The following is a 51,794-nucleotide window of genomic DNA, read 5'->3' as shown; positions in this document are numbered from 1 at the left end:
CGATCTCKAGGATMGGTAACATCGCATTGCCGATAATATTTGCAATCAGCCATAGCCACCAAAAGCTCTTTCCTACTTTTTTTGACATAGACTTTTGACATAGACTAAAGGAAAACAAGTTAAACCATGACAGATACAGTATCAGCTAAATTAACAGGTAAGAAAGCGATTGTTACTGGGGCAAGTAGTGGTATTGGCAAAGAAGTGGCGTTGCGATTATTACAAGCTGGCGCACAGGTCAGTCTGGTTAGCCGCCATCCCGAACACATCCTTAGCATACCCCCAGGTAGCCATGCTAAAGGCTATGCCATAGACCTCGGTGACATTTCTCAAGTTGCCCCAAAGATGCAAGCGATCGTGACAGAGATGGGCGGCGTAGATATTTTGATTAATAATGCAGGTATGGCATATATAGGCGAATTAATTGATATGCCTCTGACCGAATGGCAGAAGTTGTTTGACCTGAATCTCACCAGTGTATTCCAATGCTTACAGACTGTATTGCCAACCATGCGATCGCAAAAAAGCGGCACGATTGTTAATGTAGCCTCGATCGCAGGTAAGCAAGGTTTTCCCAATTGGGGCGCATATTGCGCGAGTAAATTTGCGCTATTAGGTTTGACTCAGGCGATCGCGGCTGAAGAACAGCCTCACGGCATCAAAGTTATGTCCATCTGTCCTGGTTCTGTCGATACGCCTCTATGGGATACTCTCGGCGATAAAGTGCCACCTAGTTTTAATCGTGCCGCTATGCTTCGACCTGCCACGGTCGCTCAATCGATCATGACTTTAATAAATCTACCTGCCGATGCCATGATTAATGAACTCGTACTGATGCCCAACGTAGGAACTTTTTAAACTGTGATATAGCAATCCTAAATGGGTTGTGAGAGTGCGCCCCGCAGGGGCGCACTCTCACAACCCATTTAGGATTGCAACTCATTTTAGGATCGCTATATATGGCAATGTAAGTTTTGCTTAGGAAAAGATGAGGGGCGGAGCTTTGCGCCGCCCCTCATCCTTTGGGTTTTGATTTGTCCTAGCTATCTCTTGCGTTCTAAGCAAGCCAGTAGATAAAGAGGATTATTTCTGTACCGAAGATTGAGGAATAATCCTGTATTTCACTTTTTAGAACTTCTTGGTTCGGGTTTGAGCGCAAAGCGCTGTAATACCAAAATACAAAACGGCTGCGTCTTGTGTTTTGGTATTACAAGGAAGGAATTCCTGTGATGCCATAGATTTGCGGCTGGCACAGGGGTACAGTCTCTACAAGACTCTAAATTTTCAAGTACGGGCAAATCCCCCGTGGTTGCCCTGCCACGCTAGGCAGCAAGAGATTCATCATCTGAGTTCCACATAATACCAATTCACGAAAGTGTGACAACACTTTTGTGAATCAAAAACCAAACCCAGTAAGGTTTTTAAAATTAAGAAACGACTACGCCATTTCTTAATTTGGTATAACATCTACTACAGAAAAATTGATAAGTATTTATCTATAGATATCGCAGCTTATTAACTATCCACTCAAGATTAAAATGCTCTAGCTTGTTTATCAAAGACAGTCAAGACCATGATTTGCAACGCCTTGACTATTTCTTTTTTGAGAAGCTATGTCTTATGGATGGAATTAACTGAACCTTAACCCAGAAGCGCCTAAGCTATGAAGGAATAGTTTAGAATTATGTAGGCATATTAAATAATGATTGAAAAAGTTCAATCTATTGAGAGAAGCAATAACTCCCACAGATCTGCGAATATGGGAGAATATATTAAATTTTATAGTTTGAATCGCTAGTTAAACACCTTTTTATGCTGGTAGTTTTGACCTGACTCAAACACAAAATTTTGATGTTTAGCTACTGTTTCCTCAGCAATTTTTTAGCTCCCTCCTTTTTAAGTTAATTCACTGGATATCTAGTAAGTATCACACCATGACGATCAGTATCTCTCGCCCTGTCAGTCCCACTTCTGAGAATGATTCAAAAAACGCCAAAGTCCTCGAATCTCTACCCACCCGAAAAGCAATTTCACAAATTATTCGTGATCGCGTAATTGCCGCTGGCGATCCTTTTTTTGCCAATGACTCGATCGCCCATCACATTAGCGAAATCGAACGGGAAGAGCTAAAAAAAGAACTCGAAGGAAAACTGCAAGGTGTTTTTGACTCATTGATTATTGATACTGCCAATGATCACAACACCAAAGAAACCGCCCGTCGGGTAGCCAAGATGTATGTGGATGAAGTTTTTAAAGGGCGTTATCATCCTATGCCCAAAGTTACAGATTTTCCCAATGCCAAGGAACTTGACGAAATCTATACTCTTGGACCAATTACCGTGCGATCGGCATGTTCTCACCACTTTGTGCCGATTGTTGGTCAAGCATGGATTGGTATCGTCCCCAGCGATCGCGTCATTGGCATCTCCAAATTTAATCGCATCGTAGACTGGGTGATGAGTCGTCCGCATATCCAAGAAGAAGCGGCGATTATGGTTGCTGATACGATCGAAAATTTGATTAAGCCTAAAGGTTTAGCATTTGTGATCAAGGCTCAACATATGTGCATGACATGGCGCGGTGTTAAGGAACCCGAAACCAAAATGGTCAATTCTATCGTGCGTGGTTCTTTCCGAAGTGACCCATCAATGAAAAAAGAATTCTTCGATCTGATTCGGGCGCATGGCTTTGGCGATTCGTAAGGTGTCTTACGCTTTTGAAAACCCAGAGATTAGGATCGGAGCTTTGTGCCGCCCCTAATCTCTGGGTTTTAATTTGTGATGGCTAGCATTTATAGTGTTCTGTAGAAGAATTTATATTTGAAGATAATGAAAAATTGGCTGAAGCGATCTTTTGATTTCATATTATGTGTAGCGATCGCAAGTTGTATAAGCCTAAGTTTATTGTTAGGAGCCGTATTTTTTGATGCACAGCCTGTGCAAGCAAGACTTACCGATGATACCTACGATGGCAATATCTTTGCCCTCTATGGAGGAAATGGCTCCATTGTGCCACCTCGAATTAGCTTGGCTCAATCCCTTGAGATTGGTCGAGCGGCGATGCTGGTTTTTTATGTAGATGACAGTGCTGATTGCAAAAAGTTTTCGCCAATTCTCAACTTAGCTCAAGGATTTTATGGTAAGACGATTAGCCTGATCGCTGTTCCTGTTGATAGTTTGGACTTACAACACAATAACTACACCCCAGCCGACGAAGCTTACTATTACAAAGGCACAGTACCTCAAACAGTGCTAATTTCTGGTGAAGGTAAAGTTAGCTACGATCGCGAAGGGTCGTTTGGATTTGAAGAACTTGACTCGGCAATTCGAGATTTACTAGGGTTGCCTGATGCTCCTCCCGAATTAAAATTCCGTAAAACCGATAAAGTCATCAACGAATTGAATCCTTAAATTGCAAAATCTATCCCCTCTCCCCTCTCCTTTTTAAAGAGAGGGGAAAAATAGCATATTATTTGCCCTTTTTCCTTATATGGCAGTAAATCCAGAAATTATTACTCCAGATGTAGCGATCAATGACGATCTTGTAGATCTTGATTTGATTCGTCAACAGTTAGCAAATCGCGCTCAGCAATTATCAATTCCCCAGATCGAGAAGCATTTATTTTTATGTGCTGACCAGACTAAACCGCTCTGTTGTCAAAAAGAAGTCGGTTTACAATCATGGGACTATCTCAAACGTCGGATTAAAGAACTTGATCTCGAAGCAAAAGTATTTCGTACCAAAACTAATTGCTTGCGGGTATGCGATCGCGGACCAATTTTACTAGTTTATCCCGATGGTGTTTGGTATCACTCGGCAACGGCTGAGGTATTAGAGAAAGTACTTCAAGAACATATCATTGCTGGCAAAATCGTCTCAGACTACGCTTTTGTTGCACCCGAAAACTAAATCCAAAATTTTTATTGAGAGTGTTGCTTTGCAACACTCTCAATAAAAATTTTGGATTTTATAATACTGATTACTGAGAAAGAGCGGCTTTGCGAGAGTCAAATAGCTGCAAAACGGCACTCTTGATCATAGACATTACATAAGGATCGCAGCTTGCTAGCAAATCTTCGGAAGTTAAGTTACCCTTAAAAAATTCCTTAGATAGATTTAACATGCGTTGCATTTCCGTAAAGCCAATTGATTTGACCATAAACGTTGCCACAGGCGAATTTTTGACATCGTAACTAGAGTCAACTGTACGCCCCTTATCTAAAAGTTCTAAGACCTCAGCTTCAATAGGAGTTGAAGGGGTGTGTGGGGTTTTAATTTCTGGAAGGAACTGTTCTAATCCGACCACTGGATTGTCTTCTAGTGGCAATTCTCCCATCATCGTGGAGAGGGATATATCACGCCCAATCCGAAATGATAGGGCTTCTAAAATTGCGATCGAAGTAAGTTTGGTTCCTAAATACAATCTTGATACTTCTAGATTTTGTTTGGTTTGGGCAAGTAGCTTGTAATAAGTTTTTTCATTTGGCTCATTGCGATAGCGTCGAAAAACGATTTCAGGTGAAAGGAAGTTCATAAATCCTTCCATTTTTTGAATAGAAACTCGGTAGCCATGCACACTATAGGAGTTTACATTTTTTAGATCATGATTTGTCTCTGGAATTAAGTTCCAAGTATTGTTAAGAAACCGCGATGAATTAGGGCTAGCAAAGTTTTCCACATCGCGATTGGATAGTCGTACAGCCCTCTTGACGATTTCAGCGATTTCTTGATCTCCCCACCCAAATTGAAATGCTTCATTAGCATTAACTAAGCGCCCGAATAGTAGATCAGAACAAGTCAAACCTGAATCTAATTGTGGACGAAACGGAATTGTGGCTTCAATGCAAGCAGCTATTTCCGTCAATTTCGATAGAGGCAGCATATTTTCTAGAGCCTTGATCGCGATGAGCGCACTAAGAAACTCATTTTGCCCAGACATTGGCAATAATGGCTGTCCATGCTCAAAACCAAATAGCATTGTTACCATCTTAAAAATCGTGTCTTCTTGAAGTTCAGGAGGGTCAAGAATGACTAATTGCTCACGATCTTGTTTGATATAGGGTGAAATGTATCGACTAATATTGACGCTGATACCTTGATCAACTTGGACATAAACGAGATCATGAAATAAAGCTGATATTACTTCGATCGCATCTCCCCCTTCGCCAACCTCAAAAATATGATTTGGTGTGTGAAACGATCGCCAAGGACCAGTCATAGTCTGAATGATCAAATTAGAGATTTTGGTTAATTCTGATTTGTCAACTTGACCATCTAGGTCGGCGATCGCTTGCGTTAAGCAATCTAGACATTTCTGTTTATCCTTTGCAGTACTCATCCAATCCTCTCCGCATTTAACTTCATTCGTATTTACAGCGTTTTTCCGAGCATTTCCACCACAAAATGCTGTTGATTATCTAGACAATTAGTGACAATTACCTAATTACTTGCTACTAAATTTGTTGATATTTTTTTAAGCGCAAGGCGCTGTAGGCTCTGTATTGCATGAAACTTAAACCGACTTATATTGATGACTGATTGGATTTGTGTGATTTTGCTCGGATTTTTTAATTAATGCAAAAGATGGACTGCACTAAGCATCTCCCACCCTTAACATATTAATACGACACTTTGAAGATGACAGAAAATCTAACATAATCTGTTGATCTCTGAGCATAAGTAGTTAACTTTCTACCCTAACTAAGTAGCTATAGCGGTTTTCGTTTTGCCGTAGGCAAAACGAAAACCGCAAAACCATTGTTTTGATTTGTTTTACAGTTTTCAGAGGAGCATATGCTCCTCTGAAAACTGTAAAACAATTAAATATAAGACCCCAAAACCTGTGGCGTGCGCTGAGCGTGCGCCACAGGTTTTGGATATGTTTTTAATTATGCCCAGCTACTTACTCATGATTCATCAAGTTTGAAATTATGTATATCGTTAGTTTGGCTGGAAATCCCTAGAAAAATCTAGCTGTTACTCCTCTAAGCCCCCAGTTTCTAGATTTTGCGATATTCTTAAGTGAAGGTTGCGATGGTACAGCGATTTCCGATTAAAAGAACCACAACAAATTTTTTAAAAAATTTGTTGGTTTAGGTTTGAACGCAAATCACTGTAAAGGTATCGCGAGTCACTAACGCTAATGTTTGTTTTTTGTAAGTTGGGGAAGGAAAATTTGTCACTAACAATGTCACAACGAATCAGCGATCGCTTGGTGCTATCCAATGGCATTGTGGTCTTAGTAACCGAAAACCCCACGGCTGATATTATTGCAGCGCGTTGCTTTTTTGCAGGTGGTGAGCGTGTCCAAACCTCTGATAAATCAGGACTAACCCATCTAGCTGCATCAATCATGACCCGTGGCACTGAGAGATATTCCTCGTTAGAAATTGCGGAGCAGGTGGAGTCAATTGGCGCATCACTGGGGACAGAATGCTCAAGTGATTATTTCTTGCTGTCATTAAAAACCATTTCGTCGGATTTCCATGACATGTTACTGCTGGGATCAGAGATTTTGAGATCGCCTAGTTATCCCGATCATGAGCTTGATCTTGAAAGGAGGCTCACGATTCAGTCAATCCGATCGCAACAAGAGCGACCATTTACGATCGCTTACGATCATTTGCAGCATCTGATGTATGGGGATCATCCCTACGGATTTTCTAGCCTTGGTACAGAGGCAACCATTAGTCAACTTACTCGGAATGACTTAGTTGATTTTCACCAAACTTATTTGCGCCCCGATCAGATGGTTGTCAGCATTGCAGGTAAGATTTTGCCAGAGCAAGCTCTATCTCTCGTGGGTGAAGCTTTTGGAGACTGGAAGAAGCCAAATCAACCAAACATTATTTCTACACCTACTCCCAACTTTCAGCCAAAGCTGGTTACCCATGAGCAGGACACACAACAGGCGATCGTGATGATTGGCTATCCTGCGCCATCGGTTAGCTCGCCTGACTATGCCGCCCTGAAGATCATTTCCACCTATTTGGGCAACGGTTTATCAAGCCGCCTGTTTGTAGAGTTACGCGAAAAGCGAGGACTTGCTTACGAAGTTTCCGCTTTTTATCCTACCCGTTTGGAAACCTCGCAATTTGTGGCTTACATGGGAACGGCTTCGCAAAATACGGGGACGGCTCTCGAAGGGTTGCGCCATGAATGTGAGCGACTTGCCACGGTAACGATTACGGAAGATGAGTTGGCAATTTGTCAGAGCAAATTGCTAGGACAATATGCTCTAGGTAAGCAAACCAATGGTCAAATCGCTCAAGTGTATGGCTGGTATGAGGTCATGGGCTTAGGGCTAGAGTTTGATCACCAATTTGTCAAAGCGATCGAAGGAGTGACGATCGCTGATGTCCAGAGCGCGGCACAGAAATATTTTGTAACACCTGCTATTTCCATAGTTGGCTCGGTGGATGCTTTGAAACAGGTAAACTAGTTTTCAGTCGGCACGATGCGCTGACTGAAAATTTGGCAGGACTAAAAAGTTAGGAATAAGCTGCGCGAAGCGCAGCTTATTCCTATGAATCCTTTGGCAGGACTACCGAAAATTTATAATTTATATTAAGGAGTACTTTTTTCTGTGTTGAATCTTAAAAATTATTGGACAGGTTTTCAAAAAGTGGCGATCGCTTTTTGTGTGATGCTGGCGCTAGTCGGTACGCTTTTGACTCCCGTTTTAACTCAGCCTGCGATCGCTCAAACTGGATCTAAAGCTGCTGCATTGGCTGCTTCTGCTGAGAAGCTACAGGTGCTTAGCGATCGCTTTGATCGACTCGAAAAATTTGTGTATGCTCAAAAATGGAACGATATAATTACATCCATTCATGGGCCCTTTGGCGAAATTCGTCGTGAGCTAAGATTGATTGCTAGTCAGTTGAGCAAAACCGAGAAAGAAACTGCTAACAGTTTGGCTAATAACCTATTCAAAAACTTTGTAATCCTTGATAATGCGGCTAAAGATAGAGATGCGATCGCGGCTGAGACTGCCTTTAAAAATGCTCTCCAAGATTTTGAAAGCATCGTTGATTTAGTAAGCTAATTAAAAAGGGATGCAAAGCATCCCTTTTTAATAGTGAGTTTTATGAAAAGACCAATTTATCTCGATTGTCATGCTACCACCCCCGTTGACGAGAGGGTGCTGGAGGCGATGTTGCCATATTTTCGGGAATCCTTTGGTAATCCTGCGAGCATTGGGCATCTGTATGGCTGGGAAGCAGAGTCGTCGGTCAAATTAGCGCGTGAGGCGATCGCCTTAGCGATCAGTGCCACACCCGAAGAAATAATCTTTACCAGTGGTGCAACTGAAGCGAATAATCTGGCGCTCAAGGGTGTGGCTGAGGCTTATCACTCAAAAGGACAGCATATCATCACCGTACTAACTGAACATAGTGCTGTGCTTGATCCCTGTGCTTATTTGCAATCACTTGGTTTTGAGATTACCTATTTATCTGTCAAGTCTGATGGCTTAATTGATTTAACAGAACTTGAAGCCGCGATTCGTCCCGATACAATTTTAGTCTCGGTGATGGCGGCGAATAATGAGATTGGGGTACTTCAACCGATCGCAGAAATTGGCAAAATCTGTCGCGATCGCCAGGTTTTATTTCATAGTGATGCGGCTCAAGCGATCGGCAAAATTCCCCTTGATGTGAATGCGATGCAAATTGATTTGATGTCGCTGACTGCCCACAAGATCTATGGGGCAAAGGGAATTGGTGCTTTATATGTGCGTCGTCGTCCGCGAGTGAGTCTTGCGCCGCAGTTACATGGTGGGGGACATGAACGGGGAATGCGCTCTGGTACTCTCTACACGCCGCAAATTGTCGGTTTTGCGAAGGCTCTGGAAATTGCGATCGCTTCTCAAGGTTCAGAGCAGCGACAAGTTTTAAATCTACGCGAACATCTATGGCAGCGATTGAGTGAAATAGAAGGCATAATTCTCAATGGACATCCTGTCCAACGACTTGCGGGTAATCTCAATGTCAGTTTTGCAGGAATTAATGGAGCCGCCTTAATGCTTGCCTTGCAACCGATTGTTGCTGTCTCTTCAGGTTCTGCTTGTAGTTCTGCGAAAACTGCTCCTTCCCATGTCTTACTAGCTTTAGGCCATTCTAAAGAATTAGCCTATGCTTCCATTCGGTTTGGCATTGGTAGATTTAATACTTTCGATGAGATTGAAACTGTCGCTGATCATGTAATTGCTTCAGTGCGATCGCTACAAAAATAAACATTTCAGCATGATCACGCTCGATAATAAGCCCATCTACTTACTGCACATGCAACAACGAAAGCTGATAATAATTTTCCGCATGGGTGATCGCCTGTAGTTGCTCCTCTTCCGAAAGCTCGCGCATCACCTTCGCAGGCACACCTGCCACCACCACACCCGCAGGCACATCCTTCGTCACCACCGCCCCCGCACCCACAATACTTCCTGCTCCAATTTTTACCCCTTCCAATAGGATTGCCCCCATCCCGATCAAGCAACCGCGCCCAATTTCCTTACAGTGAACCACCGCCCGATGACCGATTGTCACATATTCGCCAATCACTAAAGGCTGGTCAGGATCACCATGCAAAATCGCCCCATCTTGAATATTCGTGCAATAACCAATCTCCATGCGATTGACATCCGCCCTAATTACTACCTTGTACCAAATATTCACGCGATCGCTGAGATGTACATCACCAATTACCACTGCATCACTAGCAATAAAAGCCGCGCGATCGCGATCGGGTGTAGGAAGTTGCGAATAGGGAAGATGCATATTGTTTATTATTATAAAAGCGTGCTTAGGCAGGCTCCTATAATAATAAACAATATGCCAGCCAATAACCTATGTCACAAGCCCTCGATTTAGCCCAAACTCCAGCCCAGACTGAAGATTTCTTACTTTCTGTGCGTAATTTACAGGTTAGCTTTAGGGGCGATGAAGGCATCGTCCATGCTGTCAAAAATATTTCCTTTGATCTTGCCCAAGGACAAACCCTTGGCATAGTCGGCGAATCTGGCTCTGGCAAATCGGCAACAGCTTTAGCAATCATGGGCTTGTTGGGAGAATCTGGCAAAATTACCAATGGCGAAGTTATATTTCGTCCCAGTGGTGAGTCGCCCCTTGATTTGGTGCGCGTATCGCCGCAGAAAATGCTCAAATACCGAGGCGATCGCATATCGATGGTATTTCAGGAGCCGATGACATCGCTCAATCCCTTGTTTACCTGTGGTTATCAAGTTATCGAAGCAATTCGGTTACATCAAAAGGTATCGGAGCAGGAGGCAGAAGTACGCACGATTCAGCTATTTCAGGAAGTGCAATTACCAAATCCTGAGCAATTAATTGAACGCTATCCCCACGAACTTTCGGGTGGTCAATTACAACGAGTGATGATTGCGATGGCGATTTCTTGCAATCCGCAGTTGATAATTGCTGATGAGCCGACAACGGCGCTAGATGTGACCGTACAAGCGACAATTCTGGAATTGCTCAAAGAGATTCAGCGATCGCGTCAGATGTCGATGATTTTTATTACCCATGATTTGGGGATTTTGGCGGAAATTGCAGATCGAGCGATCGTCATGAATCAAGGCGAAGTCGTCGAAAGTGGAGATACACAAGCCATCTTCCAAACACCGCAACATCCCTATACCAAAGGTTTAATTGCCTGCCGACCTCAGCCCGATCGCCAGTTGCGCCTATTGCCAACGGTAAGTGACTTTATGGAAATTCAAAATGGGCAAATGGTGGAGAAAGAACCAAGTGATCCTCGTTATTTAGAAGTTGTTCCACCTGAAGAAATTAGTACACGTTTACTAGAATTACAGAAACAAGAACCAATTTTGTCTGTGCAGAATCTCAGGATTGAGTTCCCAATTCGTAGCATTTTAGGACTTAAAAAACGCTATCTCGTTGCTGTCAATAACATTAGCTTTGATGTCTATCGTGGCGAAACCCTTGGACTAGTTGGTGAATCTGGCTGTGGCAAAACCACTACAGGAAGGGCAATTCTGGGTTTAACTAATGGCGTGATGGGTTCTGTTAAATTTGAAGGACGCGAAATTTCTCAACTCAAAGGCGAAGCATTACAAAAGTTACGCTGTGATCTGCAAGTAGTATTTCAAGATCCTTACGGTTCACTCAATCCGCGCATGAGTGTTGGTGATGTGATCGCTGAGCCATTAATCGTCCATAGTCATCAAGAACGGTTTCACCGCTATCGCAGTGTTACAGCAAGACAAGAAAGAGTAGCCTATTTACTAGAGCGTGTTGGTTTAACTAAAAGCGCGATGCGTCGATATCCTCATGAGTTCTCAGGAGGTCAACGTCAACGCATTTGTATAGCCAGAGCCTTGGCACTCAATCCTAAATTAATTATTGCTGATGAACCTGTTTCCGCCCTTGATGTATCGGTACAGGCTCAAGTTCTCAATCTATTAAAGGAACTCCAAGCAGAATTTGGCTTAACCTATATCTTTATTTCCCATGATCTCGGTGTGGTCAAATTTATGAGCGATCGCATCATGGTCATGAACAAGGGCGAAATTGTCGAACTAAACACTGCTGAATCCATCTACACCAATCCTCAAGAACCCTATACTCAAAAACTAATTAGCGCCATTCCCAAAGCTTTAGTTTTATCTCCCTAACAACCTACTTTTGTAGGGTCGCAAAGCATCTCTGCAAAATACTCTTAACTTAAGAAGGTAATTATGCTAACTCTCACCAAAAAATATTCCCTTACTGAGTACTTTGATCGTGAAATTCTTTCAGAGACAAGAAATGAATACATTGATGGAGAAATCAAACCGATGACTGGCGGTACACCCACACACAATACTCTTGTTGTTAACTTACTATCTCTGCTACATATAGCTTTACCAAGTCCCTATCGAGTTTTTGTCACCGATCAACGCCTCTGGCTTCCTGACCGCCGTATTGCCACTTACCCTGATGTGATGGTCATGGCTGAGCCATTGGAATATCAAGAAGGACGAAAAGATACTTTAGTCAATCCCATTTTGATTGCTGAAATTCTATCGCCATCAACAGCAAGCTATGATCGGACTGGCAAATTTGCCTCCTATCGAACTATTCCCTCATTCAAAGAATATTTGCTAATTTCTCAAGATCGCAAGTATGTCGAACATTTCTATAAAGAAGGCGATCGCTGGATATTCACTGCCTATGAAAACGATGCGACTATTTCCCTAAAATCCTTTGAAGTAGCGATCGCTACTTCAGTTCTATATAATCGTATTAATTTTGAATTAGAACCTTAAGGAATGAGAGCGCAAAGCGCTCTCATTCCTTAAGATAGCAACAAAGCCTCCGCTAATTCCTTATCCATTTGTTCCGCAGAGGCGATCGCATCGGTCATGATTTGGCGAGGTGAAATACCATTGTGATAAGCTGCTAGCCAACGTTGGGCTTCATTGCCCTGTTCGAGAATTTTTTTCAATGGTGACAAGAAGCACCATACACCGTTATCCTTAGCACGCGATCGCAATTCTTCGTATTGATCTGAAATCCATTCCCTTGCGGTAATTTGTTCGCCTGTTTGCCAATGGGTTAAAACTGCATCAAGACTATTAATAGCAGCAGCAACTTCATTTTGATCGGCGATCGCCGCAAGTTCTTCAGGCGTAAACTTAGTTGCATAGGGCGCAAGGGGATCGAGCGATGAACCGATTCCAGCTTCGAGAAATTGATTCAGTCGCATTTCTAAAAGAGCAGTGATTGCGAGTAATGCGACGGGATCGATGACTAGATCAGAGATTCGCAGTTCTAAACGGTTAAGGTTATAAGGACGATTATCGCCATTGGGACGCACCGATGACCAAAGATGACGCACATTTTGCATCGTGCCTAACTGCAATTGTTGTTCTGTCCATTCTACGAAATGATGATGACTGCTAAATAAAGGAACTAGCTTCGGAGTTTTGGGAAACATTTGCCAACGGGAAGAATGGAAACCTGTTGCTTTACCATCAAGAAATGGTGATGCAGCGCTCAGGGCAAGATAAAGCGGTGCTTCCAGACGAATCAGACGACAGGCAGCGATTAATAACTCTAGATTAGGTATACCAACATTAATATGAATGCTTGCAGTTACGACATCAGTACCGTAGGTCTGCTCAATATAAGTGTGATAAGGATTTTGAGGATCAGAGCGATAAAAATGATCGACTCCACCCAAAGCAAGCGTACTTCCTGGCATCAAAGTGTAATCACCAAGCGATCGCAAATAGCTGCGTAGCTTCTGGCGCGGCTCTACCAATGCCATTAACAATGGCTCATATTTGTGAAATGGTGGTGTGATGTATTCAACATTGCGACTGTCTGGCTCACGCACAAACCCATTTAGATTAGCCACAATGCGATCGCTAAAGCCCACCACATCCCCCGTCGGTGTAGAGGTGTAGATTTCTACTTCAAAGCCTTTAGATAAAAGCACGGGAGGTTTCCTTTTGCTATAGTCACTATTACTAGCCTACCCTGCAATGCGATCGCTTTAAAGATGCCTTAAGACATACAGCAAGTAGGAATCCCCACTAAGGTAAAGATTTTACTAACTTTTCATCAGCTCCTTCATGTTTTTGGCCGCTAAAGCATAGCCACCATCAGCTCCATCCACAAAATGCACTTGACGACCATCGCGCTCAAACACTAAGCAAGTCATCAGGGCGCGATCGGACACATGAAAGCCATAAACTAAGCGACCTTCTTTGAATTTTTTTTCTAGATGCTCAGTTAGTTTTTGGCGTTGTCTGGTTCTACCAGAAATCACCATTCGTAGTACATCATCAAATTTTTTGAAGTCAGTGGCTTCGGAAACAATTTGCTTATACTCTCCCCAATTAAACCCTCCAATTTGAATATTAAATGTCATAAAAATCAACCCCAGTAAATTAATCAGGCGCAATTTCCACAAATACAACTTCTGTTTTAGCCACCCCTGAGAAGCGGTAAAAACTTTTGTCTCTGATGATAGGTTCTTGTTCTTAAAAGCAAGTTGCAAGTTCTCGGATACAACAGGGTTACAGTCTATCCCCTGCCCATAGATGCGCTCAATTTGGTTAATTACTTCCCGATAGAGAAGATCGATTTGGCTTTGACTTGGGGCTGTTACAAAGATGATTAAACTAAGAATTTCCTCATGGCGGGTGGGGATATCTTGCCAACGACATTCTAATCCAGAGAAATCAGCGATCGGATAGGAGTTTTTGTGTCTAGGACTATACAAATCTGTTGTTGCTTGATCCTTAACTAAACGTGTCGCATAGCTGATGCCTCCACCTCTGAGGATCGCTTGCACATAGTTGTCAGAGATGCGGAGCTTGGCAACTTTAATGTCATAGCTTGATGTAATAGTCGCAAGTGGGACAATCCCGATGCGTAATTTAAGATTAAATTCTTCAGCAGCTAATTTTTGTACAGCCAATAATGCTTGCTCTGATTCAGGGATAAACCTTGGGGGAATGAGGATAGATGCGCCATCACCACCGAATACGAAGGGAATCTCTAATTCTCCAACTATATTTAAAATCACAATAATGGAACAAGCGCCTAAGAGATTGATATCTTTGTATCTGCCATCCTCGATCGCTTTAGTAGAATCGGCAATATCAGTAATAATTGCAGCCCAGTCATCGGGTACTGTATAAAAATTCTCGCTATGAGTAATATCGGCAAAATTTTGAAGAACAGGTAGATCGGCATAAAAGTTTTCAGAACTCGTATTTCGTGGTTGAAAGTCTTGAATACTCATATCTGTAGCATTAAATGCGATCGTAAAATCATAATAACCCACATTCCGCTCTTATTTTACTGAAAAAAATATTTAGAAAGCAAATCCTTATACAGCAAGTATTTTGGGCTTTAATCCCAAAAGAATCACTATTTTAACAATTTAAATAATGATTCACTAATAGGAATTACTATCATTAATTTCTCAGGAAATCGCTGAAACCCTCATTGTCTCGTTGTAAATATTTTTAGGCTTCCATTACGAGCGGAATGTGGGATAATAATGATCCTAACAATAAAAGAGAAGGATGTATAACCGCCAACTGGCGGTTATACATCCTTCTCTTTTAGCGACGAAAGAATAATTTTACCCTTTCATATTTATTCCCATTCAATCGTGCCAGGGGGCTTGGATGTAATATCTAACACCACTCGATTGACACCTTCTACTTCATTGACAATCCGATTGGAAATAGTTTCCAATAAATCGTAGGGAACTCTTGCCCAATCCGCAGTCATGCCATCCTCACTGGTAACAAGGCGCAAAACGATAGGATGAGAATAAGTCCGCTTATCTCCCATCACACCAACACTACGAACTGTGGGCAACAGCACCGCAAACGCTTGCCAGAGATTATTGTATTGACCTGCGCGATTGATTTCTTGACGCACAATCAAGTCGGCATCACGTAAAGTATTTAAGCGATCGCTCGTAATATCACCAATAATCCGAATCGCTAAACCAGGGCCTGGGAAAGGCTGACGCTTGACGATTTCTTCAGGAAGTCCAAGCGCTGTACCAACTTTTCGTACTTCATCCTTAAAGAGTTTGCGAAGTGGTTCTACGAGAGTAAATCGCAGATTATCAGGTAAGCCGCCCACATTGTGATGGCTCTTGATTTTGACAGCAACACGCTTACCAGTGACTGGATCAGCGTTTGTATCAGCAGATTCAATTACATCTGGATAAAGAGTGCCTTGAGCAAGGAAATCAAAGGGGCCTAATCTCTGGGATTCTTCCTCAAAAACATTGATAAATTCGCCGCCAATAATCTTCCGCTTTTGCTCAGGATCAGTAACTCCTTTTACTTTCTCAAGGAATCTTTCGCGAGCGTTGACATACTCAACATGAATATGGAACTGTTCTTCAAAGAGTTTGACGAGGCGTTCTGGTTCAAGCTTTCGCATGAAGCCTTGATCGATAAACATGCAGGTGAGTTTATCGCCGATCGCCTTATGTAATAAAAAGGCAAGAGTTGAAGAATCTACACCACCTGAAAGGGCTAGTAATACCCGCTTATCACCAACTTGAGCGCGAATTTCACGGATTGAATTTTCGATAAAGGCATCAGTCGTCCAGCTTGGCTCACATCCACAAATGTGATAGACAAAGTTACGAATCATTGCCATACCACCTGCGGAATGGACAACCTCAGGATGGAACTGTACCCCATATAGCTTTTTGTCATGATCGGCGATCGCCGCACAGGGAGTATTAGCAGTATGTGCTAATACTTCAAATCCCTTGGGCAATTCAATTACAGAGTCGCCATGACTCATCCACATGGTGATACCTGTATCTACGTTAGTGAGTAGATCAGTAGGATCATCAATTTGTAACTCAGCTTTACCATATTCCCCGCGATCAGCTTGCTCGACCTTACCGCCGAGTTGCTTCGCCATCAATTGCATTCCATAGCAAACACCTAAAATAGGTATGCCTAAATTAAAAATCTCAGGATCGCATTGAGGAGCGCCTGCATCATAAACAGAATTAGGACCACCTGATAAGATGATGCCTTTGGGGTTAAACTTCAGTAAATCTTCGGCTGATATGTGATAAGTTAAAACTTCAGAATAAACCTGTGTCTCGCGGATACGTCGAGCAATTAGCTCCGAGTACTGAGAGCCGAAATCAAGAATCGCAATCATTGAACGACTATTTATATTGTCTGTGGTACGATCAGAATCTGGGATAGGGGAATTCGCACTAGAAGAAAGAGAACTTTCAAGATTTAGTACTACATTCGACGATGTTGGAGGGGAAGAAACCACAGTAGATACCTCTATCTTAATGAGATAGCATTTTAATGAGATAGTCAGGCTTTCGGTAAGCCTATCGCTGCGAAAAAGTAGCTATTCCTACAATGCTAGCAAAACGGTACGTCTTTATGGTGAAAAAAATGCGTAAAAAAGTTATGACTGCGATCGCATTGCTACCTGTTTCTACGTTGTCAATTTTAGCGATACCAGTTTTTGTAGGTAACAATCAAAATTTTCCCTCGAGCAGTTTTTTAAATTCCTCAGCAGGAGCTGTACAGTTACGTGATGGCAAAACCTATTTTGTGCAACTGCCATTTCTTTTAGGAGCAGAAACCACTGTAAATCGGATTTATTCTCGGAGTGCGATCTATTACTTTGCGATCGCCTTACCTGAAAATATGGGAGAGCCTTTACAAAAGCTAGAAGTTTCTCAGACAGAAGGTTTTGATGCGATTGATTTTCTGATCAATGAAACGATCGCCTATTTGCAGTTGTCTTCAGGAGAGCGTATCGCCATTTCTAGTAAAACTGAGATTTTGCCAAGTCAAGACCGCGATAAAGTAACAATTACTTTTGACCCGCCAATTCCTGCCAGCAATCAGCTTAACAGTAAGCTAATTGTGGGACTGCGACCTGTCCGCAATCCTCGTTATGATGGCATTTATCTATTTGGAGTGACTGCATTTCCTCAAGGCGATCGCCCAAATTCGCAATTTCTTGGTTATGGCAGGCTCAGCTTCTACGATTCACGTTATTAGTTATTTAGTTAAGTAGGGTGGGCATTGCCCACCCTACTTAACTAACAGGGTGTTTTATGAAAAAGATTGACGTTTGCTATACACTATTGGCAGATAGTAACTAGATATATAACTATGACCTTCACAACAGAATCGCCAATAACTCCTGTAGAAGCAGAATCTAGTTTTGCACCACCGTCTAATCACGTAGTGCAAACGATCCAAACTGTCATCGCCAGTATGGATGCTGAAAATTCGGCTCTTGAAAATCAGACCGAGGATACGTGGAAATTTCAATATGGCACTGTAGAGGTAGTTGTCAACATTACTGGAACTGAGCCTGATGATACCTTTACTGTTTTTTCGACAGTACTGGCCGCACCATTTAAAGATGAAGCAAAAATGACGCGCTGGCTTTTAGAGAAAAACGCTGCTGATACCTTTGAAGCTCGGTATGCAATCCAGAACGATCAAGTACTGGTGCTGTGTTCGCGCTCCGTCGAGGATCTTTCACCTGCAGAAATTTCTCGTATCATCACGATTGTGGCAGCGATCGCTGATGACAATGACGAAGTATTAAAAGAAAATTTTGGCGCTTAGAACTGTGTTTTATAAGAAAGTACCCAAGGGTACTTTCTTGTCATTTTGATAAATTCATGAACAAACAATGGCAGCTTGTTCCTTATTCCGAGATATCGGGAAAGTTGCAAATGGCTCTTGATAATTCTTTGCTCGATCTTCATAGCCAAGATCCGCAATCACCATCAATTTTAAGATTTTATCGCTGGACTCCACCCGCAATTTCTTTAGGGCTTCATCAAAAGCAATATCCCGTTCGTTGGAATGCGATCGCTCAAAAGCATAATCTCGACATCGTTCGTCGTCCGAGTGGGGGGCGTGCTGTGCTGCATCAAGGCGAGTTGACTTATGCAGTAATTACCAGTGCTGATATTTGTGGGGATAAAGTTGGTGAGTTTGATGACAACACCTTTGGCAGAAAGCGATCGCATCGTGAGATCTATGAATATATCAGCGAATTTCTCATTCAAGGTTTTGCCAAGTTGGGGATCAATTTAAGCTATGGCAAGGCAGGACGCGGCTATATTCACAATCCCAGTTGTTTCTCCACAGCAACCAATGCGGATTTAGTAATTGCGGATGGACGCAAACTGATCGGTAGCGCTCAAGTTTATCGTCATAATTCAGTTTTGCAGCACGGCTCAATCTCGATCAATCCCAATTACAAGTTACTGACAGAGCTATTTCAAGCGGAAGTTCCGATTGTTGGCTACCAAGAACTGGCTTGGAATACCCATAAAGACTTAGCAGTAGAAATTATCGATGTTCTATCTCAATCGGCGCGGGATTACTTTCAGACGGAGTTCTTGTAGTTCTGCTGGAGTCAAATTTCGCCATTGTCCCACAGCTAGATCTCCCAAACTTAAATGGGCGATCGCCACACGGACTAACCGCAGGGTTGGAAATCCCACTGCTGCCGTCATTTTCCTGACTTGTCGATTTTTTCCTTCAGTTAAGGTTAGCTCTAGCCAAGTTGTCGGGATATTTGCCCGAAAGCGAATAGGCGGATTCCGCTCTGGTAAATCTGGTTCAGTATCTAATAAATTAGCGATCGCTGGTTTAGTGCGATACCCTTGGATGGTCATCCCATTGCGTAATTTCTGCAAAGCTGCTTCTGTGGGAATGTTTTCTACTTGTACCCAATAGGTTCGGGGATGTTCAAACTGGGGATCGATTAAGCGATGCTTTAACTGTCCATCATTGGTGAGGAGTAACAATCCTTCACTGTCAAAATCCAATCTTCCTACTGAATACACTTCGGGGATATCAATATATTCCTTTAAAGTGGGACGAGGAGAGGTACTGTCATCAGTAAACTGACAGAGAACACCATAGGGTTTGTAGAAAACAATATATATGGGAACATATTTGGGAATATCGCGGCGATCACTCATAAATTTTTTAGAGAATAAAAAAGCTCGCATTGCGAGCTTTTTTATTCTAATCTAGCGCTGGGGCTTTCCAAATACCTGCACCCAGTAATGCCGATAGGGAGAGTTAGGTGCATTCGCATATCCAAAGCCAATTTCTGTAAACCTAGGATTGAGAATATTATCTCGATGTCCAGAGCTATTCATCCATTGGCGAATTGTCCCTTCAGGTGTGGCTTTACCTGCGGCAATATTTTCTCCTAAAGCGGAATATTTATAGCCAGTCCCCTTAGCTCTGTCTACCATACTTGAACCATTCAGCCCTGTATGACTAAAATAATTATTCCTTGCCATATCTCCAGCATGTGACTGAGCTGCGCTTGTCAATTGTGAAGATAGCTTTAGAGGAGGCAACCCGACTTTTTGACGCTCTAAGTTCGTCAGCTTTAATAACTCATTTGCAAAGCTAACTCGGCTAGTACTTTGGCTTATATTACGAATAGATTCGATGGACGAAATTTGGTTTTGTGGTTTGGATAAAGATGCTGCACTCAGATCCAGTGCGATCGCCATTGTCCCCCCAAATACCAAAAGGCTACAGCAGACTAAAGTTGATTTCATAAAATTAGTTGCCCAACTTGTGAATAAATACACATGGTTATTGACTTTGCCATCATTTAAGGGTTCCCATATTAAAGAACGTAAATTACATGCTCCAAAAAAATTTAAGTTTTCAAACTATGCAACGAAATATTTAGGTAACACAAATGACACAGTACCAAGACTACAAAGCAATTGGTTGTGCTGAATGTACAAAGGGAGCAGGGCTAGGATTTGACTTTACGATGGCATTTCAGCCAATTGTTAACACTACTACCAGAGAAGTTTTTGCCCAAGAGGCTTTAGTGAGGGGGATGAATGAGGAACCTGCGGGTGAAATTTTAGGGCGGATCAATGATGAAAATCGTTATCGCTTTGATCAAGCTTGCCGAGTCAAAGCTGTTCAATTGGGGGCGAAGCTAAATATTAAATCTTTTGTCAGTATTAATTTCTTACCAAATGCAGTTTATCGTCCTGAATTATGCATTCGGACAACCCTTGAGGCGGCTGAGACCTTCGGGTTTCCCATTGATCGTATTATCTTTGAGATTACGGAGGGGGAGAAAATTAAGGATCATGTACATCTTCGAGAAATTATCCAATACTATCGTCAACAAGGTTTTTTAACGGCGATCGATGACTTTGGGGCTGGGTACTCAGGACTTAACTTATTAGCTGAGTTTCAAACTGATTTAGTCAAATTAGATATGGGTTTAATTCGCCACATTGATCAAAATAAGGGTCGCCAAGCGATCGTTAAAGGAATTATTCAAGTATGTAAAGAGTTAGATATTAAGGTAATAGCTGAAGGCGTTGAAACCTACGAAGAGCTAAGTATTCTCAAGTCTTTTGGCATTGAGCTATTTCAAGGATATTATTTTGCCAAGCCGAAATTTCAAGGTTTAGCGACTCTAAGTAATCCATAACTCTAATTCATGTGTGAGATTAAATAGTTTGTGAGAGTGTGCCACTTCGTGACACACTCTCACAAACTATTTAGGATTGCGATATACCTTCATAGAAATTGACATTTATTGATATTTATATAACGTTTCAATATCGATATATCACTCTATTTATAGATGACGATCCCCATCAGTCAACCTAGTGTGAGATGTTGACAGATTAAAAAACGTAGAATTCAAGTAATAAAACATGATTCATCAATTAGCAGTTCGCTTAGGTGTGTCGTGTGTGCTACTCGCAACCTTGCCTCTTGCTACAGACGAAATAGTTAAGTATGTTCAAGCTCCTCATATTTTTTCAGGAATTGGAGCGATCGCCTCATGTATTGGAGCCTGCGTACCAGTTTTAACCCTATTTCGCAATTCTGATTAAGCCCAACGACCAATCACAATCCGCACTGTCCCGTCTTCTAGTACTTCCTGCTGCTCGATCGCAAATCCTTGTTGCGTGGCACTTTCTAAAACTATTTGAGCCGCATATTGTTGATTTAGTTCTCCTAGAAATTCCTCAATATTCATTGCTACGCCCCACAAGTCAGCAATGAGTTCATAGCGATCGCCCATTTTCCGAAAGCCAATGTCATAGGCATTAGGCATGGGGATCACATAGTCGGCTGTAGTAGCATCGCCAAGGTATCCGCGCACTAAAGTGTTTTGCTTGACAGGATAGCCTAGCGATTGCAACGCTTGCTCAAGCAAGTCACCATTTTTAATTTCGATGGCGATCGTAGTGAAGTGGGACATAAAATTTAGAATAAAGGGAGTGCAAAGCACTCCTTTTATTCTAAGTTAATTGCGAATTTTCGTAATTCTTGAAGCAATTGCTCATCATTAGACGCAGTTCTTGCGCCAGACTCAGCAGCCCATTGTTTGAGGGATTCGATTTGCTGGGAGGCGATCGCGGCTAATGGGACAGTCTCCTCGATTGCACTAATGATATCTTCAGTGGTGAAATCTTCACGGTTACCACTACTGCCACGACCAAAGGCGCGATGAATACCGTCAATAATTACCTGTTCAATTTCTGCCCCACTAAAGTTTTTAGTATGTCGAGATAGGAGCATCAGGTCAAATTCACGTAAACGACTGGGGCGTAATTTTTGTAAATGCACTTTAAAAATTTCTTGCCGTTCGGATTCGGTCGGTAAATTTAAAAAGAAAATCTCATCAAATCTACCTTTTCGCAAAAGTTCGGCTGGCAAAATTCGGACATTGTTAGCTGTGGCAACAATAAAAACAGGGGCAGTCTTTTCTTGCATCCATGTGATTAACGTTCCAAAGACACGACGACTTGCACCTGAGTCTCCATCAGTAGATATATTGGCATTACCAAAGGCTTTATCAATCTCATCAATCCACAAGACACAGGGGGCAGTTGCCTCCGCAAGCTGAATCATCTGCCGCATCCGACTCTCACTCTCACCCACAAAACTACCAAATAGTCGTCCGATATCCAGACGTAAGAGTGGTAATCGCCATTCATTAGTGATCGTTTTAGCAGATAAAGACTTGCCAGTGCCTTGAATGCCGACTAATAAAACACCCTTGGGCGTGGGAATGCCGTAGCGCTTTGCCTCTTCCGTAAAAGCATCTCTCCGAATCCGTACCCATTGCTTGAGATTGTCTAAACCGCCCACATTTTTCAGCGATTCGTTAACGGTAAAAAATTCTAAAATCCCTGTCTGTCTGATCGCTTGTTGCTTTTCGGCAAGGACAGCATCAATATCAGCGTCATTAACTTGCTCTTTTTCAGCGATCGCCTTAGCTAAAACTCTTTGAATACGGGTACGGCTCAAACCCTGACAAGCCTTGACTAGTTGCTCCAAGGCTAATTTAGACAAATTTAGTCTATTTGGTGAGATTTTTTGCTTAATTAAATATTCGATTTCGGCGATCGCAGGCAAAGGAAAATCGATCGCTGTAATTTCTTCGGTCAATTCAGGTGGTATTTCTAAGACATGGCTAGTTAGAGCGATAGTGCGGCGATCAAGTTTCAGATCTCGGGCAAGATTTTTTAACTCGCGAATAATCGGAATGTGGCGATCGTGATGGGGATATTTAAGAATCGGATGCAAATCTCGCAATACATATAAGACGTTATCGCCATCCTTAGTTGCCTTATCCCGTTGAGCTATACGTGACAAAGCCGCCATCACCGATCCTTTGTCCGCATTATTGTCGCTCCAGCCTCTGGCAATGTCCCAAAACAAGATTTTGCGGCTAGGACTAGATTGCAATGCTACCTCTGTCAAAATATCTTCAACAGGCTCTTCTTCGGCTGTAACTATATATATGAGCGGATATTTGGCACGAAGTAAGAGATCAAACTGCTCTATCAGAGCTTGATAGACTCTGCTTTTGAGCGGAGATAGTGAAACTATTGGCGATTGTGGCAACATATTGGCAAGTATAGCAATAAGCAAAGTAGGGTGGGCAATGCCCACCCTACTTCTGGAATTTTCATTATAAAAATCAATGTTTCCAGCGCCTTCGGCGCTGGAAACATAATTAGGCTGCTGTGAGTACTTGCTCTTCGAGTTTGGCTAGTCTGTCAGTGAGAAGCTCCTCTAAGGTGACGAGTGCTTTAGAGAACCCCTTGATTCCCTCGTCAAGCTTTTCGGCTGCCATGCGATCGCTAGCGTGCATAGCTTCAAAAGTCGCCTTATCCATGGGGATTTGGGCAATATCTGACTGAGAGGCAATTTCGGGATCAAGTTTGCGGACTAGTTCGCCTTGTGTATGGTGTAACTCATCCAGTAAAGCAGGGGAAATTGTCAACAAATCACAGCCCGCCAGCTCAACGATCTCGCCCATATTGCGGAAACTTGCGCCCATGATCTCGGTTTTATAACCAAACTTTTTGTAGTAGTTATAAATTCTTGCCACTGATAATACCCCTGGGTCTTCGGCAGCAGGATAGCTATCTTTACCTGTATCTTTCTTGTACCAATCGAGAATCCGTCCTACAAAGGGTGAAATTAATTTCACGCCTGCCTCAGCACAGGCGATCGCTTGGTGTAACCCAAATAGCAAAGTCAAATTGCAGTGAATACCTTCTTTCTCAAGTGATTCGGCTGCCTTGATCCCTTCCCAAGTTGAGGCAATTTTAATCAAGATGCGATCGCGGGAAATCCCATGAGCCTCATACTGTGAAATTAAATAATGCGCCTTAGCGATCGTGGCTTCAGTGTTATAAGACAAACGCGCATCTACTTCAGTGGAAACACGACCAGGAATAATTTGCAAAATCCTCATCCCAAAGGCGATCGCTAAACGATCAAAAGCTAAAGAAACCACTTGAGTTGGTGGGACATCTTTACCCAGATCTTTTCTGGCTTCTAGCAAAGTCTCGTCAACAATTTCCTGATATTGGGGCATCTGAGCCGCCGCCGTAATCAAAGATGGGTTTGTGGTTGCATCTTGGGGCTTCACCATCTCAATTGCATGAATATCCCCTGTGTCTGCAACAACGACGGTCATGTCACGTAACTGATCAAGAAAACTTTTAGGCAAATCATTAGGCATAAAATCCTCCATAGCACCAATCATAACTGGCTACCTTTGCACGCCTATCTTAGCCTTAACAATTTTGAGCCTGGGGCAACCTTTAGAGTAATTACAAGATCACTGTGTAAATAGGTGGTAAAACATGAAATTCACGAATTAAATAAAGTTTTATTAAGAAAAATGTAGAACTCATTGACTTAAGAAACTTAGCTTGTTTGCCCAAATTTATCGCAGAGTCAAGGATTGAGCTAATTTGAGACATTCTAAACAATTGTTACAAAGATTCTAGAGCGACACAAACGTAAATCTATAATTACGACATCGTGGCTTAGGTTCTCTTGTTAAAGCAGTACTTATCTCATTCATAGATTCAGCACTATGAGAGAACTAGCCTAATCGTTTAATCTACTTTGTCTTAACAGTCTGAGAGAGGAAAATTTACATGACAATGACTCCTCAAAAGCCAGACACAGAGGTAAAGGTATCGGTTGATCGTGACGTAGTACCTACTTCCTTTGAGAAGTGGGGACAACCTGGTCACTTTGATCGCACCTTAAAGAAGGGACCAAAGACTACCACATGGATTTGGGATCTTCATGCCAATGTGCATGACTTTGACAGTTTCACAACCGAAGAAGATACTGCCCGTAAGATCTTCTCCGCTCACTTTGGGCATCTAGGTATTATCTTTATCTGGCTCAGTGGTATGTATTACCATGGAGCAAAATTCTCTAACTACACTGGTTGGCTTGCCGATCCAGTCAACATCAAACCCAGCGCCCAAGTGGTCTGGAATGTTGTCGGTCAAGATATCTTGAATGGCGATGTTGGCGGCGGTTTCCAAGGTATTCAAATCACTTCTGGTTTGTTCCACCTTTGGAGAGCATCTGGTATCACTACCGAGTATCAACTCCTCTGCACCGCAATTGGCGGTTTGGTGATGGCAGGTTTGATGTTCTTCGCTGGTTGGTTTCACTACCACAAGGCTGCTCCTAAACTTGAGTGGTTTAAGAATGCTGAATCGATGATGAACCACCACTTGGCTGGTTTGCTCGGTTTAGGTTCTCTTGGTTGGGCTGGTCATCAGATCCATGTTTCGATTCCTGTCAACTATTACCTTGACAAGGGCGTAGCTGCGACTCAGATACCTGCACCCCATGAGTTCATTCTTAATCCTTCCTTAATGTCGGATATTTTCCCAAGCTTTGCTCAAGGTTTGACTCCTTTCTTTTCCTTGAACTGGGGCGTTTATGCGGACTTCTTGACCTTTAAGGGTGGTTTGAATCCTCAAACTGGTGCTTTGTGGTTGACTGACCAAGCTCACCATCACCTTGCGATCGCTGTACTCTTCATTGTTGCTGGTCATATGTACCGCACCAACTGGGGTATCGGTCACAGCATGAAGGAAATGCTTGAAGCTCACAAGGGTCCTTTAACTGGTGAAGGTCACAAGGGCTTGTATGAAATCTTCACAACCTCTTGGCACGCTCAGTTGTCTTGGAACTTAGCTTTGATGGGTTCTTTGAGCATCATCGTTGCACAACACATGTATGCAATGCCTGCTTATCCCTATATTGCTACTGACTACGCAACTCAAGTTTCACTATTTACACATCACATGTGGATTGGCGGCTTCTTGATCTGTGGTGGTGCTGCTCACGCTGGTATCTTCATGGTTCGTGATTACGATCCTGCTAAGAATGTAAACAACTTGCTTGATCGCGTGCTTCGTCACCGTGATGCAATTATTTCTCACCTCAACTGGGTATGTATCTTCCTTGGCTTCCACAGCTTTGGACTCTACATCCACAACGACACCATGCGTGCATTGGGTCGTCCTCAAGACATGTTCTCTGACACTGCAATTCAGTTGAAGCCTGTCTTCGCTAATTGGATTCAAGGTGTTCATGCTGCTGCTGCTGGTACAACAGCTCCTTATGCAGGCGCTAGTGTTAGCCCCATCTTCGGTGGTGAAACTCTTGTTGTCGGCGGTAAAGTTGCGGCTGCACACATGGCTCTTGGTACGGCTGACTTCTTGGTTCACCACATCCATGCATTCACCATTCACGTTACTGTCTTAATTTTGTTGAAAGGCGTGCTTTATGCGCGTAGCTCTCGCTTGATTCCAGACAAAGCTGAACTCGGTTTCCGCTTCCCTTGCGACGGGCCTGGTCGTGGCGGCACATGTCAAGTTTCGGCATGGGATCATGTATTCCTAGGTCTTTTCTGGATGTACAACTGTATTTCCGTTGTTATCTTCCACTTCTCTTGGAAAATGCAGTCCGACATCTTCGGTACTGTTGATGCAAGCGGCACAATCACCAATATGGCTGGCGGTAACTTTGCACAGAGTGCATTGACAATCAACGGCTGGTTACGTGACTTCTTGTGGGCGCAAGCTTCCAACGTAATTCAATCCTACGGTTCGGCTTTGTCGGCTTACGGTTTGATCTTCTTGGGCGCTCACTTCATCTGGGCATTTAGCCTCATGTTCCTGTTCAGTGGTCGTGGCTACTGGCAAGAATTGATCGAGTCAATTGTTTGGGCGCACAACAAGCTCAACGTTGCTCCTGCTATCTCTCCTCGCGCTTTGAGCATTACTCAAGGTCGTGCAGTGGGTCTAGCTCACTACCTCTTAGGTGGAATTGCCACAACTTGGGCATTCTTCCTAGCCCGTTACGGTGCACTTGGCTAATATTAACGGAGAAATTGAAGTAATTATGGCAACGAAATTTCCTAAGTTTAGCCAGGCTCTCGCACAGGATCCAACAACCCGTCGGATCTGGTATGCGATCGCCACAGCGAACGATTTTGAAAGTCACGATGGTGTTACCGAAGAAAGTCTTTACCAAAAGATTTTTGCTTCACACTTTGGTCACTTGGCAATCATCTTCCTGTGGACATCTGGCAACCTGTTTCACGTAGCGTGGCAGGGTAACTTCGAGCAATGGATTCAAAATCCTCTCACTACACGTCCGATCGCCCATGCGATTTGGGACCCTCACTTTGGTAAGGCAGCAGTAGAAGCGTTTACTCAAACCGCTGCTGCTGGTCCTGTAAATATCGCTCTTTCTGGTGTTTACCACTGGTGGTACACCATCGGTATGCGTACCAACGCTGAACTGTTTGCTGGCGCAATCTGGATGCTAGTATTCGCAGCAGTTCTCCTGTTTGCAGGTTGGTTGCACCTTCAGCCTAGCTTCCGTCCTAGCCTTTCTTGGTTCAAGAATGCTGAGTCTCGTCTAAACCACCACTTAGCTGGTTTGTTCGGTGTTAGCTCTTTGGCTTGGACTGGTCACATGGTTCACGTTGCGATTCCTGAATCGCGCGGTGTACATGTGGGTTGGGATAACTTCCTGAGCGTTCCTCCTCATCCAGCAGGGCTTGCGCCTTTCTTCACTGGTAACTGGGGCGTATATGCTCAGAATCCTGATACCGCAGGTCATGTGTTTGGTTCCGCTCAAGGTGCTGGTACAGCAATTCTGACCTTCCTTGGTGGATTCCATCCTCAAACTGAGTCTCTGTGGTTGACTGACATTGCACATCACCACTTAGCGATTGCTGTTTTGTTTATCGTTGCTGGTCATATGTACCGTACCAACTTTGGTATCGGTCACAGCATGAAGACAATCATGGAAGCTCACAATCCTCCTAAGGGTACTCCTTTTGGCGGCATGATCGGTGACGGTCATAAGGGCATGTATGACACTTACAACAACTCTTTGCACTTCCAACTCGGATGGCACTTGGCTTGCTTGGGTGTTGTAACCTCCTTGGTTGCTCAGCACATGTATTCGATGCCTTCCTATGCGTTTATTGCTAAGGACTTCACCACTCAAGCTGCTCTATATACTCATCACCAATATATTGCTGGTTTCTTGATGGTTGGTGCATTTGCTCACGGTGCGATCTTCTTCGTTCGTGACTATGATCCTGAATCTAACAAGAACAACGTGCTTGCACGTATGCTTGAGCATAAGGAAGCAATCATCTCTCACCTAAGCTGGGTATCTCTTTTCTTAGGTTTCCACACCCTTGGCATCTATGTTCACAATGACGTAATGCAAGCGTTTGGTACTCCTGAAAAGCAAATCTTGATCGAGCCTGTATTTGCTCAATGGATTCAAGCTGCTCACGGTAAAGCATTGTATGGATTTGATGTCCTACTTTCTAACCCTGATAGCATCGCTGCAACAGCTTGGCCAAATAGCGGTAACGTTTGGTTGTCTGGTTGGTTGGCTGGTATTAATGCTGGTGATAACTCTTTGTTCCTCACCATTGGTCCTGGAGACTTCCTAGTTCACCATGCGATCGCCCTAGGTCTACACACCACCACCTTAATCTTGGTTAAGGGCGCGTTGGATGCTCGTGGATCTAAGCTGATGCCAGACAAAAAAGACTTTGGCTACAGCTTCCCTTGTGACGGTCCTGGTCGTGGCGGTACTTGCGATATCTCGGCATGGGATTCCTTCTACCTCGCTATGTTCTGGATGTTGAATACCATTGGTTGGGTGACCTTCTACTGGCATTGGAAACACCTCGGTGTATGGCAAGGTAACGTTGCTCAGTTCAACGAATCTTCTGTCACCATCATGGGCTGGCTCCGTGACTACCTATGGCTCAACTCTGCACAGTTGATCAATGGCTATAACCCCTATGGCATGAACAATATCTCTGTTTGGGCTTGGATGTTCCTCTTCGGACACCTTGTTTGGGCAACTGGATTCATGTTCTTGATCTCTTGGCGTGGTTACTGGCAAGAGTTGATCGAAACCCTAGTATGGGCGCACCAACGCACACCTCTTGCAAGTTTGGTTCAGTGGAAAGACAAGCCTGTTGCTCTCTCCATCGTTCAAGCTCGTTTGGTTGGCTTGGCTCACTTCACAGTTGGTTACATCGTCACGTATGCAGCCTTCCTGATCGCCTCAACGACAACGGCTTTCGGTTAATCTAGATTGCTAGTTAATTAAAAAAATCCCTCACAGCAATGTGGGGGATTTTTTATTTGGTGATCGCCTTTCAGATAATCTCATTAGCAAGGCGATCGCCTGCCACAAAAATATATTAAACTAAAAACTAACTATAATGTGAAAATAGCATGATTACGATAACACCAACATTAGATATCCCGCCTGAAATTGCTGAAGGACTGGCAAATGGGATTTACTATCGCACTGGTGGCGTAATTCGAGAAGTTTTTGGGAAAAAGAATATAGTTACATGGCTACGCGATGTTCCTAATACTTCAGTAAATAATTTACTGACATTAGGGGATATAGCGTCTAGCGCCAGTATCCTCAACTTAGGTATTTCCGTAATGGGTTTTGCGGCTGTATTGCATAAACTCAAAGATTTAGAAGACCGATTACAAAAAATCCAGAAGACCTTAGAGAAAATTGATCGCAAAATCGATCTAGGCTTTTATGCTAACTTTCGCGCTGCTCTTGATTTAGCAACCAATGCTTTTTCGATGAACCAGTTAGAAACTCGTAAAAATATGGCAATTCAAGCTATCAATCGGTTGCTAGAAGCAGAGCATATTTATCTAGACTATATAGACAAGGAACTTGAGCTATGCAGTAAACTCGTCCACGAATATTTGTTAACTCTATCTCTAGCCTATATTGCCGAAGCGCGATGTCATTTAGAACTAGAAGAGTCTGATGTCGCTTTGCAACGTTTAGAAGCAGGATCTAAAGTAATTAGCAATCGCATTCGTAAATATCTTGATATCCTGCTTACCTCCAACCCCGCCGCTTATTTACATCCAAAATTTAAAAATGAAATTGGATTAAGCAAACTTACAAACGTTTATCGGTGGATTGATCCAAGTCTAGATGCTGCTGCTGTGTTTGAAATGCAACGGGATAATATTTTTAGTCTCAAAAAGGATCAAAGTATTGAATCAGGCTATCAATGGGTGAATAAACTGCCTCAGGCAATAGTATATGAATCTGAGGTTCAGGGCAGTATGTGGGGTAATAGAGAAGAAATGAAAACGGAAGCAATGAATCGTCTTCCACAGGTTTTCTCAACTATGGAGTCGATGATTGAAAGCATTCAACGTTTTGAGGCTTATCAGTCCGAGCTGAAAGCAATTTCAAAACTTGGAATAACTTTTCGTGAATGGACTCTACTAGCTCCAGTGGACAAACAGCATTCAGAGAATAAAGATTTGATGTATTTAATCCCATCTGCACCTGTTGAAGCTTGATGTAGTTGTAATTCCCAGAGATTTATTTAATGACTCACGAATATTCCAAAGCATTAGAACTTTCCTACCTAGCTTGGTTGGCATACAGCACCGAACTAGCAGAAATCCATGAGAAGCTAAACGCAAGTGAATCGCCGAATTTACAAGCTTACCAAATTCTTGAACTACTTAGAGAAGGGACAGAACACTATGGCTTTGTGGCAATAAATGGTGAACAAGAAATAGTTATTGCGATTCGGGGGACAGTCAGCGTCAAGGACTGGATGTATAACTTACTGACACCGCGTATTGTCGATGAATTTCATTTTGGTTTCCAACTGTACACCGAGCCAATTTGGAAACAACTACAAAATATTCTGCCCGATTTGCTCAAAGATAAACCCAAAATCATTACTACAGGGCATAGTCTAGGCGGCGCTTCAGCAACTTTACTCGCTCATAAACTCAATAAATCTGATTTAAAGCCCAGTTATTCTAGTCTCGAAACCTATACATTTGGTGCGCCGCCTTTGGGAACTGAGAGCGTGAAATTAGAATCATCACTCTATAGGTTTCGTACCCCTGGGGATCTGGTTCCCCATTTGCCACTATTGGGAGGCTGTATTGTGGAGATGACTGGCATTAACTTGTCTTGGCTGCCTCAAGTTCAACAGCCATTAGCGAAGATGAGTAAAACTCTCACGGAGTATAGCCATCCTGAGCCAGAGTATTTACTGCATTCCACAGGCAAAGTTTATAAACTTGATGCCTCTCAAATGAATATTCAGAAACAGCAATCTGAATTTTTGAAAATCTTGCTAGAGAAACCAGATCACGGTGCTGCTTTTTCCGAAATCAGCAGTAGCCTTGTCAAAATCTTTCAATTTCAAGGGAATATTCAGGCTTTAGTAACTGAAAGTATTGGAGGTTATCTCGGAAAGATTACTGAGACACTGCTTATTGAACATGATATCTTAAGGTATATTCAAGCTCTAGATAGTGAAAAAAACTTACCTCAATCAATTTTTGCTAAACCTGAACCTGATATCAAAACTGAGATACAAGCAATTAGCTTAGTAGAAAATAAAGACATGTTCAATAAAAACTTGTTGAAAAAGATTGCTAAAGGTGCGGTTCAAGCAGGTGAGGAGATTGTAGAGGAAACTGCTCATGTTAGTGGTGAAATTGTTGATGTGACTAATCTCTCTGAATCCGTTGATAATTCTCAAGTAAAAGACGAAGCTTCTACAAAAGACTCTGCAATTACGGTAACTACTGAGAAGGCACAAAAAGGTAATTGGTGGGATGGCGCATTCGGTGCAGTTGCAGGAGCCGCAGGAGCAGTTGGTAATGCAGCTAGTGCAGTTGGTGGCACAGTTGCAGGAGCGGCTGGATCTGTTGGAAATGCTGTAGGTGGTGCGGCTGGTGTCGTTGGTGGCACGGTTGCGGGTGCGGCGGGAAATGTTGGCGGGGCGATCGTTAGTGCGGGAAGTACAGTTGGAGGTATAGCAGGATCTGTTGGTAATGCAGTCGGTGGTGCGGCAGTGGCAACCGCAGGAGCAATTGGAGGCGCGGCTGGTGCATTTACGCAAACAGTTGGTGGTGCTGTTGTTGGTGGAATTTCATCAGCAACTAGTAGCGCAGGATTTGCGATCGAGACTGTTGGTAATAGTCCTCTAATTCGGAAAGCTGCCGAGGTGTTTAATGCTGATTGGTTTCTGAAAATAATAGATCAGGTAGATGCTGTCGCATCAGAAGCCGAGGTACAGCGCTTAAAACAACAATATCCCAACGATTCAGCCTATCAAATTGCTCAAAGAATTATTGGACAAAAAGCTGTGTTTGCGGGAGCGTCTGGATTTGCTACTACAATTGTCCCTGGTTCTGCCGCAGCTTTGTTTGCAGTTGATCTGGCTGCAACAACTTCGCTCCAAGCTGAGATGGTTTATCAAATTGCTTGTGCCTATGGAATGGATCTTAAAGACCCAGCTAGAAAAGGAGAAGTTGTCGCCGTATTCGGGTTAGCTTTTGGCGGCAAAATGGCAATCAAAGCAGGATTAGGACTGTTACGAAATATTCCACTTGCAGGAGCCGTGATTGCTGCAAGCTCTGATGCAGTGATGCTTTACACACTTGGTCAAGCGAGTTGTGCTTTTTATGAGGCTAAGTTAAACCCTGTCAACTTTGAAGAAAAATTAGTAGATATTCAAAAAGATAGTGAAGAGCGTTTAAAAAGTGCGATTCCCCAAGAACAGATTATCGATCAAATTCTCGTTCATGTGATCTTGGCAGGTAATCAAGGCAAAAGTAAGGAAAGTGTTTTGGCTGATCTGAAGGCGGCAAATCTTAGACCAGAATCGATTGATGCGATCGCTGAGTATATGGATTCACCACTTCCGCTGGAGGTATTATTAAAGGATCTCAAGCCAGAGTATGCGTTATCTTTGTTTGTCCAATGTCAGAAATTTGCGATGTTAGACGACATCATGACTCCTGAAGAAGCAAAAGTAATTGAGATGATTCATCAGAAATTTACTTAAAGCGTAAATTTAGTGTGGTTGGCTTTTTGATGAAATATGTTAGACTGCATAGCTACTTTAGACAATTAAGTCAACCTTAAACGCAACATCAATTGAGAATTATGGGGATACAATCTCAAAATCTTTTATCTTCTTTTGTGCGCGTTGTTATCGCTGCCAATATATTTGCTGTTATTTCACTCGGTGGAAATCCTCAAAATGATATTACTTGGGCAAAAAATCTAGATACTAAAAGTAATTCATCGAATCCCAAGCGCTTTTTATTCATAGATTTACAAAACCATTGGTCGCGATTGTTTGTTGAAGGGTTATTGTCACAGCCAGCTTTGAATGCTGCTTTAGTGAATCCTGATGCAAATAGCCAATTTCAGCCCGATCGCCCCATTACCCGTGCTGAACTTGCCAACTTATTAGAAATTGCCTTTGCTAATCGCAATGTTCCCAAGATTACGACGCGCTTAAATGAGCCTGCCACCAAAGCCGAGGTCTTAGTGGCGATCGCCCGTGAACTTAACCTCAATAGCAAAGCCCACAAAACACCGCAAACATATTTGTTGTCAATGTATCGTGATGCTTTGAAAGTTCCTGACTATGCTATCCCTGCGATCGCAACACTTACCCAACAAGGTTTAGTTACCAACTATCCCGACCCACGTATTCTTGCGCCGACTAATGCGATTACGAAAAGTGAACTAGCCGTATTGCTTTATCAGGCTCTTGCTTATCAAAAGAAATTACCAGCACTAGGCTCGCTCTATACGATTAATCCCAATCGACAGCTTTGGGATCGTGAACTGATGCAAGTGACACGCCTCGAAGTTAGCATCAGCAAGCGTAAGGTCACCGCCTTTCATGGTGAAATACCTTTAAAAACATATCCTGTGGCAGTTGGGAAAGAAGGGTGGAGTACTCCAATCGGCAATCATCGGGTTTTACAAACGATTGAGTATCCTGCTTGGCAAAATCCTTTTACAGGCGATGTAATTCCGAGCAAAGATCCTGAAAATCCGCTAGGCGATCGCTGGATTGGCTTTTGGACAAACGGCAAGGATTGGTCTGGGTTTCATGGTACTCCTAACCGAGCCTCAGTTGGGCAAGCGGCTTCTCATGGCTGTATCCGTATGTATAACGAAGATGTCCGAGAATTATTTAGCCAAGTAACCGTAGGAACTATCGTGAGAGTATCACCATAAAAAAGGAGACTTGCTTAGCAAGTCTCCTTTTTTATGGTTTGGTTTATGATTTGAGAACGCGCACTACAGTAGTTTGCGGGAGACTACTAGCATTGAGGTCTAGCGTTGAGCCTTCGAGTTTACGAACCGTGTCGGGGGGCATAAGGGAGAGGAACTCATCTACTGATGCTAGTTGGCAAGAATTACTGGATTTGTCAGTACGGTAATAAGTGGGGATGACAATGCGGGGATTAAGTTCTTGGACGATCGCCCTAGCTTCGACTGGAGAATAAGCTTTTAGTTGCATCGGATCAGTACCTTGAGGATTACCGCCAATGGGCAAGATCAAAACATCGGGACGACCCATCAAAATTCTTTGAGAAGCATTGATAGGTGCGGCTGCCCCACCTAAATGCAAGATAAAAATCCCCGATTGTTTCCAGCGCCATGCGACATTGCGTCCAAATCTGCGACCACCAATGCGATCGTGATCCATGGTGATGCCTTGCAGATTAATCCCCTTCAGATTGTAAGAACCTGGCTCAGACAAAACTCGCGTATCTTTGGGGAGATTTTCTAAATATCCTTCATCTAATAATCGTGAGCTAATTAAAATATAGTCAGATTTTGCCGTAGGAGAAGTTAATTTTGCTGTACAACCCGCAGGACGGAAAGGATGTGTTAAAAAGCTGACATTATCCCCTGAGATTAAAAATGACAGATGGCCCAACCATTGAAGCCTTAGAGTTGAATTAGTCTGAGAGTTGGCTGCGTCAGCGATGATTCCTGCGGTAAATGCTGAGATTAGTCCACCTTGGGCGAGTCGAAGAATTTGTCTGCGGCGCATGTTGTTTAGTTAATTGAGTATTTTTTGGGTTGCGTGAGGAATGCCCCACCACGATACTTTAGGCATTAGACTGTGACGCTTAATCCTTTTAGGAAGTTTCTCAGCAAGTCTTTGCCTGCCTCAGTCAAGATACTTTCAGGATGGAATTGGACACCTTGAACGTGAGGATATTGCTTGTGTCGGACTCCCATGATTATGTCATCTTCAGTCCATGCTGTAACTTCAAGTACATCGGGGCAATTTTGGCGGTCAATCACCAGACTATGATAGCGAGTTGCGGTAAATGGATTGGCTAGCCCTGCCAAAATACCGACTCCCGTATGATAAATTTGTGAGGTCTTGCCATGCATTAAGTAAGGTGCAGACACAACTTTGCCGCCATACATCAACCCCATACTTTGATGTCCGAGACATACGCCTAATATCGGAGTGTTTGCGTCCATTTCCCGAATGATATCTAGGGATACGCCCGCTTCTTCGGGACGACCGGGTCCTGGTGAAATTACGACTCCTGCGGGGCGAAGTTGCTTGACTTCTTCGATGCTTATTTCGTCATTTCGCTTAACTATAATTTCGCCTAATGTAGGGAATTCAGGCAATAATTCCCCAAGGTACTGTACAAGGTTATAGGTAAAGCTGTCGTAATTGTCGATAACGAGAATCATGTTTACAGGACTTGTATTTGTGAAGCTTATTTACAGCAATTACTGATCGAACAATCCCCAAGAAATTTTTTAAAAGGGTTGCAAAGCAATTATTTCAAAAAAATTTCTTGTTTTGGGTTTGAACTCAAATCGCTGTATAAAGCTTAGGGCTGAGTAGCGATCGCTAATTTATTACTCAAATTTAGCTTTCTCAATTTAACATTCTTTATCAAGAATTCAGACCAGAAAAGATTATGAAACCAGTTTTGGGAGTTGTCGCGTCGGTCTTAGTCGTTGGGGTGTGTGCAGATGTGGCGATCGCCCAACTGCGTGAAAAGCCACCTCAAAAAGTGCAGTTCCAGCAACAGGTTGTTGTCCCACCTAACGAAACTGCCGATCAGCTTTTGGAGCGTGGTAATGCCTATGTGCGTTTGGGGAATTTAGAAGGGGCGGTGGTAATTTTTCGGGCGGCGATCAAGAAAAATCCTGAGCTTACTGCTGCACATTACAACCTCGGTCTAGCCTATGTGCAGGGGGGCAAGCTCAAAGAGGCTATTTATTCTTTTCAACGGGCTACCAGACTCGACCCTAAGTTTGCGATCGCTTACAGTAATTTAGGTGCGGCGCAATTGCAGTCGGGTGATCCGACCCAAGCAATTCCCAATTTACAAAGAGCAGTTCGTCTTGATCCAAAACTCTCAGTAGCTTATTACAATCTCGGTCTAGCCTTTAAAGAAAAAAAAGACATTAACAATGCGATCGCCAATCTCAACCAAGCTCTCAAGCTAAATCCTCAAGCACCTGAAACGATCTATAACTTAGGGCTATTAATTCAAGCTCAGGGTGATCTCCAAAAGGCGAGCGCCTACTATGTCAAGGCGCTACAACTAAATCCTGAATATGCAGAGGCTTATTACAATTTGGGGGCGGCTTTATTAATTCAAGGTCAGACTGAAAAGGCGATCGGGCAATTGCGTAATGCTTTGCAATTCCGTAAAGACTATGCGGAGGCTTTTTATACGCTTGGGGTGGCGCAGGTAAGGGCTGGACAGAAGCAAGAGGCTATTCAATCTTTTATTCAAGCGCAAGCATTTTTTAATCAGCAAAAAAACATTACATGGGCGCAACAAAGCGATCGCCAAATTCAGAGATTACGCAGTAGCTAAACAAGAAAATTTTTTGCCTCGCAAAAAATTTTCTTGTTTAGGGAACACTCCAGACATGAATATTGCAGTCTTCGCCGCCACTGACTAAAGTTTGACCATCTTGACTTAGGGCGATCGCATTGATCAGGTTGACATGTCCATTAAGGACTTGAATTTGTTCACCTGTTTCTAAATTCCACACGCGGATTTCTTTATAACTGGCACTGATTAAAGTTTTACCATCACGGCTAATCACCAGCGACTTCACCCAGCCCCAATGACCTTCTAGGGTGCGAATCGCTTTACCTGTTTGCAAATCCCAGACTTTGATGCGAGTGTCGAGACTGCCACTAACAAGAGTGCGTCCATCGGGACTGATCGCAAAGGAGAGAACTCGCGCTGAATGTCCGATAAATTCCCAGCTTTGTTTGCCAGAGATTAAATCCCACACCCGAATAGTGGTATCCCAACTGCAACTGGCGATCGCTTTGCCATCGGGACTAAGGGCAACGGAATCTACAAGACTGGTGTGACCTCTTAGGGTACGAATTTCTGTCCCCGTTCTAATATCCCAAAGTTTGATCGTGGTGTCTTGACTGCCTGTAACTAACGTCTTGCCATCGGGCGTAATTGCCACCGAGTTGACATAGCCAATATGTCCTGTCAATGTCAGCAGTTCCTTTCCCGATCGCGCATCCCAGAGTTTGATCGTTTTATCGCGACTACCACTGACTAAGATACGACCATTTGCACTGATGGCAATGGATGTAACAATATGATTGTGACCGCGAATTGTGCCAATTTGCTTATGTTGAGTTCGATCTTTTCCTAAATCCCAAACCTTGATCGTGAAGTCTGCACCAGCACTATATAAAATCCTGCCATTAGCTGACAAAGCAAGTGTAGCGATCGCCTCGGCATGACCTTGCAAAGTATCAACAATATCGAATAGATGATATTGACTATAGTTAGCTAAAGCTTGACGAATATGCGATTCAGGTCTGCGCCACAGCAATAACAGAGCCGTGCGCTGTACTTTGAGCGATTCATCTTCTAGACCCCGTAAAATCAATTCTAAACCCGTTGCGCCATAGTTGAGAGCTTCTCTCAAAGCGGCAATTCTTGGCGCGATCGCAGGGCTACTTAATCTGCGTTTTACCCCTTCCAAGCCACCTAACACTACAGCACCGAGCGGCGGTGGTACTTGTCCGCCGAGAACTGCATCCTGTGACTTTGGCTGTGATTTTGAGATTACGATATTAATAGATTTGTGAACGGATGACATTCTTTCCATCGATAGGTATTGAAATCTCTCTGATCTACGGAAAAGATTCTGCCATGTCCTAGATGCTCAGCCAAAATTACAAGTGATGCATCTGCTAAGTCCATTGGCAAATCAGCATATTTTTGCATTAACTCGATAATGCGTGGGTTATGGATATTCTCTAGATGAAATATGCTGAAAAATCCTTGGTTTAGGCTTTCGATAAAGTTGATTGCGGTTTGGATGCCAAGACGGGAGAGCAATAGGTAAGTCGTTTCTGTGACGACGCACCAAGTTGTAATAAGGGGTTCGTTATATTTTTGAAGGGCTGTAACGGATTTTTGGTGATAGCGATCATTTTCGTCGATGAGTGCTAACCAAAAGCCTGTATCAACGATGATCATATTTTTTTGTCCAGCCCTCTGTAAGGATATGTTTGTAGTTGGTGGATAGGTTTTGATCTGTTGAGCAGCAACCAATTAAGCCAATTTTTTTGAAGTTCTCGTAATTGTTAACTGGTTTATCTGGTATTGCAGTGGGTAGATATCTTTTTTTGAGAATATGAACAAAGTCTAAAAGAATCTCTTGGGCTTCTTTGGGGAGATTGTCAATTTCTTGATGAATGGTTTCTATCATGAGGGTATGGCGATCACATTGCTTTTATTATGGCAAGAGTTGACTCATTAGGTTAACAGTCACGGTCAGCCGCCAAAAAATGAGAAGCACTATAATTCTGTAAAGGTGACAGCACAAGTGTTTGTATCTTCGCCCATGCCTTTGTGATAAAAGGTCAATTTGTAATTAGGAAATTTTTTTGATTTCTGCACCATGTCAGAGGCGACGAGTAACAAATGCCGATCGCTAGCTGGCAAATGCAACAGTCCACGCTTAATTCCATTTTTGATACCATCTTCGAGGGTATTAGTTAGCCTTGTGATTACCTTATCTAACTCAAGGCGATCGATAACGATTTCTTCTTCTGGCTCACTTTCAATTGCCGAAACATTTACGTCAGACATGATGAAATATTTTTTAACGGGTTATTTGGGGATGAGCGATGCTTGGCATCGCTCATCTGTTGACTAGGCTGATTTTGCTAAAGCTTCTTCTAAAGAATGTTCAATCTCTGAAAGTTGATATTCACCGTAAACTTCACAGGAGTTATTAGGGCTTTCAATCAATTTAATACTGTGCAACTTTGCGCCAATTTCGCGAATAGGCTGTGTCAGTACTTTTTGAATATAGACTGCAATATTTTCAGCAGTTGGCACAACTTCCGCAAAGTAAGGAATATCTTTGTTTAGGAATGTGTGATCCATTGGATCAAGTACATATTGATCTAAAGCTTTTTGAAAATCACCTAGATCGGCAATCATGCCAGTACGTGGATCGATTTCGCCTGCGATGGAGACTTCTAAATGGTAATTATGCCCGTGCCCATGCACACGAGCACATTTGCCATAAATTGCTGTATTTTCTTCGAGAGAGAGTGTATCTAAAGCGAGGCGATGAGCGGCAGAAAAGTGAGTGCTAACTGTTAAATGTGCTTGCATGTCATTACCTTGATAATCAGCCCAGAGTTCAGGATGTTCGTATAAGCGGATATTTACCAGTGGCAGGTGCGGCGCTAAACGCTGCCAGATCACACGGGCAATATTTTCAGTGGTAGGGAGAGTTTGCTGAAACTCTTCCCATGCTTGATTGAGATAGGAAAAATTTAATTGAGTCGTAACTTCACGAGCGATCGTATGTTTGACATCTGAGAGGTTAAGTACCATGCCAGTGTTGTCAATTTCGCCTTGCATCCCAACATACAAAACGTAGTTATGACCGTGGGGTGGAAAGTTTGTACATAAGCCAAATTTGGCTTGATTTTCCTCGTCTGGAATTTCGGGTAGCCAGTAACGATGACTAGCAGAAAATTCGGCTCGGCGATTAATTACACATTTAGCCATCAGGAATAAGCCACTAAAGACAAGGCTTGAAGAATTGTAAATTTATATTAATACGTTAGCATTTTCAGCGATCGCTTCGTGACTAAGTATATTTGCGGCGTTGATCGCGATCGCGATAATTAAAAACCAACAAGTAGGAGGTGGCGCGGAGCACCGCATCCTAGCTATATTTGCGGCGATCGCTATAATTAAAAAATATCTTTAAAAGTCCCTTGCTATCAGTGCGATCGCATTGTTTGAGGTTTGACGAAGATGAATGATGCAATTATTGCAACGGTAGCCGTATTACGCAATTATTTAGCCGAAAAATTTGCAGAGCGATCGCCTGTTATCCTTGCCGATCAATTTTTGTATTACGCAAAGGGTTTTCCTCGATTGCGGGTTGCGCCTGATGTGATGGTAATTTTTGATATTCCGCAACAACCCTATGACAATTACAAAATTTGGGAAACAGGACAAGTGCCCAGTGTCATTTTTGAAATGACTTCTGCTAGTACACAAGCTTACGACCAAACTAAAAAGCGGGAGCTTTACGAAAGTATTGGGGTTTTAGAATATTGGCTTTTCGATCCTAAAGGTGAATGGATTCCTGAAAAGTTACGTGGCTATCGTCGTCAAGCTAATCTGCCAGAAAAGGAAGAAGATTCACTGGTTTATGAGCTGATCGCTGATGGATTGAGTCAAGTGTTAGGTTTGCGCCTTGAATTTGAAGGTTCTCTGATTAATTTCTATCGCCAAGATAATGGTGAAAAGTTGTTAATCCCCAGTGAGTTATTTGCGGCTTTGCAAGAACAAACTCAGAGAGCAGAGTCTGCGGAAGAACGAGCGAGACTTGCTGAATTAGAGGCTCAAAACTTACGCGATCGCTTAGCGGCATTAGGGCTTGAAGCATAATCTCTGATAACAATCAGCTAAGTAGCTATTTGCTATTCGGTAAGTATAGATTCGAGATCTTGAGCGCCATGTAAAACTCTAAGAATTTCAACAGTTTCAGGAGATTGAATCTGATAAAAAATGATGTATTTCGTAAACCCTTTGATTTGATACTGACGAACTTGAGTTAGCTGTGGATGGCTGAAGTTACTAAGTTTGCCGATTGCTGGAAATTGAGCAATAACATTAAATGTGGCTTCAGCAGAATAGAGAAAGCGATCGCTTGCATCAAGATTTTCCAGACTGATATTGGTTGCATGGGCAATTAAGTCCTGAATTACGATCGGGCGTTTGTTGATGTTAGCCATCGGTATTAGCTATTTTGAGGGCGATCGCTATGGTTGTTGCGGACTGATTGACGGATTGCATTCCAATCATCGCTCGTCATAGGGGTTGGCGCTCCTGAAGCGATACCTTCGAGAATGAGTGGTTCAAGGTATTGTTTGCGCGATCGATCTTGCTGGATTAAGGTTTGAATGTAGTCATTGGCATTGGAGTAAGACCCTGATGCTATTTGCTCTTGTAGATATAGGGTCAAGGATTCGGGCAGGGTAACTGTTAGGGTTGTCATCGTTAGTCTGATGTAACTATATTTTTTGAGTATAGGTCATTTATTTGGCGAGCTACAGGTTGTAAATTTGGCAGAAAATTTTGGAGAATCATCGTAAAATCAATCCAAGTTTCTGGAAGTTTTAAGTCTATGACCTCTACGGCGAAAAACTATGCTGGTCAAAATTTGCGAGGTATATGTTTTAAGGGGCAAGACCTCTCAGGCTCAGACTTTAGCGGTGCGGATCTTAGGGGGACAAATTTTACGGGTGCAATTTTGAGAGGGGCGAATTTCTCAAAAGCTAAGACAGGGGTACAGAAGTGGTGGCTAGTCTTTTAGCTAATTCTTGCATTTATAGTATTAAGCTTATCAGGAATAATTGGTGCATCTGTAGCATTTTTCGCATTCAACCTCAGGATGTCTTCGTTTGGATTAAGTAATTTTTTTACTATATCAAGCATTATTACTTTTGTTGTGATGAGTTGTGTAACCATCCGTCAGGGGTTTACATCAAAATATTTTTTAGATTTATATATATCTGTGGTTATACTCGGAGTCTTAAGTATATTTCTGTCTTATATAATTTCTATCATTTATCGCACTAACATTGCCTGTAGTAGTGAGGACTGTACCTTAGTTAATATTGGAGCCTTATTGGGATTTGCTGCAATGTCTTATTCTATAGTTGCGGCTTTGATGATAGTTATTTTTATCACTGGGGTTGCGGCTGTTGCTGCCCTTAACAGTATTGATGTGAGTATTAGTAAGATTGCCTTACCTGTAGTTATTTCTATAGTTCTGTCTGCATATATTGCTGGAGTCATATCTGGATTTTCTGCGTCGGCTGGAACTATATCTGTATATTTATCAGGAATCTACTACTCATATTGCTCATTAAATGGCAACCCCAAGTTTGAGATATTACACAAATTTGCATTAATATTTTCGACAATTGGTGGCACTAAATTTCGTAATGCAAATTTAACCAATTCTAACTTTACAGAAGCTTCACTTACCAGTAGTGATTTTCGTAATTCCCAAGATAATATTACTAACCTGACACGCACTATTTGGAAGCAAGCAAGAAATCTAAACCGATCGCGTTTAGGAACATCAATTTTATCTAACTCCGAAGTACGCGAACTATTAGTCACAGGCAAACCCAACCAAAGCAAATCCTACGAAGGCTTAAACCTGCGCGGCGCAAATCTTGACGGTGTTTATTTAGAGAAGGTCAACTTCAAACGTGCCATCCTAAGCGAAGCAAGTTTCCGTAATGCAAATCTCGAATGGGTAAACTTTACTGAAACCCAAGCAATCAGTACAGATTTCACAGGCGCACAAATGACAGGCGTTTGCCTAGAAGGTTGGAGCTATGACCACACCACCAAACTTGATGATGTCGATTGTCGCTTTGTTTTTGAGCTAGAGCATCCCAACGCCAAAGGCAGCCGCGAACGCCGTCCCCACGATCCTGAAAAAGAGTTTGCAGCAGGTGACTTTACTAAACGCTACAGTGAAACCATCAACATCGTGCAGCTACTCATCCGCAATGGCATCAACCGCGAAGCCTTCATCGCCGCATGGGAAAAACTTACAGAAGAATATCCAGATATAAATCCTGATGACATTCAAGAAATCAAGAAAAAAGGTCAAGATGTCGAATTAACGGTTGCCGTTCCACAGGATACAGATAAAGGTAAATTCGAGCATAATTTCGATATTGGTTACGAAACCAAACTCAAGGAAATTGAAGCAAAATACCAAGCTCAATTAGAATCTAAGGAAGCGATGATTCTGCTCCAGAAGCAAAACATAGCCGATATCAAAGAAATTCTTCAGATTGCAAAATCACCTAATGTTAACATTCAAAATGAGGCTAAAGCAGTGGCAGAGCAAAATCCCGTAACAATCAAAGCAGGTCGAGATATTTCTGGTAACGTGATCAACCTTGGTGAAATCAAAGGCAATGTTACCAATGCAATTAACCAAATCCCAAACAAAGAAGACAGTGGCGACATCAAAACTCTCTTAACCCAACTGCAAGAAGCAATTAGCAGCGACAAAGAGCTTGCTGATGAAGACAAAGCCGATGCTCTCGAACAAGTCGAAAATCTTGCTAAAATTGCCCTTCACGACAAGCCTGAAGAAAAATCAACCCTTGCCAGCAAGGCAATTCGAGCTTTAAAACGCATTATCGACAACATTCCCACGATCGCCAAAATCGTCGAAACCGTGAGCAAAGTTTTCGGTGCATAGCAAATCGCCTTTCGCCAATCAATCAAGCTATTATTAACGTGAGTTCAAGCAACGATGGAAAAACATTATGGACTTATTTTTTAGTTTTGTGATCGGTGCGGGTGTCTTCTTTGGTCTCGGTAGTTCGTCATTTAAAATAGTTAACCAAGGTGAAGAAGCACTGGTTGCCTCCTTTGGGAAATACAAACGTAAACTACCTGCTGGCCCCCACTTTATCTTGCCCTTTATTGATACCGTCAGCTACAAAGGATCAATCAAAGAGCAGGTACTAGATATTCCACCGCAACAATGTATTACTCGCGATAACGTATCAATCACCGCCGATGCAGTAGTTTACTGGCGCGTAGTTGACATGGAGAAGGCTTTCTATCGTGTGGAAAATTTACGTCAAGCGATGGCAAATATTGTCTTGACTCAGATTCGTGCCGAACTAGGTAGTTTAGAGCTTGACGAAACTTTCACGGCAAGAAATAAAATTAATGAAGTTCTGTTACGTGACTTAGATGACGCCACTGATCCTTGGGGCGTGAAAGTAACAAGGGTGGAATTGCGCGACATCTTACCTGCTAAAGCTGTGCAGGAAGCTATGGAAATGCAGATGACAGCCGAGCGCAGAAAAAGGGCGGCTATTCTCAATTCTGAAGGTGAGCGCGAAGCGGCTGTTAATCAGGCGAAGGGCTTGGCTGAGTCGCAGTTACTAAATGCTGAGGCTTCACAAAAATCTGCCATTTTAGAAGCAGAGGGTCAGAAGCAGTCACGAATTTTGCGTGCTGAAGCGGAACGTCAAGAGCAGGTACTTAAAGCTCAAGGTACATCTCAAGCGATGCAAGTACTATTGCAGTCGATGAAGGGCAATCCTCAAGCAAACGAGGCGCTGCAATTTTTGTTAGCTCAGAACTATATTGCGATGGGAACGACCATTGGCTCCAGTGGCAGTAGCAAAGTTATGTTTATGGACCCGCGATCGCTGCCTTCGACCTTAGAAGGGCTGAAATCAATTGTGGATAACCCAGAGTCAGGTGATTGGACTAAGTAAACAAAAAGGCTCGCTTTGCGAGCCTTTTTGTTTATACCGATGGACTAATAGGAATGCGCTTGAGCATGTGATATTTGCATCCTGCGGCAAGAATATGCACACGTAAGTTATGGATTGTCAATGGAGCCGTGCCACTAACCCATAGTTGGTTGCTATAGGAAACTTCACCAGGATCGACTACGGTGACAGTACCACGTCCCAAAACGCGCATGGTATTGTTTGGCTCAAAAATGGCTACCGTATCTTCATCGATACCAATACCGATTTTGTCAGGATGCGCGGCGATCGCCGTCATCAGACGCGCCATCCGATTACGATTATGAAAGTGTTGATCGACAATGATTTCAGGCAGGATACTTAAGCCAGTACTCATATTGACCAGTTCCTTATGCGGAGACTCGCCGCTACTACCTCCAGAAATCATGTGATAGCCCATTGCGGCTGCGCCTGCACTTGTACCAGCTAAAACTAGACGCTTTTCATCAATCCGCTTGGCGATCGTAATTGCAAAGGGAGTATCGGCAATCAAACCACAAAGACGCAGTTGGTCGCCACCAGTCATAAATATGCCTGTAAACCGATCCACTAAAGCTTCTGCTTCAGGATAATCATCACGAGGACGCTCACGAATATCTAATACTTCTACCGCACTTGCGCCGAGTTCAGTAAAAATATCATGATAAATTCGTCCAATAATATCAGGTTCTCTTGAGGCGCATGGAATTATAGCAATGCGAGCTTGGGAGCCACCAGAACTTTCTACAAAGGCTTTGAGAATTTTGCGGTCTTGGACTTTATCCTCTCCACCACCAATTACCATTACCGCCGACTTAATAATTTGAGTCATGCCCCTATCTATTGCCACATCTTCATCTAAGTTCAGCATATTAGCAGATTGGTCAACAAATTTTTTTAGGCGATTGATTAGGTTCACGCCTCGACTCAGTTTTTGCTCTTGCTGACTCGCCAATGGTTTGAATTACCTCCATTGATGCTTACATGGCTAGCAATATGGCTAAACCTAGTCAGATTGTATAACTTTTGTGCTGTTAAAGACTAGTATTTCATCAAGTAATACCAATTTACGAAAGTGTGACAACACTTTTGTGAATTAAAATTCAAACCCAGTAAGGGTTTTTAAATTAAGAAATGGCGTAGCCATTTCTTAATTTAGTATAAGTACAAAATAAGGTGGGCAAAGTACCTGCCTTATTTTGTACTTATTTAATCATTTTGCCAACACTCACGACTAACTAAATCACAAATACGATCGCGTAATAGGTATTGATTATCTTCTAATTCTCGTTCGATCTGACACCATTCGCGATCGCGAAAGAAGCGACAAAGAGTATGAATTGGTTGGCTACGTGTGAGCCTTCCACTTTCGAGTAAATGTCTTGCTTCATCTTGAATAGCGCCGATGGAGTAGTAAAGTGATTGCAACATAACCAAACTCTCTGTATAGGTTTTTGCTAAATAATTTGCTTAATAAATTCAGTGATTTGCCCAATAACTTGAACTTATTTAAACTGGAACTTATCTAAAAGATAATTGAAGTCTGTAATGCAGAATACAGTCTTTAATTATCTTCGCACGGAGTTTTTGCTACTACATAAAAGTAAATGAAACTCAAAGTAAAAAAATATTTCTTGTTAGAACAGATAAATGCGCCACGGCACATTTATCTGTTCTACACTTTCTGGACAAAGGTTTTGCCAAGTAGTCCTTGAGGGCGCACAAGTAAGACGATGAACAGTAACGCAAAGGCTACAGCATCTTTATAGGCTGACTGATCGGAAGGAACAAAGGACTCAGCTAGTCCTAAGATAACGCCACCAACAACAGCTCCAGGAATATTGCCTAGCCCCCCTAAGACAATTACGGCTAGTCCTTTTAAGCCAAAGCCGATCCCAAAATAGGGACCAGAAATGCTGACACTTGAGCCGACTAGAGTTCCTGCGAGACCACCTAAAAAACCTGAAACGAAAAAGGTAAGCAGAATAAAAAAATCGGTATTTATGCCCAAAAGACTGGCAGTAACTGCATCTTCAGCCACGGCTTTCATGGCTTTGCCCAGCTTGGTGAAATTAATCCCATAGGTGAGAATTGCTAAGATTAGTCCTGATACTCCAAAAATGACAATTTGGACGGTGCGAATATTGATTGGTTTATCGATTGTGCCGAAATTTATCGCTGGTGGCAAGCTGCCGTAAATATTGGCAGGGAAGTTATAGCTCTCGGCTCCCACCAGATATTGGATTGTATTGACGATCACTACGGCTACGCCCAAGCTAGAAACTAAGGTGAGCAATGGGTCAGCTTGGCGATCACGTAAAGGGCGGAAGGCAATCCGCTCGATCAGGACACTTACTCCTCCTGCGAGGATGCTGCTAATGAAAATGGCAACAAAAAAAGGTAAATGTAGTTCTTTTGGTAAAGATAAGTTAGCAAGGATGCCATTAAATCCAAACGCACCACCGCAGAGTACATAAGTAAAATATGCTCCGAGCGTAAACACTGCTCCGTGAGCAAAGTTAATGATTCCTAAAATCGAGAATACTAATGTGTAGCCAAGGGCAAAGATGGCATAAACACTGCCAATCGATAAGCCATTTAAAAACTGCTGTAAAAATACCGAAAAGTCCATGCGAGGTTTTATGGGTTTTTTAAAAAATTCTACACTTGCGATCGCCACTATCGCGATCGCTGTAACAGTCACACCATCAATATCCGCGATCACTACACTCAAGCGTCCTCATCGCGCAGAAAACAAATCTCAGGATAAATCTCAGAATTTGATTGCTGCAAATGTTTCATCCCAACCAATTCAACTGCCTGATACAGGCATACAAAATGATAGCTGGAGTTGTGGACCAAATTCGGCGGCGCGGATATTGCGCTATTACGGGCATGATGTTAACTATGCAACAGTTCGAGCCGCGACGGATAAAAAACTGTTTTTGCCGCAAAAATTCCGTAATCCTTTGGATAACCAATGGATTGAGGTACGAACTGGCACACCGCCGCAGACATTGCAACAGGTCATGCAACGATGGGAAGGCGATCGCGTTAAAAAATCTCCAAAGACTAGTTTTAATCGGCTGATTAATTTAGTGCGATCGGGTAAACCTGTAATTGCCTTGGTGCGAGTTGGCAGTCTATCCATGCCCTATATTGGCTCGATTCCTTACTTACATTGGATTGCTGTAACGGGGGCTGATCCAGTAAGCCAACAAATTTATTACACAGATACCAATAGCCAAACCTATGCTTTGTCCTATCAAGATTTTCAGACAAGATGGAATTTGGGCTTAGATCGAGATGTGAGTGGGGCGATCGCCAGTGTTCTTAAAAGTAATGGTGTAGAAGCAAGAACCATTGTATGGGTAGACAAATAATTACAACGCTTCGCGCTGAAACCCAGACCCATAAATTTTTTGAAAGATTTGCAAAGCAAATCTTTCAAAAAATTTATGGGTCTGGAGTAATCGGGAATTTCCATAGGGAGCGTTTTGCGCTATCTATAGAAATTTAAGCCGTTCGACGCATCAGCTTAAGGCAACATTGCAAATACGATAAATAATTGAAATCCACAATTTGATAGGTTTCCTTGCTAAAGTCATTGATGTGGTGTGATGGATCAAGACTCAGCTCTTTTAATTTGTTTTTCTAATTTGCCAATCTACTGCTCATGATCATTTCTGCTTTTACCAACTCATAACTTCTCATGGCAGAAACAAGCTATAAGCAATATTAACTATGATCAAAATCGCAATTACGAAGATCGCAGTAGTGGGCTTTTTACCGCTAATGTGTAGTTTCGCTCCTGCTCTTGACCCGATCGCCTTAGCTCAAACATCACCTACTGTAACGACTCAGATTGCCCAGAGCGATCCACTAGCCAACACACCACTTAAGTTGGTAGAAAGAGCTAACTCGCTAAGGGAACAAAATCAACTTGATCGCGCCCTGACCCTTTATCGTCAAGCGATCGCTGCGAGTCCAGAGTTAGTGCCTGCTTACTATGGTTTGGGTGTAACGTTGCGCCAAAAGGGGGATATTCAAGGTGCAATCGAAGCTCACCGCCAAGCAATTCTGATCGATAAAAATTATACGCCCGCCTATTATGGTCTGGGGATAGCCCTGTATCAAAAAGGTGATGCCAATGGAGCGATCGATGCTTATGACCAGTTTATTCAGCTTAGTAAAGCTGACACCAATCTTGCTCCTGTTTATTACAATTTGGGGCTAGCCTACGAGAGCAAAAATAATCTTCAAGGAGCAATTACCTCTTTCCGCAAAGCAATTGAGGTTGATCCTAAATATGCTCTTGCTCACAACGGATTGGGGACAGTCCTGCGTCGGCAAGGTAATCGCCAAGAGGCGATCACTGCTTATCGTAAGGCAATCGAGCTTGCGCCCCAGTATGCGGTTGCCCATTTTGCCCTAGGGATCTCGCTGTATGAAGATCGTGACTATACAGGCGCAATTGATGCTTATAAGCGGGTAACTACGCTTGATCCAAATTTCCCGAATGTTTATTACAATCTTGGCTTGGCTTATAACCAGTCAAATGATCGCCCCAATGCGATCGCCACATTCCGCAAAGCATCCCAACAAGATCCCCGTAATGCCGATATCTATGCGGCTCTAGGTAGTGCTCTATTGCGTGAGGAAAATATTCCTGAAGCTGCCGAAGCCTTTAGACGCAGTACTGAACTAAATCCGAGAGTTGCTAGTACTTTCAACGGGCTAGGGCTAGCTCTGCGTCGTCAAGGAGATCTCGAAGGGGCGATCGCAGCCTATGAGAAATCGATCACGATTAATCCGCGATATGCGGCTGCTTACAATAATCTTGGACGGGTTCTGTCTGATCAAAATCGTACTTCTGAGGCAATTACTGCCTTTCGTCAAGCGATCGCCATTGATACTAAGAATGCTGTGGCTTATAGCAATCTTGGTAATTTATTGCGCTCTCAGGGCAATAGTGATGAAGCGATTGATGCTTTTCAGAAAACCATTGCGATTGGTAAAGAAGATTTATGGGTGGACTACACCAGTTTGGGACTTGCCTATGCTGATCGGGGCAGACTCGGCGAAGCTCAAGCTGCCTATTTCAAGGCTCTATCTTTAAATCCTACCTTTGCGAAGGCTCATTTCGGGCTAGGCGCGTTGTATACGCTTAAGGGTGAGGTCAGTAATGCGATTCGCTCTTACCAAGAGGCTTTAAAGCTATACGAAGAAAATCGTGATGCGGAATGGATCAAGCGAACGCAGCAAGCAATCCAAGCATTGCAAGGGATTACATAAAAACAGGCTGTGCTTGGCACAGCCTCAGCAATTCTAATTATAAAAATCGGTTTTTTGAAAGCCCGCCGTTGGCGGGCTTTCAAAAAACCGATTTTGGTGTTTCCAGCGCCGAAGGCGCTGGAAACACCAAAATCGGTTACATAATGAGAATTGCTGGCACAGCCTGTTTTTATGTGTTAAGTGACACTCAAATCGTTAAACTGTGATTCTGGTCGCGCACATCGCGACCAGAATTATGAAATAGATTATGGAGTTTTTAATATAAGCATGGGATTTTTAGAAGGTCATGTGGCGATCGTTACAGGTGCATCTAGAGGCATTGGACGCGCGATCGCCGTTGCACTTGCGGCTGAAGGTGCAAAAGTCGTGGTTAACTATGCCAGTTCCGCTAGCGCCGCCGAAGAAGTTGTTGCCGAAATTAAAAGCAAAGGTGGTGAGGCGATCGCCTTTCATGCAGATGTGTCCCACGAAGCACAAGTGGAGAGCTTACTCAAATCCGCGATCGATGCATGGGGACGTATAGATGTTTTGGTAAATAATGCTGGTATTACTCGCGATACCCTTTTGCTGCGAATGAAGCTGGAAGATTGGCAAGCCGTAATTGACCTCAACCTAACAGGCGTATTTCTTGCCACACGAGCCGTATCAAAAGTCATGCTCAAGCAAAAATCGGGTCGCATTATTAATATCGCCTCCGTCGCTGGACAAATGGGTAATCCTGGACAAGGAAACTACAGTGCCGCTAAGGCTGGAGTCATTGGCTTTACTAAAACCGTTGCTAAGGAAATGGCAAGCCGTGGCATTACTGTGAATGCAGTAGCCCCAGGGTTTATTGCTACAGATATGACCGCAGATCTCAAGAATACCGACGATATTCTCAAATTTATTCCCCTTGGTCGCTATGGTCAACCTGAAGAAATTGCAGGAATGGTGAGATTTTTAGCGGCTGACCCTGCGGCTGCTTATATTACTGGACAAGTCTTTAATGTCGATGGCGGCATGGTCATGGCTTAATTTTTGTAGCGCGACGAAGCCGCGCTACAAAAATTAAATCGCCGAGTCCTAAATTCTGTTAGTTTTTTGAGAGAGAGCCATATGCGCCACACCTTCAAAATTTTTAGCCAAGTTCTGAGTTTTTGGATATTTGTGATTAGCTTTTTGGTGATTAGTCCCAATTTAGCGATCGCAGCACCAACCAATACACCAATCAAAATTGCATCAGTTGATTTCACCAAACAAACTGCGATCGAGGTAAAAGTCAGTCTGAGTAACACTGCCAACGAACTCAAATTTATTCCCGATCGCTTCACCTTTGAGTCGGGCAAACGCTACAAGTTATTGCTGAATAATCCTAGCGGCTTAAAACATTACTTCACTAGCAAAGATTTWGATCGG

51 protein-coding genes and 1 pseudogene are annotated in these 51,794 nt (G+C 42.9%); 29 read left to right on the top strand and 23 right to left on the bottom strand.

Going from position 1 to position 51,794, the window contains the following annotated elements:
• Positions 1-126: 126 nt before the first annotated feature.
• The 4 genes from B9G53_RS07055 to B9G53_RS07040 all read left to right on the top strand — a co-directional run bounded on the left by B9G53_RS07055 (position 127) and on the right by B9G53_RS07040 (position 3,909).
• Complete coding sequence (locus tag B9G53_RS07055) at positions 127-858, top strand: SDR family oxidoreductase (protein ID WP_094530589.1); 732 nt, start codon at positions 127-129, stop codon at positions 856-858.
• 1,076 nt (positions 859-1,934) lie between these two features.
• A complete protein-coding gene (gene folE / locus B9G53_RS07050; protein WP_094530587.1) occupies positions 1,935-2,702 on the top strand; it encodes a GTP cyclohydrolase I in 768 nt (255 codons plus the stop codon).
• A 126-nt stretch (positions 2,703-2,828) separates the two neighbouring features.
• Positions 2,829-3,410, top strand: a complete 582-nt coding sequence (locus B9G53_RS07045) for a thylakoid membrane photosystem I accumulation factor (RefSeq protein WP_094530585.1) — start codon at positions 2,829-2,831, stop codon at positions 3,408-3,410.
• A gap of 79 nt (positions 3,411-3,489) precedes the next feature.
• Complete coding sequence (locus tag B9G53_RS07040; protein ID WP_141211727.1) at positions 3,490-3,909, top strand: ferredoxin; 420 nt, start codon at positions 3,490-3,492, stop codon at positions 3,907-3,909.
• A 70-nt stretch (positions 3,910-3,979) separates the two neighbouring features.
• Here B9G53_RS07040 and B9G53_RS07035 read toward each other — a convergent pair whose 3' ends face one another.
• Positions 3,980-5,338 carry a hypothetical protein gene (locus B9G53_RS07035; RefSeq protein ID WP_094530583.1) on the bottom strand — a complete coding sequence of 453 codons (1,359 nt, stop codon included), beginning with the start codon at positions 5,336-5,338 and terminating at the stop codon, positions 3,980-3,982.
• Positions 5,339-6,187: 849 nt separating this feature from the next.
• Between B9G53_RS07035 and B9G53_RS07030 the strand changes: the two genes are divergently transcribed.
• The 3 genes from B9G53_RS07030 to B9G53_RS07020 all read left to right on the top strand — a co-directional run bounded on the left by B9G53_RS07030 (position 6,188) and on the right by B9G53_RS07020 (position 9,232).
• Positions 6,188-7,441, top strand: coding sequence for a pitrilysin family protein (locus tag B9G53_RS07030; protein ID WP_094530581.1), 1,254 nt, complete (start codon positions 6,188-6,190; stop codon positions 7,439-7,441).
• A 144-nt stretch (positions 7,442-7,585) separates the two neighbouring features.
• Entirely contained in the window at positions 7,586-8,044 is a 459-nt protein-coding gene (locus B9G53_RS07025; protein WP_094530578.1) for a hypothetical protein, read from the top strand.
• A gap of 42 nt (positions 8,045-8,086) precedes the next feature.
• Positions 8,087-9,232, top strand: coding sequence for an IscS subfamily cysteine desulfurase (locus B9G53_RS07020; RefSeq protein WP_094530576.1), 1,146 nt, complete (start codon positions 8,087-8,089; stop codon positions 9,230-9,232).
• 40 nt (positions 9,233-9,272) lie between these two features.
• Here the strand turns inward: B9G53_RS07020 and B9G53_RS07015 are convergent, their stop codons facing one another.
• Positions 9,273-9,773 carry a gamma carbonic anhydrase family protein gene (locus B9G53_RS07015; RefSeq protein WP_094530574.1) on the bottom strand — a complete coding sequence of 167 codons (501 nt, stop codon included), beginning with the start codon at positions 9,771-9,773 and terminating at the stop codon, positions 9,273-9,275.
• A 71-nt stretch (positions 9,774-9,844) separates the two neighbouring features.
• Between B9G53_RS07015 and B9G53_RS07010 the strand changes: the two genes are divergently transcribed.
• Together B9G53_RS07010 and B9G53_RS07005 are read left to right on the top strand one after the other, a co-directional pair.
• Positions 9,845-11,650 carry an ABC transporter ATP-binding protein gene (locus B9G53_RS07010; protein ID WP_094530572.1) on the top strand — a complete coding sequence of 602 codons (1,806 nt, stop codon included), beginning with the start codon at positions 9,845-9,847 and terminating at the stop codon, positions 11,648-11,650.
• Between the two features lie 63 nt (positions 11,651-11,713).
• Positions 11,714-12,283 (top strand): Uma2 family endonuclease, encoded by a 570-nt coding sequence (locus B9G53_RS07005; RefSeq protein ID WP_094530570.1) that lies wholly within the window; start codon positions 11,714-11,716, stop codon positions 12,281-12,283.
• 29 nt (positions 12,284-12,312) lie between these two features.
• Here B9G53_RS07005 and gshA read toward each other — a convergent pair whose 3' ends face one another.
• The 3 genes from gshA to guaA form a co-directional block, all read right to left on the bottom strand.
• Positions 12,313-13,458, bottom strand: a complete 1,146-nt coding sequence (gene gshA, locus B9G53_RS07000) for a glutamate--cysteine ligase (RefSeq protein WP_094530568.1) — start codon at positions 13,456-13,458, stop codon at positions 12,313-12,315.
• 114 nt (positions 13,459-13,572) lie between these two features.
• Positions 13,573-14,814 (bottom strand): DUF3095 domain-containing protein, encoded by a 1,242-nt coding sequence (locus B9G53_RS06995; RefSeq protein WP_254923583.1) that lies wholly within the window; start codon positions 14,812-14,814, stop codon positions 13,573-13,575.
• Between the two features lie 317 nt (positions 14,815-15,131).
• The gene (gene guaA / locus B9G53_RS06990; protein WP_176453134.1) at positions 15,132-16,682 is read right to left on the bottom strand and encodes a glutamine-hydrolyzing GMP synthase; all 1,551 of its coding nucleotides are present in this window, start codon (positions 16,680-16,682) and stop codon (positions 15,132-15,134) included.
• Positions 16,683-16,933: 251 nt separating this feature from the next.
• Here guaA and B9G53_RS06985 point away from each other — a divergent pair, with 251 nt between their 5' ends.
• The 3 genes from B9G53_RS06985 (at position 16,934) to B9G53_RS06975 (ending at position 18,921) form a co-directional block, all read left to right on the top strand.
• Entirely contained in the window at positions 16,934-17,551 is a 618-nt protein-coding gene (locus tag B9G53_RS06985) for a DUF2808 domain-containing protein (protein ID WP_254923582.1), read from the top strand.
• A gap of 114 nt (positions 17,552-17,665) precedes the next feature.
• Positions 17,666-18,130, top strand: a complete 465-nt coding sequence (locus tag B9G53_RS06980; RefSeq protein ID WP_094530566.1) for a YbjN domain-containing protein — start codon at positions 17,666-17,668, stop codon at positions 18,128-18,130.
• Between the two features lie 56 nt (positions 18,131-18,186).
• Complete coding sequence (locus B9G53_RS06975) at positions 18,187-18,921, top strand: lipoate--protein ligase family protein (protein WP_094530564.1); 735 nt, start codon at positions 18,187-18,189, stop codon at positions 18,919-18,921.
• Here B9G53_RS06975 and B9G53_RS06970 read toward each other — a convergent pair.
• Positions 18,877-19,503: a pseudouridine synthase gene (locus B9G53_RS06970; protein ID WP_094530598.1), complete on the bottom strand. Its 627-nt coding sequence runs from the start codon at positions 19,501-19,503 to the stop codon at positions 18,877-18,879. The two genes, B9G53_RS06975 and B9G53_RS06970, sit on opposite strands and share 45 nt — an antisense overlap.
• Before the next feature lie 51 nt (positions 19,504-19,554).
• Complete coding sequence (locus tag B9G53_RS06965; RefSeq protein ID WP_094530562.1) at positions 19,555-20,100, bottom strand: CAP domain-containing protein; 546 nt, start codon at positions 20,098-20,100, stop codon at positions 19,555-19,557.
• Positions 20,101-20,246: 146 nt separating this feature from the next.
• Here B9G53_RS06965 and B9G53_RS06960 point away from each other — a divergent pair, with 146 nt between their 5' ends.
• Together B9G53_RS06960 and B9G53_RS06955 are read left to right on the top strand one after the other, a co-directional pair.
• Positions 20,247-21,005: an EAL domain-containing protein gene (locus tag B9G53_RS06960; protein WP_094530560.1), complete on the top strand. Its 759-nt coding sequence runs from the start codon at positions 20,247-20,249 to the stop codon at positions 21,003-21,005.
• 229 nt (positions 21,006-21,234) lie between these two features.
• Complete coding sequence (locus B9G53_RS06955; protein WP_094530558.1) at positions 21,235-21,417, top strand: hypothetical protein; 183 nt, start codon at positions 21,235-21,237, stop codon at positions 21,415-21,417.
• Here the strand turns inward: B9G53_RS06955 and B9G53_RS06950 are convergent.
• The 3 genes from B9G53_RS06950 to B9G53_RS06940 form a co-directional block, all read right to left on the bottom strand.
• Positions 21,414-21,788, bottom strand: a complete 375-nt coding sequence (locus B9G53_RS06950) for a DUF1257 domain-containing protein (protein WP_094530556.1) — start codon at positions 21,786-21,788, stop codon at positions 21,414-21,416. The genes B9G53_RS06955 and B9G53_RS06950 overlap by 4 nt on opposite strands.
• 35 nt (positions 21,789-21,823) lie before the next feature.
• Positions 21,824-23,443 (bottom strand): AAA family ATPase, encoded by a 1,620-nt coding sequence (locus tag B9G53_RS06945; RefSeq protein ID WP_094530554.1) that lies wholly within the window; start codon positions 23,441-23,443, stop codon positions 21,824-21,826.
• Positions 23,444-23,552: 109 nt separating this feature from the next.
• Positions 23,553-24,557, bottom strand: coding sequence for a transaldolase (locus B9G53_RS06940; protein WP_094530595.1), 1,005 nt, complete (start codon positions 24,555-24,557; stop codon positions 23,553-23,555).
• A 436-nt stretch (positions 24,558-24,993) separates the two neighbouring features.
• Between B9G53_RS06940 and psaA the strand changes: the two genes are divergently transcribed.
• From psaA to B9G53_RS06915, 5 genes are all read left to right on the top strand, one after another.
• On the top strand, positions 24,994-27,246 hold the full coding sequence (gene psaA, locus B9G53_RS06935) for a photosystem I core protein PsaA (protein WP_094530550.1): 2,253 nt from the start codon (positions 24,994-24,996) through the stop codon (positions 27,244-27,246).
• Between the two features lie 25 nt (positions 27,247-27,271).
• Positions 27,272-29,500: a photosystem I core protein PsaB gene (gene psaB / locus B9G53_RS06930; protein WP_094530593.1), complete on the top strand. Its 2,229-nt coding sequence runs from the start codon at positions 27,272-27,274 to the stop codon at positions 29,498-29,500.
• Positions 29,501-29,649: 149 nt separating this feature from the next.
• Positions 29,650-30,765 carry a hypothetical protein gene (locus B9G53_RS06925; protein WP_094530548.1) on the top strand — a complete coding sequence of 372 codons (1,116 nt, stop codon included), beginning with the start codon at positions 29,650-29,652 and terminating at the stop codon, positions 30,763-30,765.
• A gap of 29 nt (positions 30,766-30,794) precedes the next feature.
• Entirely contained in the window at positions 30,795-33,284 is a 2,490-nt protein-coding gene (locus B9G53_RS06920; RefSeq protein ID WP_094530546.1) for an EcsC family protein, read from the top strand.
• A 101-nt stretch (positions 33,285-33,385) separates the two neighbouring features.
• Positions 33,386-34,477, top strand: a complete 1,092-nt coding sequence (locus B9G53_RS06915; protein ID WP_094530544.1) for a L,D-transpeptidase — start codon at positions 33,386-33,388, stop codon at positions 34,475-34,477.
• Between the two features lie 43 nt (positions 34,478-34,520).
• On the opposite strand, the gene B9G53_RS06910 is transcribed toward B9G53_RS06915, so the two are convergent.
• The gene (locus tag B9G53_RS06910) at positions 34,521-35,303 is read right to left on the bottom strand and encodes an MBL fold metallo-hydrolase (RefSeq protein ID WP_094530542.1); all 783 of its coding nucleotides are present in this window, start codon (positions 35,301-35,303) and stop codon (positions 34,521-34,523) included.
• 65 nt (positions 35,304-35,368) lie between these two features.
• On the bottom strand, positions 35,369-35,968 hold the full coding sequence (locus tag B9G53_RS06905; protein WP_094530540.1) for an aminodeoxychorismate/anthranilate synthase component II: 600 nt from the start codon (positions 35,966-35,968) through the stop codon (positions 35,369-35,371).
• 233 nt (positions 35,969-36,201) lie between these two features.
• Between B9G53_RS06905 and B9G53_RS06900 the strand changes: the two genes are divergently transcribed.
• Positions 36,202-37,113 (top strand): lipopolysaccharide assembly protein LapB, encoded by a 912-nt coding sequence (locus B9G53_RS06900; protein WP_094530538.1) that lies wholly within the window; start codon positions 36,202-36,204, stop codon positions 37,111-37,113.
• 37 nt (positions 37,114-37,150) lie between these two features.
• On the opposite strand, the gene B9G53_RS06895 is transcribed toward B9G53_RS06900, so the two are convergent.
• From B9G53_RS06895 to B9G53_RS06875, 5 genes are all read right to left on the bottom strand, one after another.
• Complete coding sequence (locus B9G53_RS06895; protein WP_254923580.1) at positions 37,151-38,377, bottom strand: WD40 repeat domain-containing protein; 1,227 nt, start codon at positions 38,375-38,377, stop codon at positions 37,151-37,153.
• Complete coding sequence (locus B9G53_RS06890; RefSeq protein ID WP_094530533.1) at positions 38,344-38,760, bottom strand: type II toxin-antitoxin system VapC family toxin; 417 nt, start codon at positions 38,758-38,760, stop codon at positions 38,344-38,346. Before B9G53_RS06890 ends, B9G53_RS06895 begins: the two co-directional genes overlap by 34 nt.
• Positions 38,747-38,992: a DUF2281 domain-containing protein gene (locus B9G53_RS06885; protein ID WP_094530531.1), complete on the bottom strand. Its 246-nt coding sequence runs from the start codon at positions 38,990-38,992 to the stop codon at positions 38,747-38,749. The genes B9G53_RS06890 and B9G53_RS06885 overlap by 14 nt, the downstream gene beginning before the upstream one ends.
• An 89-nt stretch (positions 38,993-39,081) precedes the next feature.
• Positions 39,082-39,375: a hypothetical protein gene (locus B9G53_RS06880; RefSeq protein WP_094530529.1), complete on the bottom strand. Its 294-nt coding sequence runs from the start codon at positions 39,373-39,375 to the stop codon at positions 39,082-39,084.
• Positions 39,376-39,438: 63 nt separating this feature from the next.
• On the bottom strand, positions 39,439-40,311 hold the full coding sequence (locus B9G53_RS06875) for a 6-carboxytetrahydropterin synthase (protein ID WP_094530527.1): 873 nt from the start codon (positions 40,309-40,311) through the stop codon (positions 39,439-39,441).
• Positions 40,312-40,563: 252 nt separating this feature from the next.
• Between B9G53_RS06875 and B9G53_RS06870 the strand changes: the two genes are divergently transcribed.
• A complete protein-coding gene (locus tag B9G53_RS06870) occupies positions 40,564-41,205 on the top strand; it encodes a Uma2 family endonuclease (protein WP_094530525.1) in 642 nt (213 codons plus the stop codon).
• 32 nt (positions 41,206-41,237) lie between these two features.
• Here the strand turns inward: B9G53_RS06870 and B9G53_RS06865 are convergent, their stop codons facing one another.
• On the bottom strand, positions 41,238-41,552 hold the full coding sequence (locus tag B9G53_RS06865; RefSeq protein WP_094530523.1) for a type II toxin-antitoxin system RelE/ParE family toxin: 315 nt from the start codon (positions 41,550-41,552) through the stop codon (positions 41,238-41,240).
• Positions 41,553-41,557: 5 nt separating this feature from the next.
• Complete coding sequence (locus B9G53_RS06860; RefSeq protein WP_094530521.1) at positions 41,558-41,815, bottom strand: hypothetical protein; 258 nt, start codon at positions 41,813-41,815, stop codon at positions 41,558-41,560.
• 129 nt (positions 41,816-41,944) lie between these two features.
• On the opposite strand from B9G53_RS06860, the gene B9G53_RS06855 reads away from it, so the two are divergent.
• Complete coding sequence (locus B9G53_RS06855) at positions 41,945-42,133, top strand: pentapeptide repeat-containing protein (protein WP_094530519.1); 189 nt, start codon at positions 41,945-41,947, stop codon at positions 42,131-42,133.
• On the opposite strand, the gene B9G53_RS27955 is transcribed toward B9G53_RS06855, so the two are convergent.
• Entirely contained in the window at positions 42,130-42,288 is a 159-nt protein-coding gene (locus tag B9G53_RS27955) for a hypothetical protein (protein WP_217901525.1), read from the bottom strand. The genes B9G53_RS06855 and B9G53_RS27955 overlap by 4 nt on opposite strands.
• A 175-nt stretch (positions 42,289-42,463) precedes the next feature.
• Here B9G53_RS27955 and B9G53_RS06850 point away from each other — a divergent pair, with 175 nt between their 5' ends.
• Positions 42,464-44,053, top strand: a complete 1,590-nt coding sequence (locus tag B9G53_RS06850; protein ID WP_176453131.1) for a pentapeptide repeat-containing protein — start codon at positions 42,464-42,466, stop codon at positions 44,051-44,053.
• 67 nt (positions 44,054-44,120) lie between these two features.
• Positions 44,121-45,089 carry an SPFH domain-containing protein gene (locus tag B9G53_RS06845; RefSeq protein ID WP_094530515.1) on the top strand — a complete coding sequence of 323 codons (969 nt, stop codon included), beginning with the start codon at positions 44,121-44,123 and terminating at the stop codon, positions 45,087-45,089.
• A 31-nt stretch (positions 45,090-45,120) separates the two neighbouring features.
• On the opposite strand, the gene B9G53_RS06840 is transcribed toward B9G53_RS06845, so the two are convergent.
• From B9G53_RS06840 to B9G53_RS06830, 3 genes are all read right to left on the bottom strand, one after another.
• Positions 45,121-46,059 carry a cyanophycinase gene (locus B9G53_RS06840; RefSeq protein WP_176453130.1) on the bottom strand — a complete coding sequence of 313 codons (939 nt, stop codon included), beginning with the start codon at positions 46,057-46,059 and terminating at the stop codon, positions 45,121-45,123.
• A gap of 254 nt (positions 46,060-46,313) precedes the next feature.
• Complete coding sequence (locus B9G53_RS06835) at positions 46,314-46,535, bottom strand: DUF4327 family protein (RefSeq protein WP_094530513.1); 222 nt, start codon at positions 46,533-46,535, stop codon at positions 46,314-46,316.
• Positions 46,536-46,779: 244 nt separating this feature from the next.
• Positions 46,780-47,736, bottom strand: a complete 957-nt coding sequence (locus tag B9G53_RS06830) for a branched-chain amino acid ABC transporter permease (RefSeq protein WP_094530511.1) — start codon at positions 47,734-47,736, stop codon at positions 46,780-46,782.
• A 10-nt stretch (positions 47,737-47,746) separates the two neighbouring features.
• On the opposite strand from B9G53_RS06830, the gene B9G53_RS06825 reads away from it, so the two are divergent.
• The 5 genes and pseudogenes from B9G53_RS06825 to B9G53_RS06810 all read left to right on the top strand — a co-directional run.
• The gene (locus tag B9G53_RS06825) at positions 47,747-48,487 is read left to right on the top strand and encodes a C39 family peptidase (RefSeq protein WP_176453129.1); all 741 of its coding nucleotides are present in this window, start codon (positions 47,747-47,749) and stop codon (positions 48,485-48,487) included.
• Positions 48,488-48,848: 361 nt separating this feature from the next.
• Positions 48,849-50,399, top strand: a complete 1,551-nt coding sequence (locus tag B9G53_RS06820) for a tetratricopeptide repeat protein (protein ID WP_094530507.1) — start codon at positions 48,849-48,851, stop codon at positions 50,397-50,399.
• Positions 50,348-50,605 carry a hypothetical protein gene (locus B9G53_RS26735; protein WP_141211726.1) on the top strand — a complete coding sequence of 86 codons (258 nt, stop codon included), beginning with the start codon at positions 50,348-50,350 and terminating at the stop codon, positions 50,603-50,605. The genes B9G53_RS06820 and B9G53_RS26735 overlap by 52 nt, the downstream gene beginning before the upstream one ends.
• Before the next feature lie 61 nt (positions 50,606-50,666).
• On the top strand, positions 50,667-51,413 hold the full coding sequence (gene fabG, locus B9G53_RS06815; RefSeq protein ID WP_094530505.1) for a 3-oxoacyl-[acyl-carrier-protein] reductase: 747 nt from the start codon (positions 50,667-50,669) through the stop codon (positions 51,411-51,413).
• An 81-nt stretch (positions 51,414-51,494) separates the two neighbouring features.
• Positions 51,495-51,794, top strand: a pseudogene (locus B9G53_RS06810) (copper-binding protein); the annotation flags it as partial.

Source organism: Pseudanabaena sp. SR411, assembly GCF_002251945.1.
Taxonomy (GTDB): domain Bacteria; phylum Cyanobacteriota; class Cyanobacteriia; order Pseudanabaenales; family Pseudanabaenaceae; genus Pseudanabaena.
The sequence above is the reverse complement of the archived record's forward strand: the minus strand, read 5'-3'. Positions and strand labels throughout refer to the sequence as shown.

Coding starts and splice junctions, on each gene's coding strand:
- B9G53_RS07020 (WP_094530576.1), top strand. CDS start 8,087: ATGAAAAGACCAATTTATCTCGATTGTCATGCTACCACCCCCGTTGAC.
- B9G53_RS06820 (WP_094530507.1), top strand. CDS start 48,849: ATGATCAAAATCGCAATTACGAAGATCGCAGTAGTGGGCTTTTTACCG.
- B9G53_RS06950 (WP_094530556.1), bottom strand. CDS start 21,788: ATGTCCCACTTCACTACGATCGCCATCGAAATTAAAAATGGTGACTTG.
- B9G53_RS07010 (WP_094530572.1), top strand. CDS start 9,845: ATGTCACAAGCCCTCGATTTAGCCCAAACTCCAGCCCAGACTGAAGAT.
- B9G53_RS06980 (WP_094530566.1), top strand. CDS start 17,666: ATGACCTTCACAACAGAATCGCCAATAACTCCTGTAGAAGCAGAATCT.
- B9G53_RS07045 (WP_094530585.1), top strand. CDS start 2,829: ATGAAAAATTGGCTGAAGCGATCTTTTGATTTCATATTATGTGTAGCG.
- B9G53_RS06835 (WP_094530513.1), bottom strand. CDS start 46,535: ATGTTGCAATCACTTTACTACTCCATCGGCGCTATTCAAGATGAAGCA.
- psaA (WP_094530550.1), top strand. CDS start 24,994: ATGACAATGACTCCTCAAAAGCCAGACACAGAGGTAAAGGTATCGGTT.
- B9G53_RS06855 (WP_094530519.1), top strand. CDS start 41,945: ATGACCTCTACGGCGAAAAACTATGCTGGTCAAAATTTGCGAGGTATA.
- B9G53_RS06885 (WP_094530531.1), bottom strand. CDS start 38,992: ATGATAGAAACCATTCATCAAGAAATTGACAATCTCCCCAAAGAAGCC.
- B9G53_RS06945 (WP_094530554.1), bottom strand. CDS start 23,443: ATGTTGCCACAATCGCCAATAGTTTCACTATCTCCGCTCAAAAGCAGA.
- B9G53_RS06845 (WP_094530515.1), top strand. CDS start 44,121: ATGGACTTATTTTTTAGTTTTGTGATCGGTGCGGGTGTCTTCTTTGGT.
- B9G53_RS06900 (WP_094530538.1), top strand. CDS start 36,202: ATGAAACCAGTTTTGGGAGTTGTCGCGTCGGTCTTAGTCGTTGGGGTG.
- B9G53_RS06955 (WP_094530558.1), top strand. CDS start 21,235: ATGATTCATCAATTAGCAGTTCGCTTAGGTGTGTCGTGTGTGCTACTC.
- guaA (WP_176453134.1), bottom strand. CDS start 16,682: ATGATTGCGATTCTTGATTTCGGCTCTCAGTACTCGGAGCTAATTGCT.
- B9G53_RS26735 (WP_141211726.1), top strand. CDS start 50,348: ATGGATCAAGCGAACGCAGCAAGCAATCCAAGCATTGCAAGGGATTAC.
- psaB (WP_094530593.1), top strand. CDS start 27,272: ATGGCAACGAAATTTCCTAAGTTTAGCCAGGCTCTCGCACAGGATCCA.
- B9G53_RS06910 (WP_094530542.1), bottom strand. CDS start 35,303: ATGCGCCGCAGACAAATTCTTCGACTCGCCCAAGGTGGACTAATCTCA.
- B9G53_RS06965 (WP_094530562.1), bottom strand. CDS start 20,100: ATGAAATCAACTTTAGTCTGCTGTAGCCTTTTGGTATTTGGGGGGACA.
- B9G53_RS06920 (WP_094530546.1), top strand. CDS start 30,795: ATGACTCACGAATATTCCAAAGCATTAGAACTTTCCTACCTAGCTTGG.
- B9G53_RS07040 (WP_141211727.1), top strand. CDS start 3,490: ATGGCAGTAAATCCAGAAATTATTACTCCAGATGTAGCGATCAATGAC.
- B9G53_RS07030 (WP_094530581.1), top strand. CDS start 6,188: ATGTCACAACGAATCAGCGATCGCTTGGTGCTATCCAATGGCATTGTG.
- B9G53_RS07005 (WP_094530570.1), top strand. CDS start 11,714: ATGCTAACTCTCACCAAAAAATATTCCCTTACTGAGTACTTTGATCGT.
- B9G53_RS06970 (WP_094530598.1), bottom strand. CDS start 19,503: ATGAGTGATCGCCGCGATATTCCCAAATATGTTCCCATATATATTGTT.
- B9G53_RS06905 (WP_094530540.1), bottom strand. CDS start 35,968: ATGATTCTCGTTATCGACAATTACGACAGCTTTACCTATAACCTTGTA.
- B9G53_RS06865 (WP_094530523.1), bottom strand. CDS start 41,552: ATGGCTAACATCAACAAACGCCCGATCGTAATTCAGGACTTAATTGCC.
- B9G53_RS06890 (WP_094530533.1), bottom strand. CDS start 38,760: ATGATCATCGTTGATACAGGCTTTTGGTTAGCACTCATCGACGAAAAT.
- B9G53_RS06960 (WP_094530560.1), top strand. CDS start 20,247: ATGACACAGTACCAAGACTACAAAGCAATTGGTTGTGCTGAATGTACA.
- B9G53_RS06915 (WP_094530544.1), top strand. CDS start 33,386: ATGGGGATACAATCTCAAAATCTTTTATCTTCTTTTGTGCGCGTTGTT.
- B9G53_RS06880 (WP_094530529.1), bottom strand. CDS start 39,375: ATGTCTGACGTAAATGTTTCGGCAATTGAAAGTGAGCCAGAAGAAGAA.
- B9G53_RS06875 (WP_094530527.1), bottom strand. CDS start 40,311: ATGGCTAAATGTGTAATTAATCGCCGAGCCGAATTTTCTGCTAGTCAT.
- B9G53_RS06860 (WP_094530521.1), bottom strand. CDS start 41,815: ATGACAACCCTAACAGTTACCCTGCCCGAATCCTTGACCCTATATCTA.
- B9G53_RS06985 (WP_254923582.1), top strand. CDS start 16,934: ATGCGTAAAAAAGTTATGACTGCGATCGCATTGCTACCTGTTTCTACG.
- B9G53_RS06925 (WP_094530548.1), top strand. CDS start 29,650: ATGATTACGATAACACCAACATTAGATATCCCGCCTGAAATTGCTGAA.
- B9G53_RS06975 (WP_094530564.1), top strand. CDS start 18,187: ATGAACAAACAATGGCAGCTTGTTCCTTATTCCGAGATATCGGGAAAG.
- B9G53_RS07055 (WP_094530589.1), top strand. CDS start 127: ATGACAGATACAGTATCAGCTAAATTAACAGGTAAGAAAGCGATTGTT.
- B9G53_RS06895 (WP_254923580.1), bottom strand. CDS start 38,377: ATGTCATCCGTTCACAAATCTATTAATATCGTAATCTCAAAATCACAG.
- fabG (WP_094530505.1), top strand. CDS start 50,667: ATGGGATTTTTAGAAGGTCATGTGGCGATCGTTACAGGTGCATCTAGA.
- B9G53_RS07035 (WP_094530583.1), bottom strand. CDS start 5,338: ATGAGTACTGCAAAGGATAAACAGAAATGTCTAGATTGCTTAACGCAA.
- B9G53_RS06830 (WP_094530511.1), bottom strand. CDS start 47,736: ATGGACTTTTCGGTATTTTTACAGCAGTTTTTAAATGGCTTATCGATT.
- folE (WP_094530587.1), top strand. CDS start 1,935: ATGACGATCAGTATCTCTCGCCCTGTCAGTCCCACTTCTGAGAATGAT.
- B9G53_RS07015 (WP_094530574.1), bottom strand. CDS start 9,773: ATGCATCTTCCCTATTCGCAACTTCCTACACCCGATCGCGATCGCGCG.
- B9G53_RS06850 (WP_176453131.1), top strand. CDS start 42,464: ATGTCTTATTCTATAGTTGCGGCTTTGATGATAGTTATTTTTATCACT.
- B9G53_RS06825 (WP_176453129.1), top strand. CDS start 47,747: ATGGGTTTTTTAAAAAATTCTACACTTGCGATCGCCACTATCGCGATC.
- B9G53_RS06870 (WP_094530525.1), top strand. CDS start 40,564: ATGAATGATGCAATTATTGCAACGGTAGCCGTATTACGCAATTATTTA.
- B9G53_RS27955 (WP_217901525.1), bottom strand. CDS start 42,288: ATGGTTACACAACTCATCACAACAAAAGTAATAATGCTTGATATAGTA.